Genomic DNA, 57,671 nt, shown 5'->3' on the forward strand with positions numbered 1-57,671 from the left:
CTATAACTTTTGTTTTACGACCCATAATTAGGGTATAAATATAGCTTATATTTTAATTTGTCTCAGTACTTAGGACATAACAATAGTATAAGAAGGTGGATTCAATCATTGAGTTCACCTTTTTTTTGTTCCTTATTTTAGAAAAAAGAGAGACAAGCAATCTGCCTGTCCCTCTACCTTTTAGTTATTTTTAATGTAAATTATAAAGCTTAATTAATTCTCAACTTCATTCAATCCATTTAGAGCATGTTTGGAATATATATTTTAGAAGTGAAAATTTTCCATTTTAGGTTGTGAGGAAATTAATTTCAGAGAAAATAGTGGTTCTATAGTTGATGAAATTAATAAACTCACGTTCTTAAAGGGGCAATTTTTACTAAAAGAGATGTTTCAAACATGCTCTTATTGAATGACTATTGATATAAACTTTATATATCTAAAAATTCACCAAACCTTAGTAAGTGGTTTATTAATAGATATTTACCTGTTTCTTGCCGATTGATATTGTAAAATAATCATACATCAAAGTGTAAAATTATTGAACACTTTGTTCGAAGGAAGGCAATATTTTGAATGTCAAAGTACCTTATTGATATTATATATTAAGGTGAAGTAATCACCGAAGTCAGAGGAATCACCCAAACGGACAAAAATAGTGTTCTTCTCAGGGTCTATAAACAATATTTGTCGCATGATGCCCAATGCATAATACTGATTGGTGTAAAGTTTTAATTTCCATTTTACATCAGTATCAAATTCCCAATACTTTTCACTATAGTCCTTCTTTTCTAACTTAATTACTTCATAAAAAGGATATTTATCGCGGTATTTTTCTTCCCAAAGCTTTTGAGCAGTCAGTGAGTCACTAAAGAAAGTATTATCGTTTTCATCTCTACCCGAAGTATTTAAACTGTACCATTGATCTTGGTAACCATCGTTTTCAACTTTAGTAGTTAGTGATTTTTTTACCCATTCCTTCGAAACCACTTGCTGATTATTCCAAACCCCATCATTCAGATAAAGCCTTCCAATTTTAGCCAAATCAATTGAAGAAAGACTTAACCCTCCATATGCTTTGACAGATTGATGTCTCTTACTATCCAAACTCCATTTTGCAGTGTTTTGCATTTCTAAAGGTTTCCATACTTTTTCTTCAAAGTATTGACCCAAATTCCGTTTTGTAGCTCTTTCGATCACGATACCCAAAATTGCTGTATCTATACTTTGGTATTTATGATTTGTACCTGGCTCGTGTTCAAAATGTAATTTTTTAATCACTCCCATTTGATTACTTCCATAGTACAAGCGAGCGATTTTAGAGAATGGATTAAAACCATAATTCTCTTCAAACTTGATTCCTGATCGCATATCCAAAAGATCTTGAATCGTTAGTTTTTGGAAAGTAGGATCCGCCTTTTTCAACTCAGAGATGTATTTTGTGACCTGATCATTAGTGCTCGATACATATCCCTCATCAATGGCAATACCCATCAGAAGAGAAGTGACAGATTTGGAGACTGAGAAAACAGTTGAAATATCTTCTTTCTTATAACCTCGATAATAATTTTCATGGAGAATACTGTCGTTTCTGATCACCACGAATCCTCTAGTAGTGGTCATTTCAAGAAGAGAATCAATATGATGGAATTGTCTTTCTTTATACTTCCATTTGATATCAATGGTATCTAAAGGATGAAGATTTGAATTAGCAAAATGATACTTTTCTTTGTTCTCCTTAATATCATAAGTAGGAAATACATTGTGATCATCTACATCTGCACCTCCATATCTGACACCACGGTAGATGACAGTACATGAGCTTAGAAGTGAGAAAAGTAATAATAGAGAGAATGTTCGTAACATAGATTAGTTTATTTAAATAATTGTTGTTTGCTGAGAGCTTCAAAAAATAGTTAATGCATAAATTTAAGAATAACCATTTAAAATATATTAGGGTGTCAATTTATTTTATATTAAGTGTAATACTCCTATAAAGTATCGCGAAATTTAGAATGTTTTTAGGACTGTATAGAAGTTTCAAATGAAGTATACCCCACCCTATTTGATGGGGTATTTTTATATCTTATTTTAACCACTGATCTATATTCATCTGGAGGCTGTCTGTATAAAACATATCTAATCGATTTGTCGGAGTGTTTATTTCCCATATTTCTTTATCTGGGCGTGGTTTATTTACTATTAGATCCCTCCTTTTTAATTCTTTAAAGAAAGCATCGTCAACCAAATGAGGGACTCCTAAGATAACTTCCTGTTTAGAGCTAGAGTGATAATAAACCATACCATCAAAAACATTAGCATATGTAAAGTCATGTGGAGTAAATTTCCAATAATCAAAATGATCTGTTCCAAAAGGGTTATTTTCAAAGCTAAAACCAATATTATTTTTTCCTGCCACTTTAAAAGCAGCATCCCATTTGCCATCATGTATGTTACTTATTTCTAAACTGCTATCTGATTTTTCGTCATCTATGCAAAAAGAGTTAATAAATACATTGGCCATTTTATTACCATAATGATCCATTAAAAAGCGACCAACATTATTCGCTTTTTCATTGTTTGGATACATAAATTGATGAGAGAAAGCATGTCGATAATTCATAATTACCAACGTCTTTTTTCTTTTTGATGTACCTTCTTTAATCGCATCAAATTTCTTGATGATATAGTCAGCCATGATTTCATCACGGTTTGGAAACTTCGATTTTACTTCGCTTTCGTAACTTTCTTTATCCAATTCTGCCCACTTTACTGATAAATCTGATGGATAAATTTGAATCTTCTGATCATTCGGTAATGATTGATTGATTTCTCTGACTTCCTTCAAAAAGTAATAGAAACAGTAATAATTCCATACCGGGTGTAAGCTATTATTTCTGCAGATATGCATCAATAATTTCTCAGCTTCTTGGTTAGACATTTCCTCGTTCAAATACTTTTTAATGTTACCCTCCTGATCTCTTCCACTTGTTTCAATAAAGACTTGTCCGATTTCATCAGAAAACCTTTTATCTTTCAATACTTCCAAAATCATATCGTATTGAGTCTTTTCAGGGTGAAGTCGTTCACACAACAGTACTATTTCTTTATTTTCGAAAAGTTGAAGAATGTAGTCTTTCGCTGATGTGTTTTGAGTTTCTAAAAACTGAACATAAGTATCAATTTCTTTAGAATGTGTTGATGTAGTCTGTGCTTGCAACTTTACTACTATACCTAATAGTAAGATTAGAATTATTTTTTTCATCTTTATTTATTTAAGAATTTGATGATGATATACTATAAAACTGATCTAGAATAATTAGACATTTGAATATCAATCAATTATGAAAATATGTTGTTGACATCTTGTAAAAGTTTTTCACAGTAATGTGTCAAAATTTTTTACACTAAGTGTAATACTCCCAAAAACTATCGCGAAATTTAGAGTATTAAGAAAAACTGCAAAAACAAACACCACATGGGAAACCTATTAATTATTGACGACAACCCTTCCATACATGCGACATTGGAAATCGTACTTGAACCCTATTTCGATACGATTAAAAGTTTGGAAGATCCATTACAGATCATGAGAACTTTGGCAGTAGAAGACTTTCATGTGGTTTTATTGGATATGAATTTTTCTCCGGGGTTAAATACTGGAGCTGAAGGAGTACGTTGGTTGAAGAAAATTAAAGAGACTTATCCTAATGTTTCGGTGGTCATGATGACAGCTTATGGTCATGTGGAATTGGCAGTGGAAACGCTGAAAATTGGAGCATCAGATTTTATTTTAAAACCTTGGGACAACCGAAAATTGTTGGCAACAGTACAGTCGGCATTACAGTTGAGTGAATCAAAAGGGGAAATTCAACAACTAAAAACCAAAGCAAAAGCCTTAAGAAAAGAAGAAAATGCATTCCCAGAAATTATAGGTGAATCGGCTGTAGTGAAAAACATGCTTTCCTTGATCGCCAAAGTAGGAAAGACTGACACCAACATTTTGATCACTGGTGAAAACGGAACCGGAAAAGAATTAGTAGCCAAAGCACTGCATCATTATTCTAAAAGAAACCAAGAGCAATTGGTAGAAGTGGATATGGGTGCCGTTTCGGAAACGCTTTTCGAAAGTGAATTGTTCGGTCATGTAAAAGGAGCTTTTACCGATGCACATCAAGATCGAATAGGTAAGTTTGAGTTGGCCAATAAAGGGTCTTTGTTTTTGGATGAAATCGGAAACTTATCATTCTCTCTTCAAGCAAAACTATTGGCAGCATTACAAAATAGACAAATCACAAAAGTAGGCGGTAATAAAGTCATTCCGATTGATATCCGATTAATTTCAGCCACCAATAAAAATCTTTTTAAAATGGTGGAGGATGAAGAATTCCGTCAAGATTTACTGTATAGATTAAATACAATTCAGATAGAAGTTCCCGCTCTAAGAGATCGAGGGGATGATGTGATTTTACTTGCTAATCATTTTAAAGATTTGTTGGCTCAGAAATACGATAAAGGAACATTGAAATTCACCGCTTCAGCAGAAGAAAAACTGATGAGTTATCATTGGCCGGGTAACATCCGTGAATTACAGCATACGATAGAAAGGGCTGTGATTTTAGTAGATGGAAATGAAATCACACCGGATTTGATTGTAACTTCTGCTTCAGAAAATACGAATGTGAAAACATTGAACTTAGCACAGACAGAGGAAGTGTTGATCAAAAAAGCATTAAAAAAGCATCCTCATAATATCAGTGCAGCTGCAGATGAATTAGGCGTGACTCGTCAGACACTTTACAATAAGTTGAAAAAATTGGGATTGTCATGAAGCAGATTTTCTATATAAAAATCCTCATTACATTATTTTTGTTGATTATTCTTGGAGGATTGATGGTACATTATCAACAGGACCCATATATGTTGATAACTTTTGTTTTGATGATTGCAGGACTGATAAGTTATCAACTTATTACCCTAAAGAATGCGTTGAATCAAAGTATTCTCATCGTGGAGGCGATCGGTAATGAGGATTTGAGTTTTTTGAATTCTAAGAATTACCAACAGTTCGACAGTACCTATCAATACAGATTAGAAAAGATTCAACACTCCTTTTCGAGAATTAAGAAAGACAGTATCAGACAGGAAAAATACTTGGATTCGATTATAGAAAATCAAGATGTTGGTATCTGTACTTACGATGAAAACGGTCATGTTTTTCATGTCAATTCTTCCTTTAAGGAAAAAGTAAATCTTAGTGTTCTTACACATTTAAAACAACTCACTACAAAGACGGCGATTACATCTGATTTAATTCAAAAAGCATTCAATCAAAATGCCCTAGAGCTAGAAAATTCTAATTTGGTACTGAAAGCGAGACAGTTATCACGTGAAGATCAGACAATTTTTCTATTGACTTTACAGGATATTTCAAATGAGTTAGAAGAGAAAGAACACCTCTCTTACAGTAAACTAATCCGTGTTTTAACCCATGAAATCATGAATGGGATGACTCCGATTATTTCGCTTTCTGACAGTATGCTAATGACCATGACGGATGAGGAGAATAATCCTTTGTCAATGGAAAACTTCAATCAGAAAATTATCAACACCAATGTCAAGAGCATTAAAGTTATCAATAGTCAGGCGGAAGGTTTGATGAACTTTATCAACATCTATCGTTCGATTTCAAAGTTACCAACACCCAAAATGAAAGAGATAAATGTTGATAACTTTATTCAAGAAGAACTGAATAGTTTTGAAGAAGTTATTCACAATGGAGATATCAACATAGATGTGATTAATGTGAATAAAGTTGAAGTCACACATGCTTTTGATCCGACTTTAATTCACCAATGCTTGCATAACATTATCAAAAATGCCATTGAGGCAATGTCTGATGTGAATAACTCTAAGTTGACTATTGAATTTGAAAAGAAGGAACAATTAGTTATTCACATTACCAATAACGGTCCTATGATTCCTGAAGAGGAATTGAAACATATTTTTGTACCTTTCTTTACGACAAAAAACACTGGGAATGGAATTGGACTAGCATTGTGTAAGCAGATTGCAAGAGTGCATAAGGGAAATTTAAAGGTGGAGTCGGATGAAGAGAAGACGGTTTTTAGTTTGAGGGTTTAGTTGTCCCAGTCATATTTCAAGTTTATTAAAAAGCTCTTGTGAAGAAGATACCTTTTTCGTTTCCCCTTTTTTGATTTGCTTTAGAGAATTTTGGATAGATGTGATAATTACAGAATTTGAAAAAATGTATTCCGTTTCTTTTAATGTATCGTATCTCTTTTTATCCATGATAACAAAATCTCCGATTGGAGAAGTGATGACTAATTCCTCAAACTGATCTTTTATTTGTTTGAAGTATTTCTTCATGCTTTTTTGAAAGATATGAGCCGTTGTTACTATCATAATATTTCTTTTTAAACAAAGATAATCAACTATCTAGAGATTTACTTCAACTCTTCCATCACTTCCTCAATCCCCAATTTCCTCAAACACTCACAAGGCTTCTCCCCTACACATTTTATACAAGAAGCATCTGGAGTGATGATCGATCGCATTTCCTTATTGATATAAAAGGATTCTGCGGAAGAAGAAATACAAATAACTTTCGCTCCCATAGCATGAGCAAGGTGGGCAATGTCATTATTATAAGTGACCAAAACATCACTTTTTGCGATCAAAGCTAAAGTCTCTTCAAGATCTTCTAAGTCGGTAGAGTTTTTCACGCTTGGTACTCTGAATAATTCTGGTGCTGTCATTTCTAATGCTTTTCCTTCCAATTCGTTACCAGCGATAATGTAATTGTTCTCGTATTTTGGAAGTTGATCAATCAACTCAAAATAGCGGACAGAAGGCCAAACTCTATGCGTATCCAAGCGGTAAGGATAGAAAACTATATTTTTAAGGTCCTTTTTAATGATTCCTCTGAAAGTACTGATAGGAGCTGTCAATATATTTTCGGTAGTGATTTTTTCAGTGATTCCCAATGGTAAAAGCAGAGCAAGATAACATTCATCCAAAGTATCCATTTGGTCAATAGCTACCGCATCTGTAAAACGGCGGTTGCTTCTCCAGTTGCTTTTGGCTCCTATTCTGATTTCAACCTTAAGATCTCTGCATTTTTTAGAAAGCTCTTTATCTTCTGATAGAAAAAGAACGGCTTGACTTTGCGTTAAAGTATTATCACCTAATTCCTCTTTTGTCAGGAATTGATCCAAACCATTGATATATTCTGATAGTGTTTTTTGCTCTTCAGTACCTACCAAAGTAATGTGTAGTTGGCGGTTATGCGACTTTAAAGTACTGATTATAGGCAAAGAAATAGCAAATTCCTTTATGGAAGAACTCCCAATTATAACAATATTATTTATTCCTTGTATTCTCATAACATTATACACTCATTGCTATCAATAAATAGCTTCTTTTTTCTATTTCCTTGGTATATTGTGATGAACCAGAAAAAAACAGGATTACTTATTAGCACTGTTTAAACCTTAATTTTTTCTCACATTTACAAAAGGAAATGCCTTTCAAAGGTAGCTCTTTCTACTCTAATTACATCATGAATAACGACTCTAAGAAGAAAAAATCCCCTAATACAACTGCACAACGATTAATCATTTTTGATCGTGAATTCGCTCCGCATACAGATTCAATGTATAGTTTTGCATTTCGTTTGACGGGCAATGATGAGGATGCTAAAGACTTAGTGCAAGATGCACACATGAAAGCCTATCGTTTTATTGATAGTTTTGAAATTGGAACCAATGCCAAAGCATGGCTTTTCAGAATTTTGAAAAACAGCTTTATTAATGAGTACCGCAAGAAAAGTAAAGAACCCTCAAAGATTGATTACAATGAGGTGGAAACGGTATACAGCGGTGAAAGAGATGACCCAAGTTTAGTAGCCGGATTGAAACAGGAAAACTCTAAGTATAAAATCGGCGATGAAGTGACGGGTGCTTTAAATGCGTTAGCTGTAGACTTCAGAATAGTGATAATCCTTTGCGATATCGAAGGGTTTACTTATGAAGAAATGTCGAAGATTTTGGATATTCCAATCGGTACTGTGCGTAGTAGACTGCATCGTGCACGTAATCTACTGAAGGAAAAGCTAGAAGATTACGCAAAAAAGATGGGATATTATCAAAAGAAAGCGAACTAAGTGCGATTAAATTGTTTAAGTCATTATCTTTGCACTCTTAAACAAAAATTTATTTGCACAAATAAAGCATGAAATCAGGCAAAGTATTTATCTTTTCTGCACCGTCAGGATCAGGTAAAACCACCGTTGTGAGACATCTTCTAAGTGTATTTCCAGAATTGACCTTTTCAATCTCTGCTACCACACGTGCTCCGAGAGGAGAAGAACAAAATGCGAAAGATTACTATTTTATCTCTTTAGATGAGTTTAAAGAGAAAATCGCTAAAGATGAATTTGTAGAATATGAAGAGGTATACCAAAACCTTTTCTATGGAACTTTAAAAAGTGAAGTAGAAAGAATTTGGGAAGAAGGAAAACATGTAGTCTTGGATGTGGATGTCCAAGGCGGAATCAGCCTGAAAGAATACTTTAAAGAAAAAGCGCTTTCTGTCTTTGTTTGCCCTCCAGATGTTGCTTGCTTAGAAGACCGATTAAGAGCAAGAGCTACTGACTCTGAAGAAGCTATCAAAGAAAGAGTTGCGAAAGCAGCAGAAGAAATGCCTTTCGGAGATCAGTTCGATGTCCGTTTGATCAATAAAGATCTTCCTGTATGCTTAGCCAACGCTGAAAAATTAGTTACAGAGAAATTATCAGAATAACCACCTGATAAAAAAATACGAAGAGAGCACAGTCGAGAGATTGTGCTCTTTTTTTATTTCATTTTTTTTTCATCTCTCCATAGGGGATTTCTGAATTACCTCGCATATGTAAGTGAAAGAGCTTTAAAGCTCAACTAACTAAAGTATTAATAATATAAATAGAGACGAACATGTGTAATTCAGAAAAATTAAAAGAAACTTATAATCCTGACGTAGATCCAGTAAAATCATATCAGGATAAGTGTAAAGTCAATTATGATTTTTACAACAAGGTCATTGCTACCAAAGAGAATAACGAAAGAACGACGATTTACGAAGATATCATTGAACCGCATACAGGAAATGCGTTTCCGGTAAAAGCAGGTCAAACGATCCGTTTTGAACAACGTCCAAGTTTGCACAATGGTAGAACTCAGATTTTGGATGTACAATTTATAACACCTGACCTAAAACAATGGAGTGACCACTTAAACAATGGTCCGATTGAAGGATTGAACTTGAAGTTATATTCAGGTGTTTGGACACAAAGTCAATACATGGAAAAAATTGCTACTGTAGTGGCAGATGAATTCCCTTATGAGTTATTGGATAATAAAGACACTACTCATATGTTTTTTGCGGCGCACTGTTGTCCGGAGTGGATTGAGATGACACATGGTGCAGAGTGCAATGTCAATAGCTGTCAGGAAAACTTTATTCATGGTTTCAATAGAATTCCTGCTATTCAAGCCATTGAAGACTTGGAAGAAAGAAAAAAAGTGGTGCAGTTCTTTGCAGATAAAAACGACATCAACATCTTCCAGGGAAATCAATTCAAACAAGATGAAAACGGCATTACTCGTTGTTTTTTATCTCCATCTCCAGCAGTTCCTGATGGTACAGGTGTAGAGTTTTATGCTGAAAAAGACTGTTATGTGGTAGTAAGTAACTGCCCTTATGCCGATCAAGCTTTACCTTATCCAGAAGCGAAACCAAATCCAGTTTACATTAAGGTGGAAGATACAGGTGTGAAGCCTTATTCAGATAATCATTTGAATATCAATCATGGATGGGAAGATAGAATCTATAAGCGTATCTTCTCAAAAGATGTGTCGGCAAAAGAAATGATAGACTAAATTCTTATTGCTCTTGGTTGGTGCTTATTGTCTTAGGACGATAAGCACCTTTTAGATTTAAACTATTTATTTCTTTTAACGTTATAAATCATTGATTTACAATTTATTCTTCAAATGTGCAATTGCTTATAATGAAGAAGCTGCTTTCTATAAATATTTATATTGATTTGCTAATTAAAGCATTTAATGGCATCTTATAATAAAATATACTCTTCTCACTATGAATGAAAATATAACTCAATTATTGAACAATAGAACTTTGGATGAAAGAAGTGACAAGATTTATCCATTGGTATATGAAAACTTGCATCTTATTTCGGAAAAATTATTTCAAAGAGAGTCCAATAAAAACACACTACAACCCACACTTTTGGTCAATGAAGCTTATCTGAATTTAATTGATCAAGATAATATTGAATGGCAGGGAAAAACCCATTTTTATGCTTTAGGAGCAAGAGCGATCAGAAGAATATTAGTAGATCATGCTCGAAGTAAAAATACGGTCAAGCGAGGTGGAGACTGGAATAAAGTAGATTTTGAAAATGCGATAATTTTTAATCCTGAGAAAAGTGATATGACTTTGGCTTTGGATGAAGCGATCGAACACCTGAAACAAAAACACGAACGTCAGGCGGAAGTAGTGGAAATGAAGTTTTTTGGAGGAATGAAAATGCAGGAAATTGCTGATGAATTGGGCGTTTCTATTAAAACAGTGGAGGTAGATTGGACTGTTGCCAAGCAATGGATCAGAATATTTTTAACTAAAGAAGTATAGATGAGTGATAATTTGCATGAAAAAGCAACGGCGTTGTTTGGACAGGTGATTGATCTCTCAGAAAATCAAGGTAGAGCATTTATTGAAAAAGAGACAGAAAAGGACAGTGAATTAAGAGAATATACTTTAAAACTGTATCTCTCTTTTTTGAAGGAGCAGGAAAATTTTGGTAACCATGAACCTCAAAAGGAAGAAGTCACAAAAAGAGAAATAGCTCCTTACAATACTGTTGCTCAAAGAAGCCTTAATCTAGTGGAGAAGATTAGACAAGTACCTAAAAAGAAAAATACCCTAATCATCGTCATTCTACTGCTATTTATTTCTACATTTTATGTGTATGCTACTTATATTCGAAATCAGCTGAAAGAAATGGAGGTCAATGAGCACATTGCCATTTTAAAAGCAAATAAAACAATTCTGAATCAATGGGTAGAGAATCAGAAAATGAAAGTAAAAGATATAGCTTCTTCTTCCCTAGTCCAAAATGCAACCCTTCAACTCACTGCCCTTTATGATAAAGATGGCAGTGACTTTTACAGAAGTGATACAGTTACCCTTCGTTCAATCACAAAAAAATTAAGTCGTTTAAGTAAAAATGAAAACATACTAGGCATTGGGATCATTCATAAAAGCATCCCAATGACGTTGATTAGCACGGGAGTTTTAGACCAAAAATCCAAGTTATCTTTATTCAATGGAAAATTATTAGCAGAAGGAGCTTATCCAGTTTATGTGAAAGTGATTGGTGGAAATACTGTCTTTTTTCCACCTATTGAATTGGATAAACAGGTCTATCATGAACATCAGCTTCAAGATGAATATGTATCAGAGTGTCACTTTGCAACACCCATTATCATTGATGATAAAATAGAAGGTGTTTTTAATATGAGTCTGGTCTCAAAGAAGACCTTCGGGAAATTGTTTAGAAGTACAATCCACGGCAATTCATCAGAAGTATATGCAATCAATAAAAGAGGACAGATGTTGACGACAAGTCGCTTCCTCAAAGAGCTTCAGCAATCAGAAATGCTGGATTTTGATACCACTAAATCAAGTATTTTAAATATTGACCTGAAAGTTCCGAATGGAAATGAACAGACAGCGTTATATGCAGACATACATAAAGATTTAGATTCTCCTTCTCCACAATTCAGTGGTACTTTAACTGAGCCTTATATTAATTATTTAGGCAATAAAGTGATTGGTGCCTGGGTGTGGTTTCCGGAATATCAAATCGGTTTGATTCATGAACAGAATTACAGTGAATTCAATCGTTCTATTTATCTTTTTGATATTACTTTTTTACTAATCGTTGTTATTGCGGTCATCCTAGGTATGATTGTTATCCGAAGTAATTTCAAATTACATATCCTTAGAAAAAAATACACTGAACTGCAGGAGTTAGGACAGTATCAATTGATAGAGAAAATTGGTGAAGGCGGATTTGGAAAAGTGTATAAAGGAGAGCATCGCTTATTGAAAAAGCCTGTTGCTATTAAACTATTAAAGAAAGAATTAAATGGTACAGATGCTTTAGATCGCTTTAAAAAAGAAGTGATGGTGATGGCTTCATTGGATCACCCCAACACTATGAAAGTATATGATTATGGGACTAGTGAGGATGGGCAATTCTATTATGTGATGGAATATTTGAATGGTATTTCTGTAGAAAGCATGCTTGGAACAAAACACGCAATCACTATTAATAGAGGAATTCATATTCTGTTGAAGGTCTGTAGAAGTTTAGAAGAAGCACATCTCAAAGGGTTATTACATAGAGATATTAAACCTGCTAATATTATGATCTGTAATCAAGGCGGTGCTTATGATATCATAAAGCTATTGGATTTTGGTCTGGTGAAAGAGATGAATACAAGTGTCAGTCAGCAGACAAAGATCAATAGAATTGGTGGTACACCCATGTTTATGGCCCCAGAACGATTACATGATCCTTATAATGCTGATGCAAGGCAGGATATTTATGCAATTGGTGCCGTTGGATTGTATATGTTCAGTGGAAAATACATTGTAGAATTGATTTCTCAGAAAATGTTGATGGGGCAAGATTCCATTGATAATTTACTGACTGAAGATATTTTTAAAGAGGTTTCCCTTCCTCAGAAACTGATTCATTTATTATTCAGTTGTATTAGTTTCAACGTGGAAGAACGGCCAGAAAATATACGAAGTTTAATAGAAGCATTGGAAGATTTAAGCCAGGAATATCCATGGTCAGAACAGCAAGCCAAAGAGTGGTGGAAAGAATTTGATCAATATTCTTAATACATTCATTATAAACAAAGTTTTCGAGTATTTTTGGTTTTAGAAATCAGGAGGTTTCTGATGATTTGTAGGAAAGGTAAGACGTAACGCCTAACATTCGTATCAATGGGCTATCTACCTAATTCGTTTGGTAGTACTCCCCGGCCTTGAAGGGAAAAGCGTTAAGAATTTCATGTATTGAGCCGTTAAAAATGATTTTCTTGTTTGAGCAAAGCGAGTTTAAAATCATTTAGGTGAGAGGAATGAAATTTAGCTTTTGACTTCTAAGCCTTGAATTTTTTGCTTCGTTTTTGTTTCAAAACAAAAATGAAGAAGAAGGAAATTTGGAAGTAGTACTTTGAAGGATTGCAGAAATATCAATTTGTAGTTAGCAATAACTAAGTTTACAGAATACTTATGCATAATAAAAGAGCCAATAAGTAATCACTTATTGGCTCTAACTTTAAAGAATTGTGTAGTATTTAATATATAATAGAGGTAATTCGATTTCTTTTAAATTTTCATTTCATACTACATTTCATTTTTTGGTCAGTGCTTGCATTCTTTCAAATTCATCAAATGACTGCCTATCAAAACAAAGGACATGGCATAAGAAATAATACTCAACCAAGCAGGTTCAAAACCGAAATATTTTGATATCATACTTAAACTATATACAAGGTAACTGCCCCACATTATGTGACTTCTAGTTTCTTTTGAACTGCATTTTTTTGTAGAAAAGTAAACAGCAATACCACTGACTACAATCATGGATATATCAATTATACCCCAAATATCTAACTGATGAATGTGTTCGTGATGATGATGTGAAGAATGTGAAATCACAGAACTCCCTATCATAATACCCGATGTAATGATACAGTGTACCAAGCATACAAATGATCCAGTAATTCCTATCTGATCTGTATATTTTATAAATCTTTTTTGTAGTAAATCCATAGCAATTATATCGTAAGATGAATAATAATAGAGTGATTGACTCCTTTCATATTCATATGCGGTAGAATTACTAAATCCCCTATATAAGGAGAAAAATATCTTGATAAGCGATCATTTAAGAGGTGTAATTGATGTGTAGTGTTAAAAAAGGTTAAAGAGATAGAGGTTTTATAAAGGTCTTCCGCCTATGTGAGTGAAAACAAAATAAATACGAAACTAAAGATTTAATACTATGACAACGCAAAATGATAGCTATAATGCTGATATCGATCCAGTAGAACAATTTGCAAGAGGTGTAAAACCAAATGTTGAATTTTATGAAAAAGTAAGAGCTACAAAAACTGAGAATACAAGAACTCTTGTATATGAAGATGTTTTAGAAAAACACACAGGGAACTCTTTCTATGCAAAAGCGGGTCAGGTCATCAGAATTGAGCAACGTCCTCACCAACATAATGGTAGAACACAAATTGCGGATATCTTATTCTTCACTCCTGATTTAGAGCAGTGGTCAGATCACTTAAGTACTACAGCAGTAGCAGGTTTTTCTCCTACAATCTACGGTTCACTTTGGACGCAAAGTAAGTTCATGGAAAAAATCGTAACACTCGTTGAAGATGAGTACCCTTATGAATTACTAGAAGATCGTGATAATGGGATGAAAGTCAATCATATGTTCTTTGCTGCACACTGTAGTCCAGAATATAACATGTGTGCTTACGGTAACGATGCTGTTAACATGAACAGCTGTCATGAAAACTTCATCCAAGCTTTAAATAGACTTCCAGCGATTGCTGCTATTGAAGATGAAGCAGAAAGAATCAAAAAAGTACAATTCTTGGCAGATAGAAATGATTTGAACATCTTCCAGCCTAACCAAATCATTCCTGACGAAGAAGGTGTGACGAGAGGCAAAATGTTCTTAAGCCCATCAGTTCCAGACGGTACAGCGATTGAGTTCTACTGTGAAAAAGATTTATACTTAGTAGCAAGTAACTGTCCGTATGCAGATCAGAACTTACCGTTCCATTTAGCAGATCCAAACCCAATCTATATTCAAGTCTTCGAAACTGGTATTGAGCCTGAAACTCAAGATCACTTGAAAATGGTGAAAGGTAAAGAGTGGGAGAAGAAAATTTATAACAAATTCAATAAAGGTGAAAAAGATATCTCAGTAAGAACGCCGGAGAGCTTCAACAACCTTTAATAAATAATTGGGAAAGGATGCACTCGTTTCCCTTTTTCAAGCATGTTTGGGACATTTTAATTGTACAATTACTGAGGTGATTTTACCAGACTAATGGACTGAACATGCTTGCTTTTATTTTTATTTCCAACTAAAAAAATAATCATGAAAACATCATTAAAAAGTAAAATTGGTTTAGGCATTATCGTGCTGGGCGTTATTTTTCCTGTATTTTCTGTTATCGTTCCTTTCTTAGGACTGAGTAAAGGTATGACGGCTACCATTATTACATTGATGGTGGTGGGTGCTCCTGAGGTTTGTTTATTAGTAGGAGGAATATTAGCAGGAAAAGAAGGTGTGGATTTGGTAAAAGGAAAAATCAAGAAAATGCTTGGTTTACCGGCAGAAGAATATCCAGCGACATCAACTCAATACAAAATAGGTGTAGGCTGTATCATTGCGTGGTTTATCATCACAGTAGCTTCAGGGTATTTGCCCAACATCTTTGAAGATCCGTTTGTCAAAGACAATCTGCTCTATCTATCCATCGGGACTGATATATTATTAATTCTTGGAGTATTTGCTTTTGGAGGCAACCAAATGATTACAAAGCTCGGAGAGGCATTTCGTTGGCAACCGTGGGTGTTGCCTGAAAAAGAAAAATAATGAGTGAGATGTATTAGAGAGTGTCTATTTCCTAAGTAGATGCTCTTTTTAAATAATTGAGAGACTTACTATTTTTCTTTGATGAACTTAACAGAGAATGTTTGAATAAAATAAAAAAGTAAGTGGTCGAAAATTCTTTTTAGCTTTTTCAATCACTTACTTTTTTATATCTTCTGATTTTAAAAACAGAAGCTAGTTTTTCGAATAATTACTTTGGCTTCTGATGCGTTGTCCTAAAGTTTTTAAGATACCCTGCATCAAACTTCTTCTATACCCCATCAGTGCTAAGAAATCATCTTGTTCGATAGTCATCAAAACAGAATCTTTTGTAGTAGTAGCAGAAAGTGATCTTGGAGAAGAGTCTAATAAACTCAAGTCTCCAAACAGGTCACGGTTCATCAAGGTATTAAATGTAAAACCGCCATCATGTAATTTCACTTCCCCTTCATAGATGATGTACATTTCTCTACTCTCCTCTCCTTTTCTGAAAATAGCGGTATCCCTTGGTACTCTCACCTCATGCATAATACTGGCAATATCTACGAGAATATGTTCAGGTATCTCTCTGAATAAAGTGGTAGAACGCAGTAAAATTACTTTTTCGAGTTCCAGCAATGGTTTTGTTCCTTCATTTAATATGCCCATAAGCCAATCTTTTCTTTCTGTTGTAACCAATTCATCCAATGATTTCGACACTGGTAAATCTTGATAATCTTCTATTCTTTTTAAACTGATCAAAGCCGGTTCAATCAGTTTGATGTCATCTTTATTCAGTATTTGACCGATGTATTTCATTAAGCTTGGAGACATTGCGTCACGGATACTGATCAATGCTGTAATCTTAGTCCAAGTTGTAAATAAAGGACGATTAAAACTGTAAGGCCTGATAATACCTAAAGTAATACTTAATGGATCAACGAGATTGGATGAATAATAATCACCCAACTTCTGCATCTTCATTTCCAAACTATAATAACCCAATACTATAATCAGTTTTTGATAGATGGATGAAGGCAGAGTCTTCCATAGGTTCTTTTCAATCTCCGCATTCTGCAAAATCATTTCCTGATCAGTATATTCAAAAAGACGGTTGCTGAATGAAGTCAGTTTAAAAAGCTGATCTCCCTTTCCTGCAATCATGAACTCCTGAATCATTCGGATTCCTTCTTCAATCAGCAACATTTCATCTTCCAATGCTTTAGAAAGCATAGCCCGGAAAGGTTTTTCATGTTTTAATACCACTATTGCATTGCAAAGCCAGTAATAATTCTGGAAAAAACGTTCCAAGTGCTTATTCAATACCTGAAAATCGGCATCTGTTTTTGGTCTGTATTTTAATCTTTTGAGGGCATTGTAAGCGGCCATTCTCATAAAAGGCCATGGATAATCAACCAACTGCCATAAGATTTCATAGGATTTAGGCGTATCAATTTTACCCATTACTTTACAGAGCGTAATCAGGTAAATATCCTCTCTCCTTTTATTGACGAACAATTCATTTTCAATAATATCTAAACAATCTTCACCGTATTGAATCAATGTTCTCAATACCGTGTCATTGAATTTATTTTCTTTCAGAAGATTAATCAGCAAAGGAATATGCATTGGGCTTTTAACAATGCCAGCAATTTTTATCCCTTCCTTGATTAATAAATCATCACCTCCAATAATAGCATCAAAAATATAGGATTCACTTTCAGAAGGAGAAACCTTGGCAAGTATTTTCAAGGCGAAAACCTTTTGGTGAGGGTCTTCAGACTTTAGAGTATTCTTAATATAATTGAGGGCAATTTCCCTTTGTTCTTCTGATTCTGAGGATAACAGTCCATATAAAGCACCTTTTCTGATCTCAGAATTTTCATTATCAATCAGATCAATCACTTCTTTGATAAAAGCAGGATCACTTTTGCAAGTACTGATGATCGCCTTTTTTCTCACCCTTGGATCAGGATCTTTTAGAGCAAGCGTTTTAATGGCCTCTTCGATCTTGGGTGTTTTGATTTCCTCATTAAAAGTGATGGAAAAATAACGGACCACTTCTTCTGGATGACGAAGCATATGCAATAGTACCGTTTCATTTTTCTTAGGATTAATCATCGTATTGGCCTCCAACGCATAAATCACATCTTCTGGACGATTAGAAATCAATTTATTGACTAGCAGACGGTTTACCTCTTGATCGTGCGTAGCTATTTCATAACTTTCAATATCCCTAAGCAAAAATGCTCGGCGTATAATTACTCTATAATCTCTGGAAACAATTTTGGCACAAAGCCACCAAGCCAGCAAAATTGTTACAGTTAGCCATACGATAAGAGGTCCTTCCCTAGAAGGTGTATCGGCATCAATAATCCATAAGAAAAAGCCTGAAAGTACCAGTCCCAATGAACCGAAAAAGCCTCTTAAAATCCCGAACGTAAAACCTCTGTGTTTCTTTTGAATAGGTCGGAGTAAGGAAGGTGTCACTGTCGTTAAAATGATATTTCTTGTCATGATAAAGACAATAGCCACCAAAGTGAGCATTATAGGAACCTGTCTAGGGCTGAATCTTAATACTAAAAAGGTCAGCACAACAATACACAACAAGATAAGAGGCGGTATGGTAAGTAGTTTTTTGATACCGATATCTTGCAGTTTTCTCGAAGAGAAGAAAGGCGTAATTGTAGCTACAATAGCATAAGAAATGATCAACAAGAGGGCTAAAGCAATTAATCCTTTTTGAGGTGTATAAAGCGAAACCCTTAGGTCAATCATAAAGAAAAATTCTACAATACCCCATACACAGGCCATACATACGGTCAGCAATCCTAGTTTTAATACATAAGGATTGGAAATACCAAAAGCCCAGAAACTGTCGGGTGTGAATTTTCTTGACGGTCGGGTAACTTTATCGTGATATTCTTCTAATTGATCGTCAATATTGTTATTCTTCAGCGACTGCCAAAGTCCCCACCCTGATAAAAGGTAAAGGGGAATAGCCCAAAAAGCCATGACTGACAAACTGAATAAATTGGAACCTACAAGTATGATGACGAAACCAGTCAGTTTGGCAAATACTTTAAAAGATTTAGCCTGTTCCAGTACTTTTCTTCTTTCCGGTGTATTAGAATAGTTTTCAATAATGGTCCAATAGGTACAGTCTTCAAAGAAAATAAGCAGTTTAATACCAATGATTAGACCTTGAATAACGAGATAACCGCTTTCACTTAAACTCAAATACCAAACAAAAACACAGATCAGTACCTTAATCAAACTGTAGGTGGCATTGAGATGCTCTACTCTGAAACGACGTTCCAGATAAGCAAGCAACCGGGCAAGCAGAAGAATGATAATTCCACTGAACATAAATGCATAAGGCAAATTATCAACTGCTCTTTCCTGAAATAAAGTAGTGTAGGCAATTGTAAATACAATGGCCAATCCAGCACCTTCAGCAACGAAAAAGAGATTGACCCAGTTTGGGTTTTCCTTTCTCAGTAGTTGAAAGAGTTTGCTGAAAATATTGTCTTTCGGGAGGTAATAATAAAGTTTAGAGGCAATTGAATTCATTTCTAATAATTCAGTGATCACTTTTTAAAAAATACCTGCATAAGAAAACATCTACTTAAGCAGTTGCACATTTAAATTCCAAAACTGCTTATGTTTAATTTGAAGTGTTTCGCAATCAAAAGATAGTAGAAAAAAAAAGCCGAAGCAATTAAAAATCACTTCGGCTTTTTAGTATTATATAAATACGCTTCAAGTACTAAGCTAAAAGTAGATGACTACTATTTTACCCTATTACTTATTTATTCATTGAGATCAAGAATTCTTCATTCGTTCTTGTTCCTCTCATATTACTTTGTAAGAATTCCATTGCTTCTGTTGACTTCATGTCAGACATCATTCTACGCATAATCCAAACACGTTGCAATGTATCTTTGTCCATCAATAGATCTTCTCTACGCGTACCTGACATTGGAATATCAATCGCAGGATAAATACGCTTATTAGCCAGTTTTCTATCCAATTGAAGTTCCATGTTACCCGTACCCTTGAATTCTTCAAAGATCACTTCGTCCATTTTCGATCCCGTATCAATCAATGCTGTAGAGATGATGGTTAATGAACCACCGTTTTCAACATTCCTTGCCGCACCAAAGAATTTCTTAGGCTTATGTAATGCGTTAGCATCCACACCACCAGAAAGGATCTTTCCAGATGATGGAGTAACGGTGTTATACGCACGGGCTAAACGAGTAATTGAATCTAATAGAATCACTACATCGTGAGAACATTCTACCATTCTTTTCGCTTTCTCCAGCACCAATGAAGAAACTTTCACGTGCTTATCTGCAGTTTCATCGAATGTAGAAGCAATCACTTCAGCGTTCACGCTACGTTGCATATCCGTCACCTCTTCCGGACGTTCATCAATCAGTAAGATGATCAAATAACATTCAGGGTGATTTTGTGCAATTGCGTTGGCCACTTCTTTCAATAGCACCGTTTTACCTGTTTTAGGCTGTGCTACGATCATACCACGTTGACCTTTACCAATCGGAGCAAATAAATCCAGCACACGTGTAGAGTAGATTTGCGGTTTAGTAGAAAGGTGTAATTGATCTTGTGGGAAAAGTGGCGTTAAATATTCAAAAGGAATACGATCACGAATTTCTTCAGTCGTTTTTCCGTTTACAGTATCAACTCTTAGTAAAGCAAAATACTTTTCACCATCCTTAGGAGGTCTTACATTACCTCTTACAGTATCACCTGTTTTCAGACCAAAAAGTTTGATTTGAGACGGTGAAACGTAAACATCATCAGGACTGGCCAAGTAGTTATAATCAGAAGATCTTAAGAAGCCGAAACCATCAGACATGATTTCTAAAACCCCTTCACTGCTGATTACCCCATCAAAATCCTTCACAGAGATTTTCTGCACAGGTTTTGGCGGTTCAGTAGCCTTTTGCTCAATGGCTTTATTTCTTTCCTGCTGAAGCGTAGGATTTTTTTCGTCCGTTTCGTCGTCCAAGAACATATCGAAGTCAGGCATATCGTCCAAAGGGTCAATACCTAAATCGATTTCTTCCCAAGACATAATATCGTCATGAGTAATAGGCTTAGGAGCATTGGATTGACCAGGGGTATTTTTCTGACCTTTCGCTTTCTTCGGGTCTTGATTTCTACCTCTCTGATTTGGATTACCTTTTTTCACGTTTTCTCTCTTCACTCTTTCTCTTGGAGCTGCTGAACGTTTGCTTAATCGGGCTTTCTCTGGTCTGCTTTCTTGTTTTTTGTTTTGACTAACGGGCTTTTCGCTCACTGGTTGAGGAGCTTTTTCTTTATCGTTATCGTTAGAGGCAGTTGGCGTAACTTTCGGGGCTTGCTCTACTTTCGCTGGCGCTTCAGACACAGGCTGTGCACCCTCATTTTTTTCTTGAGCCTTGATTTGATTTTCAATTCTCTCAATGAGTTCTTTCTTACGAAGGTTACTGAAATTTTTCATGCCAAGACTTTCTGCAATATCTTTCAACTCAGATAGCAGTTTAGCCTCTAGTAGCTTTCTTGTATACATAAAAATAAATGATGACGGTGTTTTCTACCGTCGATATAATGAAATACTTTATGAAGAAACTTAATTTTTATTATTAAGAGTATGTAGAATAGAAGCTATCTACATCGTAGTCACCTTACCGGAAGGATATAGGCATTTGTCGTGACTTTTAATATTATAAGCAAATCTAAGTTATCCTATTTAATTTCACAAGCTGAAATGATAAGATTACTTTAATTTCTAATCAATTTTTCGATAACATCTCCAAAATAAGCCCCATATTCAGGTCCTACCCAGTTCATTTCTCTGATTTCATAACTATGTAATGAGTCATAATAAGCGTCGCAAGTAACGTATCCAACATAGTTTCCGTTAAAGCTTGACAGCATAAAGTGTTTGTTATGTTCGTTTGCTAACGAGTCGAATTTATAATCCAACGCTATCTCACCAGAAAAATCAGAAGGAGCTCCAAACCAATCAATATCTCCTAATCTGAAATAGGTAATATCACCATTCAACCCTCCTGAGGCCATTTTAAATACCCAATCACGTACTTTTAAGTTCTTTTCAATTCTTACTTGTGAAGGTCTGAAGTCGATAGGTACTTTATGAATACCAGCATCCACTACATAATTAACAGCAGTGCTGTCCCATTTATTAAATATAGAGTCAGACAAAGCCTGCCCCATGTGTGTGATCATTTCAAAGTCTTTTTCACCATGTGGACTGTTAGGACCATGGCTTGCTACCATTCCGGCACAGTACATGGCAAAATCAATAGAAGGGTGACCTTCCAGATGTTCCACAAACTCCCCCGGATAATCTCTGGAGTAAATCCAGAAATCCATGTTCAGACAAGTGGCGTGTGCATTATAAGTGGTAATGACAGCTTGTTTTCCGTCTGTTCTGTTTATTTTAATGGCACGGATAGAATTTTCTTTTCTTCCTCCAGCCACTATTCTATTGTTAACCCAGTCTGGAGATTCTGTTTGTATAAAACCAATACCCCCTTTTGATTTTGTATTACGGGCTTCTTTTATAGCATTAAACGACGCATCAGTGATTTTTTGTGTAGCCTCTTCAGAATACTTTCCCATAGAAAGGTTGCCCAGTAATGAAGGATCAAAACCGCCCATACCATTATGAGTGTGGATTGCAGAGAAAAGTACTTGATCTGCAGTAAGCCCGATAGTCGGCAATAATTTTTCTAATCTTTTTCTGACTTCAATCGGAAAAATCATAAGATCCAGTGTCAGTACAAATGACTCACGGATTCCATCATCAAAAGCAAAAGCTCTAGCATAGAGAGAATCTCTTACAGCAGTGTACGCTGTTCTGAAGCCATATCCTGCCACAGGAAGTGAGATGTCTTTTGGAATAATAGGTTGAGCTGACCAGCCAATAAGAAGTGTGTCCTGAGTAGAAACTTCTTTGTGTATTGCAGATATAATATTATCTGTATTGATAATGGTGTTTTTATATTCATCCGTTGAATGCAGGGGTGTTCTGTCAATTGTCCCTATCAATACAACCGCCAATGTTAAAAGACCAATCAGGAAAATACTGAATTTTTTAAGCAAGAATACGGAAATTTTAAGCCTGTAATTAGAATGTCATAAAAATACTGAATCCCTTTTTACTATTACTAATTTTTAGCTTTAAAAGTTTTACTGTTGTATTAACAAAGTACACTCGCGTTTTTTAATAATAGTTTTTAGTGTTATTAAGATAAAAGTCTACTATATTTGCTCCTGTTAACATATTTGATAACCTCATTTTTTAATCATGAAAACTTTTTTTCTTAAAGCACTCGCCTTAATTGGTGTTATTGCATTCCTTCAAGGCTGTTATCCCGGAGGTGCTGAGTACACAAGCGACCTGGATATTGCCATTTCACAATATGATTCTGCTCAGGATTTGAGATCATATAGAACTTACTTCTTAGTAGATACAATGTCTGTGACTACAGCGGGTAATGCACAGGGTCTGACTGTAGAAGAAAGAGAAGAAATAATTACTTATACCAATCAGCAATTACAAAATATTTTGGGATTGTCACCAATTACAAACCCAACAGCAGAAAGCGATGCTGATATTGTAGTACAATTATCTCAGATTGCAGTGCAGCAATCAGGTGTTGCATGGCAACCGCCTTACTGGCCCGGCTATCCAGGTTTCCCGGGTTATCCAGGCTACCCAGGTTATCCGTGGTATGGCGGAGGATATACTTATTACTCTTACAGCAATGGAACAATTTTAGTTGATTTCATTGACGTTCAAAAAACAATTGATGCCAACAATCCTCCTTTAGCAGATGATCGTTTTGTATTAGTACTAGGCTGGCAGGGTGCATTGAACGGTGTTTTATCACGTGCTAACAGCGTACCGTTGGTAAAAGATGGTATCACTGTTTTATTTGATCAATTCAATACTGCAAAAGCAGGTACAGATAACTAAGAAACAATCACCTGATCTATTCAAAAGAACTTAAATCATGAAAAAATATATTGCAACCCTTTTGTTGGTTTTCACTGGCTTTTTTGCTTCTGCACAGCAGTCAGATTTCATCATCTCTTATCAAATGTCTCTTCCTTTAGGAAGCACAAGTGATTATATCAGCTCTTTCAGTGGAAGAGGTATAGGCCTTGAGTGGAGAAAACATTTGCTGACAACTCCTGTTTCATTTGGTTTTTCAGTAAACTGGAATGTACTGTATCAAAAAGTTGAAGAACGCTACAACAACCCTAGTGAAGGTGTGGTGGCAGATGGTAAGCAGTACAGATATATGAATACTGTACCTATATTATTGCATGCTGATTATTACTTTAATAAAGATGGAATTGTAAATCCTTTCGTTGGAGTAGGCTTAGGCACATATTATATAAACCAAAGAACTTCATTTGGTCAGTGGGCATTTATTGAGAAGAACTGGCACTTTGGTGTAGCTCCAGAAGTGGGTGTGATTGCAGATGTAAGCCCTTCTTTCAATATGCTCTTTACGGTACGTTATAATCACGCATTCAAGGCTGGAAATGCAACAGATCATTCTTATTTAGGCTTTAATGTTGGATTTGTATTCTAAGAAAAGAATACCGAAACAAAATACTACACCTAGCTGAAATGAAATATAAATTTTATTACAGCTAGGTATTTTTAATGAGCAATTATTTTTCTCTTTAAAAATCTGAAAATGAGTTAATAATCAAACTAAATAAGGAAACACTGTAACCTTATTTGTTACATTGAGTATTAAATTATAAAATAAAAATTAAGCACAATCTACAACAATGAAAAAAATGCTATTCATCGCATCTCTTCTTTTGGGAACATCAATGATGATCAACGCTCAAACGATAGATGCAGAAACAATAAAGTCGGTTATCAAAACTGAAAAAAGAATCTTCTTCATGGAAAACATGGATTTATCTTTAGAAGAAGCGACAAAGTTTTGGGAGTTATATGACAAGTTTGAATTAGACAACTCGGAGTTATCAAGAGAAAAGACAAAATTATTTGAAGAGTTGATTAGTGAAACAGATGGTATCTCTGATGAAGAAGCATTAACTATGGTCAATGATCTTATGGTAATCCAGCAGAAAAACTTGAAGTTGAAAAAGAAGCATATGAAAATTATGCAGAAGGAGTTGTCTCCAAAAACAGTCGCTCGTTTTTATCAATTAAATGAATTGGTGAATAGCTTCTTGAAAACACAAATCTTAAGTGAATTACCAGTGGTTCAAAGTAAAAAGTAACTTTTGCCTTAGTAAAAAATTATAGATAGTAAAGCCTCAGTATTTTTGAAAAAGATACTGAGGCTTTTTCATTCTTAATTCTTTCTTTAATAACCCCTTTTCTTTTGTCCTATTACTCAAAGTATTGTAAGTAAAAGGAAAAAGATCGACTAAGTTGTGAATCTTTTCTGGTATTAAGAATAGAGATTTTTTTATGCAGTATAAAATAAGAACAGCCTATTTAATATGAATATTTCAAAACAAACCATCATTAAAGAACTAAAATCATGGGGATTCTTCGTCATTCTTTTAGGAGGACTTTATATTACAGGAGTATTACCTGAAGTTTCCGCTTTATTGCAAAGGGGTTTATTAATGACGGGGTTGATGAATGCATCTTCTACTGAAGAATATGTAGGGAAAACAGATTACAATTGGAAGTTAGAAACATTTGAAACAAGCGAGATCGTAGATTTCTCGTCTTTCAAGGGAAAAAAAGTATTTCTTAATGTTTGGGCTTCATGGTGTCCACCTTGTATTGCCGAGATGCCAAGCATAGAAAAACTATATCAACATTTTCAGGATGACGATAATGTGGTCTTTGTTATGCTGAATGTGGATGAAGATAAAGAGAAGGCTGATAAATTTTTAAAGCGGAAAGGTTTCAGTTTCCCTAATTATAGAAGGAAGACCTCTACTCCATCCGTTTTCCAGAGTAACAGTATTCCATCTACCTATGTCATTAATGAAAAAGGAGAAGTGATCTTCAAACATCAGGGATTAGCGAACTACTATTCAGAGAGTTTTATAAATATGCTAACAATACAATGACATTTCTTAAGTTATTTAGTATTGTTGATAAAACTTATGCCAATAAGAGTATGACTTTAGTAACTTTTGTCTATATTTGCAAGTTGCATGTAAAATATATTATTTGCATCGGGCAAAATAGTCTATTTACTTGCAATAATTTACATTTTGGCGCCTCTGTTTAGGATGGTACGAGTTACCATATAAGCAGATAGTTTTTGAAACTTAAAAAAGAATACCACCTTGGCAACATTCAAGAACGGTAGAAAGAATTTTGCATCAGCAAAAAGAGTACTGGGTTACCCAGACTTCTTAGATGTACAGTTTAAGTCTTTCCACAATTTCTTCCAAATCGACACTCCACCGGAATTACGTGAAGATGAAGGTCTTTACAAAGTATTCATGGAGAATTTCCCAATTACAGATTCTCGTGAGAACTTTAATTTGGAATTTATTGATTATACAATTGATCCTCCAAAATACACTGTTGATGAGTGTGTAGAAAGAGGTTTGACTTTTAGTGTACCGTTAAAAGCGAAGTTAAAGCTTTCTTGTAGCGACGAAGATAACGAGGATTTTGAAACCATCGAACAAGATGTGTTCTTAGGAAATATTCCTTACATGACTCCTCGTGGATCGTTTGTAGTTAATGGTGCAGAACGTGTAATCGTTTCTCAGTTACACAGATCTCCAGGTGTGTTCTTTGCTCAATCAAAACACACTAACGGTACTAAACTTTACTCTGCAAGAGTAATTCCTTTCAAAGGATCATGGATCGAATTTGCAACAGACGTTAACAACGTGATGTATGCTTATATCGACCGTAAAAAGAAATTCCCAGTGACGATGCTTCTTCGTTCGATCGGTTATGGATCAGACAAAGACATCTTAGACCTATTCGAACTTTCTGAGGAAATCGAGGTAACGAAAGCAAACCTTGCTCAGTTAGAGAATAGAACATTGGCTGCTCGTGTTCTTAAAACATGGACAGAAGACTTCGTAGATGAGGATACAGGTGAGGTAGTTTCTATCGACCGTAACGATGTAATCTTAGAGCGTGATCATATCATCTCTGAGGAGGATCTTGAATTGATCGAAGACGCAGGTGTTAACTCTGTGATCGTTCATAGAAAAGATATCAACATCAACGATTTCCGTATCATCTTCGATACATTAGCAAAAGATAATTCAAACTCAGAGAAGGAAGCGGTACACCAAATCTACCGTCAACTTCGTAACACTGAGGCTCCTGATGATCAGACTGCACGTGATATTATCAACAACTTGTTCTTCTCAGACAAACGTTACGATTTAGGTGAAGTAGGTCGTTACAAACTTAACCGTAAGTTACAGTCGGAGACAGGCATGGAAGTGCGCGTACTGACTAAAGAAGATATTGTCAAAATCATCAAGCACTTGATCCACTTGATCAACTCTAAAACAGTAGTTGATGATATTGACCACTTGTCAAACCGTCGTATCCGTACGGTGGGTGAGCAACTTTACTCTCAATTCGGAGTAGGTTTAGCTCGTATGGCACGTACTATTAAAGAGCGTATGAACGTTCGTGATAACGAAGACTTTAAGCCAGTTGACTTGGTAAATGCTCGTACGTTATCATCAGTGATTAACTCGTTCTTCGGTACCAACCAGCTATCTCAATTCATGGACCAGACTAACCCTCTTGCAGAGGTAACGCACAAGCGTCGTATCTCAGCATTAGGACCAGGTGGTTTATCAAGAGAGCGTGCAGGTTTCGAGGTTCGTGACGTTCACTACACTCACTACGGTCGTCTTTGTACTATTGAGACACCAGAAGGTCCAAACATTGGTCTGATTTCATCTCTTACGGTATATGCTAAAGTAAACAGCATGGGATTCATTGAGACTCCTTACCGTAAAGTAACAGACGGTGTTGTTGACATTGAAGACAATAACGTTACTTATATCTCTGCTGAAGAGGAAGATGAGAAATTCATCGCTCAAGCTAAGACTGACTTAGATGAGAACAACCGCTTCACTGAAGAGTTTGTAAAAGTACGTTATGAGGGTGACTTCCCGCTTAAAGCGCCAGAAGACATCCAATATATGGACGTTGCTCCAAACCAAATTGTATCGATTGCCGCATCATTGATTCCTTTCTTAGAGCATGATGATGCCAACCGTGCATTGATGGGATCCAACATGCAGCGTCAAGCCGTGCCATTATTGAAGCCTGAAGCTCCAATCGTAGGTACTGGTTTGGAAAGAAACGTAGCAATTGACTCTCGTACTGTAGTTCTTGCAGAAAAAGACGGTGTGGTAGATACAGTTGATGCGAATGGTATTCATATGAGATATGATCTTACAGAGGACGAAAAGTTAGCTACTTTCGAAGACGATGTAAAATCACACAACTTGGTGAAGTTCCGTAGAACGAACCAGGATACTTGTATGAACATGCGCCCTATCGTGAAGAAAGGGGACAGAGTAAAACAAGGTGACGTTCTTTCTGAAGGTTATTCTACTGAAAATGGCGAATTGGCAATTGGTAAAAACTTACTAGTAGCCTTCATGCCTTGGCAGGGATATAACTTTGAGGATGCGATTGTAATCTCAGAGCGTGTAGTACGTAATGACGTTTATACATCACTTCACATTGTTGAACATGAATTAGAAGTGCGTGACACTAAGCGTGGTGAGGAAGAATTAACTTCTGAAATCCCTAACGTTGGTGAAGACGCAGTGAAAAACCTTGACGAAAACGGTATTATCCGTGTAGGTTCACGTGTTCGTCCTGGTGATATCTTAATTGGTAAGATTACTCCTAAAGGAGAATCAGACCCAACTCCAGAAGAAAAATTATTACGTGCTATCTTCGGTGATAAAGCAGGTGATGTAAAAGACGCTTCATTAAAAGCTTCTCCTTCTTTAATTGGTACAGTAATCGACACTCGTCTATTTGCTCGTCCTAAGAAAGACAAAGAGATGCGTGCTAAAGCTAAGAAAGAAGTTGAGTTATTGAAAAAGCAATACTCACGCGACTTGAAAGGCTTAGAGAATAAGATGATGTCTAAATTGATTGAGTTATTGGACGGTATGACTTGTGAAGGCGTATTCCATAAATTCGGTCAAGAAGTGATGAGCAAAGGAGTTACTTTCTCTGATGCAAACATCGCTGAAAACATCTTCTCTGGAGAGAACCCATTCCGTGATGATTCAAGTTATGCAGTTCCTGAGGAAGTGAACCTAATAGGTGACCTTATCTTAGACAACTGGACGTCTGATACTCGTATCAACGAATTAGTACGTTCGACTGTGAAGAACTACGTGAATGCTCGTAACGAAGTAACTGGTTACTTCAAGCGTGATAGATTTACTCTAGAAGTAGGTGACGAATTACCAACAGGTATCGTGAAGCTTGCTAAAGTTTACATCGCTAAGCGTCGTAAATTGAAAGTAGGTGATAAGATGGCCGGTCGTCACGGTAACAAGGGTGTTGTTGCGAAGATCGTTCCTGAAGAGGATATGCCATTCTTAGAGGACGGTACTCCAATGGACATCTGCTTGAACCCTCTAGGTGTACCTTCACGTATGAACATCGGTCAGATCTATGAAACTGTTCTAGGTTGGGCTGGTTTGAAAATGGGTAGAAAATATGCAACTCCAATCTTTGATGGTGCTTCTGAAGAAGAAGTAGTAGCAGAATTGAAAGAAGCAGGTTTACCTGACTTTGGTCGTGCTCAATTATATGATGGTTTAACAGGTGATCCATTCCACCAAAGAGTTTCTGTTGGTGTGATGTACATGCTGAAACTAGGTCACTTAGTTGATGATAAGATGCACGCCCGTTCTATTGGACCTTACTCGTTGATTACTCAACAGCCATTAGGTGGTAAGGCACAGTTTGGTGGTCAGCGTTTCGGTGAGATGGAAGTTTGGGCATTAGAGGCATTTGGTGCAGCTAATGTACTTCGTGAAATCTTAACTGTGAAGTCTGATGACGTTCAAGGACGTGCGAAAGCATACGAGGCAATTGTTAAAGGCGACAACATGCCGAATCCAAACGTTCCAGAATCATTCAACGTATTGGTGCACGAACTTCGCGGTTTAGCACTAGAGATTACGCTACAGTAATTCTGGTCTCAACAAGACTAAAAAGCCAAAATGTATATATAAAAACCTGTGGAGTTCTCTCCATGGGTTTTTTCACATTTTAAGGGGATATGATTTTTGGTGGTTTTGTTGATAATTCTTCCTTTCAATTCATCAATTACTGCTCAAGTACACGATACTAGCTATTTCTTAATAATTAATGACAGGTAATTATTGAGAAATCATAAGATGATTTATTAAATTGCGTAGCATTTTTGATAAGAAAAATCGGTAAGTCATGAACTCTATTGCTGCACAAAGTGTAGAGTACATGGATATAATGATATAAAATAATTAAATATGAATTTAAAAGATATTGCTTCAGTTGCTGGTAAACCTGGCTTATTTAAGATTGTAAAACCATCTCGTACGGGTGTGATCGTAGAATCTTTAGAGGTAAAGCCTAAGAAAACCATTGTGAATGCAAGTCAAAGAATCTCTATCTTGAAAGAGATTTCTATGTATGTGACGGGTGAGGCTGAAGAGTCAGTAGCATTAGAGGAAGTTTTCCAATCTATCAAATCTAAATTTGGTGTTGGTATCTTGACTGATGTAGACACAAAAAGCGAGGATGACCTAGAAGATTTCATCACTTCAGTGCTTCCTAACTGGGATCAGGATCGTATCTATACATCTGACATCAAAAAATTAGTGACATGGTACAACAAGCTTTCAGAGTTCTACCCTGAAGCTTTAGAAGATACAAAAGAAGAAGAAAAAGACGAAGAGGCATCTGCTGAATAGTCCCAAACTTTCTTGAGAAAAGGCTTGAAAATGAAAATTTTCAAGCCTTTTTAGTAAGGAAAAAATTCTTCTAATACAGTTTGGAAACCATCTTTAGTAAGTGGTTTGGTCATAAACTTTTTAACTGTAGGGTGCTTCTCTCCTCTACTTTTATCATCTGGATTTAAACTTGTTGTGAGCATTACAACAATGGTATTGTCTACAAGTTCAGAAGGCAAACTTTCAAACTCATCTAGGAATTCCCATCCATTCATTCTTGGCATATTGATATCAAGAAAAATCAATAAAGGTCCGTCTTCACTTTGACTTTTCAAGAACTCAAGTCCTTGTTGCGCCAGCATTTTGATCTCAATTTTAGCATCAGTAAGTTTTGATGATTTAATGATCATCTCATGAAGAAAGTTAACGGGTTCATCATCGTCAATCAATAGAATTTGGTTCAATTTTTCTCGGTTCATTCTTTTTCTGTATTAATAGTAAAATAAAAAGTACTTCCCACCCCCACTTCGGATTCAACCCATATTTGACCATGGTGCAGGTTGATGATTTTTTGACAATGTGCTAAACCAATACCAGTTCCATCCTCTCCATTTTCACTTTTGGAAGAGAGTCGCTGGAAAATAATAAAGATCTTTTGCAGGAATTTTTCATCAATTCCCACTCCATTGTCTTGGATACCAAACATCCATTCTCCATCTATAAGAGCGGATGATATTTTAATAAAAGGAGCTTCAGTTGATTTTCTGAATTTAATAGCATTACTAATTAGATTTTGGAATAATAGTCTTAACTCAAGCGGATAGCCGTAGATAACTGGTAGATCAATGTATTCAATGATAGTATTTGTTTCATTAATGACAACTTGCATATCATCTTGGACATCATGGAGAATATCATTGACGTTGACCGCTTTTAATTCTCTATTTTTTCCAAGTCTTGAATATTCAAGCAATCCATGAATCAGCATTGACATTCTCTTTGATGCTTGACCAATATAGTAAATAAACTTCTGAGAATCTTTACTTAATTGTGATAGATCTTGCCCTTGTAGTAAATCAGAGAAACTTGAAATGGTTCTAAGTGGCTCCTGTAAGTCATGTGACGTGATAAAAGCAAACTGTTCAAGCTCTTTGTTTTTTCCTTTCAAGACTTTTTGAGCCTTCTCCATCTCTTCAATTCGTATATGGTCCAATTGATACATATACATATAATCCATTATGATCCCGATAAAAGGGATCACATAAGAAATGACCTTTAAGAAGTGTGCAATGTTAAAATGCTCATCAAATAGTCTGTCAGAACCAAATGCCATATGAATTTGAGTGGCAATTGCAGGAATCATACTCCATAATAAAGCTTCTACAAATATGCTCGGGTCTTTCTTTTTAAGAGCAGGTATAAGCGTAGTAAACAATAAGATGAATAATACCAAAGCAATGATGTCAAAAGGTCTGCTTATCCAGAAATGAGGATAAGTGGTTCTTGGCAAGGAAGGAGCAACAGCACAATAATGAACGATTCCGTATGTAATAATCAAGACAATAAACCATATTACCCACATAATATGGTTCTTTCTATATTTTAGAATTACTTCATTATAGTTGATGACAAGGGTAATACCAAACAATAAAATTGAAGCATTAAAAGTTCTTGATAATGCCCAAGTAAAAGGGATAAAATTATTATTATTGGCAATAGACTCAATAATTTTACTTGACGCTAGCGTATGAAATGCATCCATACATCCAGCAAAAAGCAAAGCTATGCCAATGATAGGGACAGTAGTGTTGCCTGTCATTTTATACTGAATAAAGCTTAACGCCGCAGTTGCTATTGCTATTGTAACTGCACTCCATTCTAATATTAAATGCACAAAATACCCAATATACTCTTCAAATAGAAGAGCTCTTACACTTACATTATCCAATATGGAGTCTTCTATATGGCTAATAGATGGATTTCCAAAGTCGAAGAATGTGAGCTGCAGTATAAGTGGAGCAATACTTATTATTATAGTAGCCCAAATTATACTCTTAGGTAAATTAGCAATGTACTTGCTGGTTTCTTCTGTTTTTAACATGTAAATAAAGGGCCTCAAAAATTAGTATAAAAAGATACTCAATTTTAAAATGCGCTACTATTATCTACTTTCAATTTCTATATAATGTAAAATCAATTATTTATAAAGTACTTTTTATAGACAGAAATCATTACAAACAAAAATGCCGAAATGAATTGGTATTCACTTCGGCATTGAGAGTATGTTTGGAATATCTCTAATAGTGATATTATTTTTTTCTTGATTTGAAATACTCTTCTATTTCTTCTCTATTCAATGCATTAAAAGTCATCTCTTTGGTTAAGCCTCCTTTCTGCCCGACCAATAAACCGTAATGCATATCAGCATATCCTTCAACGGCATGAGCATCTGGATTCAAGGATAATTTCACACCTTTTTCCAATGCATAATGTACCCATCTCCAATCGAGATCCAAACGCCATGGACTAGAATTTATTTCAATAACAACACCGTGTTTCGCACAAGCATCAATGACAGCTTTATGATCGATAGGATAGCCTTCTCTTCTTAATAAAAGTCTACCTGTTGGGTGACCAAGAATAGTAGTTGCAGGGTGTTGAATGGCTTTAATTAAACGTTCTGTTGCCTTTTCCTTTGTCATTGTCAAAGGTGAATGTATAGAGGAAACAACAAAATCAAAAGTCGCCAATACATCGTCATCATAATCCAGACTGCCATCAGAGAGGATATCAGATTCAATACCTTTGAAAATCTTAAAAGGAGCTAATTCCTTATTTAATTCATCAATTTCCTGATGCTGTTTTTCAATTCTTTCCACAGAAAGACCGTTGGCATAGAAAGCTGTTTTAGAGTGATCTGAAATTCCCAAGTACTCATACCCTTGTTCCTTCAAATAAACAGCCATTTCTCTCAATGTATTCTGCCCATCAGAGTAATCAGAGTGATTATGCAAAGATCCTTTTAGGTCGCTGTCCTGTACTAGTTCTGGAATTCCATTTTTTACAAAATCTTCATCAAAAAGACCTTCTCTCAAAGGTGCAGGGAAAAATGGAAGTCCCGCCTTTTCATAAATCTCTTCCACAGAAGTTACCTCTTCTTTTCTCAATACCTCTGCCAATGACATGTTCCCTTCTTTTTGTAATTGAAGGTGCTGAACAGTAGCACTTTTTTGGAAAGATAGTTTGATAAACTCTTCAGGAGAAACAACAAAAATTTCTAACAGACTTTCGTTTTCACCAATTGTACCTCTTAAAGTTAAAGGAATGCTTTTTTCAAGATCAATCGAAGCACCTTCGTATTCTTTAATGATTTCGACCAAAGAAGATGTACTTTCAGTGGCAATAGTAAATTGGAAAGTCTCTACTACTTCTCGATGCAATGACAATGCCCCAGCAGTTGCTACTTTAAGCTCTTTCTTTTGAAGAAAATCGATAAAATCATTCGCTACTACTTCTGCTTTTGCATAATGCATTCGCTTACGGTTTTCCTGCAAGAATAAAACTTGCTGAAGAATTTTAGCTTCTGTTTTAGCCGCAAAACCTTTTAAAGTCTGTACCTTATTCTCCTCACAAGCTACCTTCAGTTTTTCTAAAGAATCGATATCCAATTCTTTCCAAAGTGTAGCAATTTTCTTAGGACCAACACCACTCAATCCCATCATCTCAATGACTCCATCTGGTGTTTTTTCTTCCAATTCTTCCAGCTCCTTGAAAGTTCCTGTTTCAAAAAGCGTTAATAATTTTTCAGCCATTGTTTTAGATAAGCCCACTCCCACTAAACCTTCTTGATCTAAGGCAATAAGAGGGGTACCCGCATTTTCCATGCTTTGAATCGCTGAACTGTAAGCTCTTGTTTTAAAAGGATTAGCACCGTGCAGTTCCATTAGTGAGGTAGTTAAACGGAACTTTTTGATTATATCTTTATTTGTCATTGTCTGTATTGAAATTGAGGTTTAAAGTTAAGAAAAAGAGTGATTAATGAAGAATGATATAAACTTTAATTCGTCGATAAAAACCTCCAATTGGTAGATTGTGCTTCTTTCAGAATAATCTCAAAACTACATTTGGATAACATTAATCTTAAAGATCAATCATCATGAAAAAATCTATTTTTAAACTAAGCATACTAACAGGACTTTTGGCTTTTATGACTTTTAGTTTTACTTCTTGCTCTCAGGAAGATGAAATCATTGAAGACACGGAGGAAAATCCTGAAGCTCCTGGAAATAATCTGCCTGATATATCAGGATACCCGGTTGTGGGAACGAATCAAACTACCTTTTTTAATAATTCACAATCAACCACAACACAAGCGGAAGGAGATAACTTTTTTGGTCAAAATGCGAACTACTTAGGTAATGAACCTTCCTATACAGATAATAACGATGGAACGGTAACAGATAATGTGACAGGCCTTATGTGGCAACAGAGTTTTGATCATGACGGAGACGGAACTATTGATGTGAATGATAAACTGACTTATAGTGAAATCCTTGCTTTGGTAGAAAACGGTTTCACTTATGCAGGCTATTCTGATTGGAGGGTACCGACCATCAAAGAGATGTATTCATTGATTTTATACAGCGGAAAAGATATTGCTCCCGAAAGTACTTCAGGGACAGATTTAACTCCTTTTATTGATAACAATACCTTTGAGTTTGCTTATGGAGATGTAAGTGCTGGTGAAAGGTTAATTGATATGCAATGTGCGACAACCAATGTCTATGTGAGTAAAGAAGTAGAAACGTTAGTATTTGGTGTCAACTTCGCTGATGGACGTATAAAAGGTTACGGTACTAGAAACCCACACGGAAGTGGTGATAAGGCTTTCAATTATTTATTGGTAAGAGGAAATGCTACTTATGGTCAAAACGACTACACTGATAATGGAGATGGAACGGTAACGGATAAAGCGACAGGTTTGATGTGGTCTACGGCTGATAATGCGGAGGCAGTTTTATGGCAAGATGCATTGAAATATGCTGAAAACAATGAATTGGCTGGTCATACAGATTGGAGATTGCCGGATGCAAAAGAATTACAAAGTATTGTTGATTACGACCGTTCGCCAGCCACACATAATTCAGCTTCCATTGATCCTGTTTTTGAATGTACAAAGATCATTAACGAAAGAGAGGAGGAAGATTTCCCTTGGTATTGGTCGAGTACAACGCATGAGTCGATGGCGAATCAAGGTGGAGGAAGTGCAGTTTATGTTGCTTTCGGTAGAAGTTTAGGAAATATGAACGGATGGATCGATATTCATGGAGCAGGTTCTCAAAGAAGTGACCCTAAAACAGGTGATCCGGCAGATTATGAAGAGGGTTTTGGTCCTCAGGGTGATGCTATCAGAATTTATAATTACGTTCGATTAGTAAGAACAGTAGAATAGAGTGTTTTTTGAGGTAAGAGGTATTTTGTACTTCTTACCTTATTTCTCTTAAATATCTTTTTAAAGAAAATGCAGAAGCAGGTCAATCAGGTTCCGTTTATTTTGACCACATTAGTTTGGTTACTTTTATTCTCCATGCCTTTATTGTTTGGGGATTATGAGAACGGAATAAAGTGGAATCATATTCATAAAATTTGGGCAGAGTACGCAGTGTTGTTGATGGTTTATCTTGTCAATCACTTTTACTTTATGCCTAAATTCTTTTTCAAGGATAAAAAGGTCAAGTACTTTATTCTTGTAGGAATAAGTATCATCGCTTTATCGGTGGTGGTGTATTATATGCATACTTATTTTGAAAATCAACGCCTGCCAAGGATGAGACCTAGAGATCATTTTCCTCCTATGCATCCACCTCATCAAATGATTAGACAGAAAGAATTTGTACCTCCTTATGCCAATTTTATTATTCTGAGTATTCTTCTGATTGGGTTTGATTCCAGTCTTTTATTTTTCAGTAAATGGACGAAATCAGAGCAAAATAAATTAAAGACGGAGAAGGAAAACATCGCTAACAAAATGGCTTTTCTGAAAACACAAATCAGCCCTCATTTCTTTATGAATACCTTAAATAATATTCATGCATTAATAGATTTTGATAAGGAAAAAGCACAGGAAGCGATCATTAGTTTATCACAGATGATGGACTATATGCTTTATGATTCTCAATCGTCTAAAGGTTCTCTTTCTGAGGAAATTAATTTTATAAAAGGCTATATCGATTTGATGAAATTACGATTGATGGATGACTTCGATCTAAAAGTGGAAATTCCTGATGAATTACCTCAAGTGGAAGTCCCTCCTTTATTGACGATTTCATTAATTGAAAATGCATTCAAGTATGGTGTAAGTTATAATGAACCTGCTTTTATTCATTTAAAATATACTATTGAGAATAATCAATTGCATTTCTTTATTTCCAATAGAATACATCAGCATCAGAAGAAAAATAAAGGGTCAGGAATTGGCTTGGTGAATACAGAAAAAAGACTGGATCTGTTGTTTGGTGATGATTATTCTTTAGATATTAATCAGGAAGACGACATCTTTACTGTAAACCTAAAAATCCCGTTATGATTAGATGTATTGCCATAGATGATGAACCTTTAGCATTAAAGCAAATCCAAAGTTATGTGGAGAAGATTCCTTCTTTTCAGTTGATAAAAACATTTACAAGCGCCATCAATGCCATTCAATTTTTGAATGAAGAAGAGGTAGACTTGATGTTTGTGGACATTAATATGCCGGATCTTTCGGGGATGGAATTTGTGAAATCACTAACGAATCCTCCTAAGGTGATTTTCACTACAGCTTATAGAGAATATGCGGTAGAAGGTTTTCAGGTAGATGCGGCAGATTATTTAGTGAAGCCTATCTCTTTTCCTGTATTTTCAAAGTCGTTGGAAAAAACGAAATCGAGGTACTTTTCTGAAGCAAAACCTATTGAAGAAATAGAATCTACAGTAAAGAAAGAGAGCGATTTTCTGTTTATCAAAACGGATTATAAGATTGTCAGAATAAAGTTTGAGGAGATAAAATACATTGAGGGAATGAAGGATTATATCCGAATCCATCTTGTGGAAGGTAAGCCTTTGATGATTTTATTTAGTTTGACGAAAGTGATGGATTTCCTTCCTTCAGAGAACTTTTTGAGAGTGCATCGCTCTTATATCGTGAATCTGAATGAGATTGTGAGCATTAGTAGAAATAGAATTTATTTTGATGGGGATGTGGTATTGCCTGTGAGTGATCAGTATAAGGAGAGTTTTCAGGAGTTTATTAATAAGCACTTTTTGAAGTAGTGATTTCCTTGTGATTTTTATAGACCTTCGGTCTTGTGGTTTTGCGGGTAGACACATAGGTCTACCCCTACGACGAGCTGACTAATTTTTCGAATACTTTTGGTAAAAAACGCTTGATTAAAACTGCCATTTTTTCTCTTGGTCTGCCGATTACGACTTCACTTTTTCCGTTTGTGACTGCTTTTACAATGTCTTGTGCAGCTTTTTCTACAGTAATTCCTCCTTTTCCTTCATCCAAATGACCTTGTGTTGAGCCATCACCTAAAAGAGCATTTTTAGCGAGGTCCGTTTTTACATACCCCGGTAAAATATTGGTGATTTGAAGATTAGGAATGACATTTTCTGCTCTTAATGAATCAAAGAAACCTAAGAGTGCGTGTTTGGAAGAAGAGTAAGCGGTTCTTTCTGGAACGCCGAATTTTCCTTGCACACTATTAATAGAAACTATAATGGGGTTTGATACTTTCCTGAGGTAAGGTAATGAGGCTTTGGTGAGGTAAAGTGGTCCCCAAAAATTGACTTTAAAGATTTGCTCAAAAGTGTCGTATGAAGTTTCTTCAAAACCGGCTCTTTGGCTGATTCCGCCTATATGAAAAATGCAATCAATCTTCTCATAAATAGCATAAGCCTCTTTCGCTTTTTGATGTAAAATCTCTTTATCATCCGCAAGGTCTAAAGGCAAAATGCTTACTTCCACTTTTGGATCAATATTCCTTTTTACTTCCTCTAATTTATCTTGATTTCTAGCAGAGAGTATCAACTTTGGATTTTGCTGACTTAATAATAAAGTAACTGCTTTTCCAATACCTGAAGATGCTCCTGTAATCCAGCAAACTTTGTTCTCAAACCTCATTTTTTTATTCATGCCCGAAAATACAATCTATATTTTTATTTAAATGAGATACGTAATTAAAAGTGATAGTTTTAAGAGATCTGCGGTTTATTTTGAGGGAAGTAATCGTAAATCAATAGCAAGAATTAGTATTAAAAACTTTTGTCTTAGTACTTGTTGACAAAAAGTAAGACAAAGATCATCCGTTAGAGGGGTTTAGTGGATCTTTATCACTGTTATGAATCAACAGATACTTCGTATATTTGCAAATCAATTTGAAATAGATAAAAGTATCCCATCAAAATTAATTTTTACTATTTATTGTTGTGATCAACAACTAGTAAAGAGGTTATTATTGAAGGAGTACGAAGAGGAATTCATATTAACATAAAAATCAAATGTCAGTCCATAAATCAGGTATAAAAAAGGTTACTACACATCAATTAGCAGCAATGAAAGAAAGAGGTGAGAAAATATCTATGCTTACCGCTTACGATTATTCAATGGCTAAGATTATTGATGGTGCAGGTATTGATGTTATTTTAGTAGGTGATTCGGCATCCAATGTGATGGCAGGTAACGAAACTACTTTACCAATCACTTTAGATCATATGATTTATCACGCTACTTCTGTAGTCAACGCTGTTGACCGTGCGTTAGTAGTGGTGGACATTCCTTTCGGTAGCTACCAAGGTAGTTCAACTGAAGCATTGCGCTCTGCGATCCGTATCATGAAAGAGTCAGGCGGACATGCTGTAAAAGTTGAAGGCGGAAAGGAAATTGAGGATTCTGTAAAAAGAATTTTATCAGCTGGAATTCCAGTAATGGGACATTTGGGATTAACACCTCAATCTATTTATAAGTTTGGTACGTATACAGTAAGAGCGAAAGAAGAAGCTGAAGCTCAGAAGTTAATTGACGATGCCAAGCTGTTAGAAGAATTAGGATGTTTTGCCTTAGTATTAGAAAAAATCCCTTCAGCATTAGCAGAAAGAGTTGCAAAAGAGTTGACTATACCGGTGATCGGTATTGGTGCTGGTTCTGGAGTGGATGGACAAGTATTAGTTGTTCATGATATGCTGGGTATTACACAAGACTTTAAACCACGTTTCTTAAGGAGATATGCCAACATTGGCGGTATGATGACAGAAGCAGTTCAGCATTATATTCAAGATGTGAAAGCGGTAGATTTCCCGAACGAAAAAGAACAATACTAATTCATTTTTGAGTTAGTCTAAAATTTCGAAACTATGAAAATCGATCAATCACAAGTCATCTATGAAGACAATCATTTAGTGGTTGTGAATAAAGCTCCAGGTATTCTTGTACAAGGGGATGAAACAGGTGATGAGACTCTTTTGGATATTGTAAAAGAGTATATCAAAGAAAAATACAATAAGCCTGGTGCTGTATTTTTAGCACCCGTTCACCGTTTGGATAGACCTGTAAGTGGTGTTGTTGTTTTTGCCCGTACTTCAAAAGCGGCAGAAAGAATGGCGAAGATCTTTCAAGACCATAAGATTACAAAAAAATATATCGCTCTAGTTGGTAAAAAACCTCAGTACGATGAGGATACAATGATCAACTGGATGAAGAAAGATCCTAAGAAGAACCGTTCGCATGTTTACCAATCTGAGAAAAAAGGCGGTAAGTATGTGGAAACGTATTATCAAATGCTAGGAAGAGTGGGTGATAACTACTGTTTGGAGGTAATTCCGAAGACAGGTCGTTCGCACCAAATCCGTGCACAGTTAGGTAACATTGCTTCTCCAATTGTTGGTGATATGAAATACGGTGCTCCAAAAAGAATCATGAAAGGTAAATTAATTTTCCTTCATGCGAGAGAATTGGAATTTGAGCATCCTGTGAAAAAAACGCCTGTACGTTTTACGGCGAAACTTCCTGATCATGATGTGTGGAGAAACTTCACAGAAATGGCGGCAAGTATCTAATAAAAGAAGATACTTATTCACATAATATTAAAAACCTCTGTGTTTTCAGGATTGGAAATGCAGAGGTTTCTTTATTTTATCAACATTAGTGTTGGTAACTCTTGTTGGTAAGTGCAATTGTGAATAAGTCTCTTTTTGAGATTAAAATAGGTGTTTAGAAAATAAATAAGCAGGTGTTAGCATTGTGAATAACTTAATTCACATTGTTGATTAAGCAAGTTAAATAATTATTAATCAACAATTTATAATGTTGATAATATTTTGAAAAACTACTTATTCACATTAATGTTAGTTGCTTAAGTATTGGAAGGTCAAAAAAGAACTTATTATAGATTTCTGTTCTTAAGTTCAAAGAAATAGTAGAATGTTGGTAAGATTGAATTCGTTAAATAATAGATATTCACACTCATAAAACCGTATTCTTTAAAAACGAAAAACCCTAAGCTTGATCAACTTAGGGTAATATTAAATATGTGAATTGTAATTAGTTATAAAATAGAAGTAGGATCACCTTCCACTTTTACAGTTCCACTACCAGAATTTCGAATGTATAAAACACCATCACAGTGTACATGTACATTACCTGAACCTGCGTTTGTCACACTCACATCTTTTGAAATAAGTTGATCAGCATTCAAATCTCCAGAACCTTCCAATTTTGCATTCAATGCATTGTTTGTCCCATATAGAGAAATGTCTCCACTTCCGCTTCTTGTAGCAGTCACAGTATTTGTTGTTATTTTTTCGACATTAATATTTCCTGAACCATCAAGTTTAATATCAATAGTATTAGCAACCTGTGAAGCATCTTCAACAGTGATATCACCACTTCCTGCTATCTTAAGTGCCAACTCATCAGATTGAAGATTATAAACAACAGCCTTTCCACTCCCATTCACATTTACTCTATTTAAAGAAGCAACATTGAGATAAAGATTGAAGTCATAATTTTTGAAATTCTTCTCAAAATCAATGAATAAAATCCCATTGCGAACATTATAGGATAAATGATCCATTACTTCTTGTTGTGTCACTACAGTTGCAGATTGATTATCGCTTTGATCAATGACAACATCACCGGCCAAGTTTAATTCAATTCCAGTTATTGTTTCTTCTATTTCTAAATCAAATGTCTTCTTTGGAGATCCTGCAACATTTTCAGAGATATTACAACTAGAAAATAAAACAATTGAACTAAGTAGAATTAAAATTAAGTTTCTCATTTTTTATAGTTTATAAAATTATTATGGTTTACATCATGATGACACGCCGAGGGAATTTTACCCCTATTGTAAGATCAAAATTAATTTAACTGATAGCCTTTTTGTCAGATTATCAGTGTTTTATTATTTGTTTTTTTAACGATTTAGCTTGTAAGTCAGTTTTACATAAAAAGGGCAAGTAGTTACAAGAAATGTTTTTTATAGCATAATTAATCTTGAAATGTAGTTATCCCTAAGTACTGTTTTTCTTGTTGAATTTTGAAAATTAAAAATATATTCACTTACTTTGGATTACAAAGTACTTTTTATGAAAGAACAAGATTACATCAACGACTTAAAAGAAATCAAGGATATTATGAACCGTTCATCTCGGTTTATCTCCTTGAGTGGCCTCTCTGGAATCAGTGCTGGGATTTGTGCATTAGTAGGAGCATACTTCGCTTATGATATTCTATATAATATCGGTTATGAAAGAAATATTATAAGTGAAAAAAAGATTGATGCCCTTATCATCACCGGTGCAGTAACATTATTGGCGGCGATTGGTTCTGCTTTATATTTTACATTTTCTGAAGCAAAGAAAAACGGTCAGAAACTATGGGACCTTCAAGCGAAAAGGTTATTGATCAATTTGATGATACCACTGGCAACGGGTGGTTTACTGACATTGGCTTTAGTAGCAAAAGGGTTTATTGGTTTAGCCGCTCCTCTGACTTTGATTTTTTATGGGCTTGCACTCGTGAATGCTAGTAAATATACCATCTCAGAACTACGTGGTCTTGGGATAATTGAAATAATTTTAGGACTTTTGGCGACGCAATTTATTGGATACGGTTTATGGTTCTGGACAATAGGCTTTGGATTCTTGCATATTGCATATGGTCTATACATGTATTTTAATCCTCAAAAGTGAAAGACTTATTAAACAATTTAAATAAAGCATTTGAAAATAAAGTTCGATTGGGAATTATGGCGGCACTTGTTGTAAATGAGTACCTGGATTTTAATTCCCTCAAAGAACTGCTCGGTGTCACAGATGGCAACTTGGCGAGTCACTTGAAGTATTTGGAGAAAAATGAGTTTGTTTCGGTGAGAAAAGAGTTTTTGAACCGTAAACCCAATACCAAATATTCTGCTACCAATGAGGGTAAAGTGGCTTTCCAAAAACATATTAAAGCCATTGAAGATTTACTAAAATAAAAAATTTTAAACTATTACTTTGTATTTCAAAGTACTTTTAAATTATACAATTATGTACAAAAACTTATTTCGAAGAGAAGAAAAAATACTCAAAAGAAGGTTAGATAAAGTGGTACTTCAAGTGATGCTAAGGCATTGGTTAACCTTTTAATGTAAAAATTTTATCCATTCACTTTGTAATTCAAAGTACTTTTAGAAAACTATGAAAGTAAAAATGATATTGCCGGCATTGGCAGAAGCTGAAAGTCCTTTTTGGAGACCAATCAAATACTCTTTATTTCCACCATTAGGTTTAGCCACTTTAGCTTCTTATCTCTCTTCAGAAGATGAAATTGATCTTCAAGATCAGCATGTAGAAACACTGAACTTGGATGATGAGCCCGACCTTGTAGTTATTCAAGTTTATATCACCAATGCATATCGCTCCTATAAAATTGCCAATCACTATAGAGCAAAAGGAGCTTATGTGGTGCTTGGTGGTTTGCATGTGACTTCTCTTCCTGATGAAGCGGCACCACATGCTGATTCTCTTTTTTTAGGACCGGGGGAAGAAACTTTTCCTCAATTTCTCAAAGACTTCAAAAACAAAAGACCTCAGAAAAGGTATTTCTCATCCGTCAGAACGCTTGTTGGAGCTCCGCCGATTAGACGGGACTTAATTAAAAGAGAACGTTACCTCGTTCCTAATTCAATTGTAGTGACCAGAGGTTGTCCTCATCATTGCGATTTCTGTTATAAAGATGCCTTTTTTGAAGGAGGAAAAGGCTTTTATACACAACAAGTAGATGATGCATTAGCAGAAATTGACCGTTTGCCAGGTAAGCATTTGTACTTTTTGGATGATCACCTTTTAGGTAATGCAAAGTTTGCCACTGAATTATTTGATGGAATGAAAGGAATGAACAGAGTATTCCAAGGAGCGGCCACAATTGATTCCATTTTAAGAGGAAACCTAATAGAAAAAGCAGCGGAAGCTGGCTTAAGAAGCTTATTTGTAGGATTTGAGACCTTTTCCCCAGAAAACTTAAAACAAAGCAACAAAAAGCAAAATTTACAAAAAGACTATAAGAAGGCGGTTCAAAGACTACATTCTTTAGGAATTATGATCAATGGCAGTTTTGTTTTCGGGCTGGATGATGATGACAAAGATGTGTTTAAAAGAACGGTAGATTGGGGCGTAGAGAATGGAATTACTACTTCTACTTATCATGTTTTGACGCCTTATCCCGGAACTAAACTCTTTAAAGACATGGAAAGCAGTGGCCGTATCATTACTAGAAATTGGGATAAGTATGATACTAGAAATGTCGTTTACCAAACCAATAAACTTACGGCTGAGGAATTAAAAGAAGGCTATGATTGGGCGTATAAAGAGTTTTATGCTTGGTCCAATATTCTAAAGGGAAGTCTCAGTCATAATGCGCATAAGCACAAACTAAAACATTTGCTGTACAGTGGTGGATGGAAAAAATTTGAACCGCTTTGGAACTTCATCATTAAATCTAGAAATCTCAATAACATGCTTCCACTTCTAGAGTCAATTTTATCAAAAGTGAACTATAAAGAAAACAAAGCAATTGAGCTGATCACACCAAAGCAAAGAAGTATTTCAAGTCGTTCAAAAGTGATAATTAAGGCTTTGAACAAGCAAATAACAGTCTCATAGACTAAAGCATAACACTTTTAAAAACGAGTTAAAAAATTACTCATTAAACAAATTATTATATAAAATTTTAATCTAATTATTATGGAACAACAACAAAATCAAAAGCCTCAAAGAAGTTGGGCAAAGAACACGGTAATGGTCAAAGTGGGTATTATTACTATTTTAATGCTGTTATTATTAATACCACTTTCTATGATTGAATCCATTATTTATGAAAGGGAAAATATGAATAGAAAAGCCATTAAAGAGGTGTCTTCAAAATGGTCAAATGAACAGGTGGTGAAAGGGCCAATTCTAACAGTTCCCATGTTGATGGAAAGAGAGAATCAAGAGGGAGAAGTGATAGAATATATAAAGTACTGGTATTTGTTGCCTAAAGAACTGAAGATTGATGGTGATGTAGATCCAAGATCATTAAATAGAGGTATTTACGATATTATAGTGTACTCTTCTAATTTAGATGTAAAAGGACAATTTGATTTAAAGTCAATTCCCAAACCTAGCGATCTGAAAGAAATACAATTGGATAAAGCATTTCTCACAGTTGGAATTAATGATCTAAGAGGAATTAAGAATCAAATTAAAGTCAAATGGAATGATACTACCTTGGATATTGAACCAGGAAGTAGAATACCAGAATTAGTAGAAAGTGGTGTTACAATTCCCGTTACACTTTCAGAAGAGGGGCAATCAAAATATGATTTCAGTTTTAATTTGGTACTGCAAGGAAGTCAAAACCTCTCTTTTATTCCACTTGGGGCAACCACTCAAGTAAGCATGCATTCAAAATGGGACTCACCAAGTTTTGTCGGCAACTTTCTCCCTGATACTAGAGAGGTGACAGAAGAAGGTTTTACAGCAAAATGGACAGTTCTGCAGTTGAACAGAAACTTTCCTCTTCAATGGATATCAGGTGAATTCAAACAATACAGCAACTTTGATCAATCAGCTTTTGGGGTGGACTTACTGATCCCTGTCAATGACTATCAAACTTCCATGCGTTCTGCTAAGTATGGAGCCATGACCATTGCATTAACCTTTTTGATTTTCTTTTTGGTGGAAGTGATCAATAAAACAAGAATTCACCCTTTACAATATGCCATGGTGGGGATTGCCCTCTGTTTGTTTTATACATTATTAGTATCGATCTCAGAACACAGTTCTTTCAACCTTGCTTTTGGAATTGCTTCAGTAGCTATTGTAAGTATGATTTCATTATACTCCTTGAGTTTATTTAAAAACAAGAAACTGTCATTAATGTTGATGCTGATCTTATTCGGAATTTATACCTTCTTATTTATCACATTACAAATGGTAGATTATGCATTACTGATGGGGAGTATTGGATTGACAATGATCTTGGGGGCAACGATGTTCTACACAAGAAAAATCAATTGGTATCAATTAAATCTTACACCTACAACAAGTGTGAGTTAGAAATATAAAAAGATCAGGCTAATAATATCAGCCTGATCTTTGATCATGTTGAACGATTTGATAAGTATTTGAGCTGTTGAAAGTACAGACTCAACCACTTAATTTAATTGATTGGTTACTTTTTGAGGTATGTTAAGAACGTCTACCAGAATAAATCCATCTAAGCAATTGTTGAATTTAGGATCAGTATTAAAACCGATGATTTTGCCATTCAATTTGATATACTGACGGATCAAAACCGGTACTTTGTATTTTTTAGAATCAATTTCCATTAATAATTTGTCCAGTTCATTGATGTTGAAATATTCTTTGTTCGTCAATTCATCAATGAACTCTTGCACATTGGAAGTGATTTTATATTTCTTTCTAGGTTTGATCAGATGTGAAAGTTCGTGATCATATAAGAACTTGTGTGAGTAATAAATGATCGCATCTTTTGATGCATCAGAATAGTCGTTGCTTATACTTACAGAACCGAACATGTATCTGTAATGAGGATTTCTTTTCAAGTAAATATTGATGCCTTTCCAGAGAAAGAATAATGGGAAGGCATCTTTTTGCTTCTCTTTGATGACAAATGACCTTCCAAGTTCAATACCTTGCTTTAAAATAGAAGTAAACTCTTTTTTAAACTTGAAAAGGGTATTGGTATAAAATCCTTTTTTACCAACAAATTCCATGATCTCATCTCCTTTACCGATTCTGTAAGACCCAATCACACGGCTTTCCTCCTTATCCCAAATAAATAAATGCTGGTAATATTCATCAAAACGGTCCAAATCAATAGAGTGGTTTGTCCCCTCTCCTACGTCTCTAAACGTTTTTTCTCGGAGTCTTCCAATTTCAAGAAGTAGATAAGGAATTTCTTCAGAAGGACAGATATATACATCATATTGTTTCTGACTGAAAAGAAGTGAAGAAGGCGAAAGATCATTGATTTCACTTTCTAAAACCTCTTTCGGAATAGGCTGGAATAAGGGTTCAGCTTCTGTTTTTATCTTTTTATTGGGCTTCAGGAATTTTTGAGATTTCAATCCTTCCCCTAATAAGTATGTTTTATTTCTTAAATATGAACTTACTTCCTCAATTGTTTCGTACTGCTGATAATCCTTCGGTTGAATGGGCTGACCGATTCTAATTTTCACCTTGTTCCCTTTCTTATTTAAGAATTCCTTCGGGATCTGCATAGTTCTCAACGAAGGATGCACTTTTCCTAGCAGGTGGAACATCCAGCTGTTTACACCATGAAAGTAAACAGGAAGTACAGATATATTTGCATTTTGAATTAAGCGAATAGACGATTTTGTCCAAGGTCTATCTTCAATTCTTTTATTACTGTTATAATAGGTAGAAACTTCACCAGCTGGAAAAAGGCCAATAGAATTACCTTCTTCCAAGGTTTTCATCACTTTAGAGGTAGCATTGAGCTGTTTTTTATGGAATGGATCGACACTGATAAATAAATCTTGGAAGGGTTTCATGACTTCCAGAAAGTGGTTGGCAGTGACTTTGAAATCCGGTCGAACCTTATTCATCATCAAGAGTAATAACACACCATCAAGCAATCCATAAGGGTGATTGGATATACTTATAAACGCACCTTCTTTAGGGATTTTAGCAAGGTCTTCATCACTGACTTCAAAGGAGATATTGAGCATATCCAATGATTTCTCAATCAATTCAATTCCTTCAAAACGAGAGAGTTCAGTATACATCTCATTGATGGCAGAAAGCCCTAAGGTTTTCATGATTAACTCAGTTACTAATTTGTTAGTACCAAGTTCTTTCATCATTGTTTCAGTTGGTATTATTTCAGCTTGCATAACTTTTTTTTCTTTTCCAAAAGGTAGTAACCTCGTTTTATCTGAAGGTTATTTAAAACTTAATTCTACTTTGTTTTTAGATGAATTAGACGTTACGTTGTCATGTTAGGGTAATAAATCAATTTAGTTTGATATTAATCAAATAGTCGTTTTTTTTGGTTCAATTTTTAATCACTTTAAAATCTAAAAATCAGTAAGTTATAGAAATAAGAGCTTCTAATATTCAAGAAATGAGATGATCTTATTTTGAATAAAAGTACAGTGATGAGGTGTTGTCAATATTTGATTATGCAAATGAATGATTTTATGTAAAGAAGTAAAACTGAAAATAATACTCAGTGTTATCAGTTATTGTTTACTCTCCTCTTTATGTAAGTTTCAACTCTTTCAAAATGAGGTGCATTATATTGTAAATATTGTTTTTTACACATTTGTATTCCCAAATAAAATACATTTGAAATATCAAATACATAAAGGGGTTGCTTCCGGAATAAAATTTTGAAACAGCGATGAATTCTCAAAAAAGTCAAATAATATTTTGAGAAATTACAGATTACTGATACTTTAAAGTGATCATATAAAACACCAATAAACACATGAAAACATTTACACCCTCAGACGTTACTACAGCACAAATGCATGGTTACCTTTTGAATGCCATTGCACCACGTCCCATTGCTTTTGTAAGTACAGTTGATGATGAAGGCAATGTTAATTTAAGCCCTTACAGCTGTTTTAATTTCTTTGGAGCCAATCCTCCTATTTTAGTTTTTTCACCCACAAGAAGAGTCAGAGACAATACAATCAAGCACACTTTAGAAAATATTTTGCAGACCAAAGAGTGTGTGGTCAACATTGTACCCTACACAATTGTTGAACAGATGTCGCTTTCAAGCACTGAATATGATAAAGGTGTCAATGAATTTATAAAGTCGGGCCTGACCGAAGTTCCCTCTATAGATGTACAACCACCAAGAGTGATGGAATCTCCTGTTCAATTTGAGTGCAAGCTACAACAGGTCATAGAAATGGGACAAGAAGGCGGTGCAGGTAATTTAGTTATATGCGAAGTGATCAGAATACATGCCGATGAAAATATATTGAACGAGAACGGAATGATAGAAGGGACTAAACTAGACCTGATGGGAAGAATGGGAGGAAACTATTATGTAAGAGCTTCCGGTGATGCTTTGATGAGTATTGAGAAGCCAGTTCGCAAAAAAGGAATCGGTATAGATCAATTGCCTTTACATATTGTAGAAAGTGAAGTATTGACCGGTAATCAGCTAGGTAAGTTGGCCAATATAGAAGCTATTCCTACTGAAGAAGCATTGAATCATATTGATGTACCGATGATGGATTCTAGAGAAGATAACCATAGGCTGGCAGGGCAGTTGCTGGATAAAGGTATGGTGGAGGAAGCTTGGAAGGTTCTTTTGAGCTAGTTTGTCTTTGTCGACATTTGAATGAAAAATCCCCTCTTACAGCATAGAAACCGTAAGAGGGGATTTTTCATTATAAAATTTTAGCTTACTTCCAGCCTTCGTTCAAGAAGTCGTGGAAAGTATCGCCTCTTAAACCTAAACGGATAGTTTCTAAAGGAATAACTTCTTTAGGAGCGATGTTACCAAGGTTCACGTTAGTACCGATCAACTTGATAAACCAAACTTGCTGTGCTTTTTGAGGAGCTTCCCAGATGATATTTTCGTAAGGTATTTGAGTTAAGATTTCTTCAACCAAACCAGATCTCACTTCACCTGAAGAACGGAACAAACCAACGTTTCCACCTTCACGAGCTTCACCAATTACTTTCCAAGCACCAGCGTCTAATTCAGCACGCATTAATTCGATCCATTTGTATGGAGGAATAATTTTCTCAGCGTCTTTTGACCCCACTTCAGAAAGTACTGTTGCTCTTTGAGATAACTTATTGATATACTCACATTTCACATCGTGGGCCATATCCATAGATCCATCAGATACTTCGGCAAAGTCCAAGCCGAACTTGTCCATTACTCTTAAGTAGTCTTCGAATTGATTTCTGATTACAAAAGCTTCAAATAAAGTACCTCCTAAGTAAACGTTGATACCCGCTTCTTTATAAAGGTTGATCTTATCTTGAAGCTGAGGAGTTACATAAGAAGTAGCCCATCCTAACTTTACTATATCAATGTAATCTCCTGATGTTGACAAGACGTCTTCCACTTCACGTAAAGACATACCTTTATCCATTGCCATCGTTAAACCTTTGTTTCTTGGTTTAGCACTTCTTTCAGGAAGATTATTTAAAACGTAATTCATCATCGGACGATTTGAAATAAAAAAAATCGACTTATCGTGTCGATACATTTTTAATTGCTTACTAAGTATATTCAAACATTATACACAATAAGACGAGGCGCAATTTCGTAAAACTGAACCGCTTATAGCGTATATTTTTGTTAAAAAAATGAAATATTAATGCTAATTACCATTTATGAGGAAATAGGTAACAAAATGCCCCAAAAAAAGGGGCAAAATTCAATTTTTATAGATAAAAACCTTCAAAAATTACTTCTTTCTGAAGCTCAAAATTGCCGATTCTAGAATTTTCTTAACAGTGTTATTAGGAATAAAATCAACTAATTCAGTATGAGCATCATAGTTTAGTCTTAATGCAATTTCGATATGTTTGTAAGCATCTTTTAGTTTTCCCGACAGCATATAATAACCTGCAAGCCTATAATGAATAGAGTGATTTTCGTCTAAATGCTCTAATGCCTTCTTTAAAACGACAATCGCTTCCTCCGTTTCATTTTCATTATAATAGACCATAGACCATTCTATCCAAGCTTCTGATCTGTTAGGGTTGATCCTGCAAGCTTCTTCAAAAGCTTCAAGGCCAGAATGTAAATTTCCTAAAGCAGTTTCGGCCAATGCCAATGAAAACCAATACTCATCATAAAACTTATTCAGCTTTACAGCTTTCGTTAAATAATGGGTGGCCTCAAGGTAATTACCTAGCAGTCGGTGGTTTTCTCCAGTTCCAAACCATGCTTCATCATAGTTCTCATCTGTTTCAATTGCTTTTTTGAAATAGCGGATACCTACATTGTAGTCTTTCATTAACTCCGCTGAAGCTCCCAAATGACAATAAAGTTCTGCCGAAGGTTCTTCTGAATGCTGTAAAGTTTCTAAGTAAGCCCTAAATGCTTCAGCATACTTTTTAAGGTTCATATAGCAATGCCCTGTCTGCATATGCGCACTCTCAAAAGTATCATCAATCAGAATAGCATAATCAAAAGCTTTCAAAGCATTGTCATACGCTTTGATCTGACTGTAATAGATACCTAAATTATACCATGCGTCAATATTGTAAGGGTCATTATCTACGAAGTGCTGAAGGAACTTTTGAAGCTCTTCGGTTTGTTGCAGATGTACACAACAGTCCACTAGCTCATAAATTGTGTTTTCATGAGACATATCGCTTTCAATAGATTTTTTGAAGGCTTCAATGGCTTTCTCAAATTCATTGATAGACTGAAGTGTGATACCGATGTTGTAATAAATATCTGCAGGGTTTTCTGCGTAAGGCAAGGCAGTCTCAAAGCTATTGATTGCTTTATCTACCTCTCCCACTATAGAATGCAGAGATCCTTTATGAAATAAGACATTGAAGTCTGTAGGTGCAATTTGTTCCGCTTCATTAATAGCGGCAAAGGCATTAGTATAATCGCCAGAAAAGGCCAGTATTCTAGCTTGAAGCACTTTTATTGTACTTGTAAAAGGGTAAACACTATTGGCTACCTCGCATGCTTTAAGTGCTTTATTAATATTGAAATTAACGAAATAGTGTTCAATGATTTCTTCAAAGGTACTTAGGTCAAAAAATTCTACTCTTCCCTCCTTTTCCATCAACTCAAATTTTTCTAAAGCACTCTGTATGTTATTTTGACTATCGGGCATCTTGAAGTTTTTAAATAGAAAGTTCTATACAATATCGTAATAAATATAATGCAAAGTTGTTAATAGACTTCTATTTGTGTGAATGTATTTAAGGCGATTATTGAGGTAATAGAGGTAGGTATACTTCTATTGGTTTGAATTAATCCAAACCATTGTTTCTTCCAAAGAATGGAAATTAATGTTCAATTCCTCAACTGCTTTTGCATTTTGGTATTGATAAGTAGAAAACAATGTATTGATAAGATCTTTTGTGAGAGCATTTTGTTTACTGCTGAAAATAGAGAGTGCCTTTTTGATGTAATACAGTACCATAACTGTAGAACGTGAAATACTCTTTACTGGTGGATTTACATTCAGCTGTTTACTGATAATGGTGAGTGCATCCTTGAAAGGCAGATTGGATGCATTCAAGATGTAGCGTTCACCTGTGATTGGAAGGTTCAACACGTTCACTACACTTTGAGATACGTCTCTGACGTCTACTGAAGAAAAAAGCCCGCTAGGGTAATACTTAACGCCTTTTTGAATATAATTTAAAATAGACAGACTACTTCTTTTGAAATCTCCCACTCCAAAAATGACAGAAGGGTTTAAAATCACCATATCCAGACCTTCTCTGAAACCTCTCCAAACTTCCTGTTCAGCATTGTATTTTGAGATAGCATACTGTGACATGCCTTTCTCTCCAGTCCATTTAGAATCCTCGTTGATTTTATCACCAAATTCAGGAATACCCAGTGCGGCAATAGAACTGATAAATACAAACTTCTTGATATTGGATTGTAAGGCGATATTGACAAGATTGGCAGTGCCTTCCACATTCACAGCACGCAACTCTTCTCTTGAAGTATTAAAAGAAACAATGGAGGCAGCATGTACGATATATTCTACATCTTGCAACACATCAGAAAGCTGACTAGGGTCCAAGAGGTGAACATCCACCCACTCTATTTGATCACTTTCGTTTTGAAGAAAAGATTTATCATTTTGAATGCCATTCATAGCTACAATTTGAGCACCTTCTTTTATCAGTGCCTGAATGATATATCCTCCTACAAAGCCGGTTCCTCCGGTTACAAAAACTTTTTTCCCTAGTAGTGACAAACTCTTATATGTTTCTTTTAAAAAGTTGCAATTTGATTGTTTTTAAGGTTCAAACCTAATGATTTATAATAATAAGATGAATTCAAAACCTTTTTTAACCCTTCAACATGTTTTGGTTTATGAGAATCACTTCCTATAAAATCAACCAAGTTATCGTCAATCAATCTTTCAGCAATTGCTTTTGATCTTTTAGAATAATAACCCAGTAAAGATAAAGCGTTTACCTGAAGCAAAGCACCTATACTTTTCCACCTTTTTATTTCCTCATAATCATCAAAAACATAGTTATACCTTTCAGGGTGAGCAATGATGGGCTGATACCCTTGAGAGATAGCCATGAATATTGCTTCATCTATAAATAAACAAGGATTGATAAATGATGTTTCGATTAATAAGTAATTTTTTCCGAAAGTCAGGAAAGGTTTTTTATTTCTTAAGTTCAACAGGAAGCCATCGTCAAGATAATATTCAGCAGCGGCATCAATAGTAATATCAATACCTTCTTTAGCTACTTCTTCCCTTACCAAGGTGAGTTTCTCATTGATACCCTCAGGCGTATTTTTATAAAAGTCGCTCATGATATGTGGCGTAGCGACTAAGTGTTTGTAACCAAGTTGATGCAGTCCTTTTATAATTTGCATGGATTCTTCCATATTAGAAGCTCCATCGTCTATTCCAGGTAAAAAATGGGCATGCATGTCCATGGTTATTTCTGGTCCTTGAGGAGATGTAAAAACCTCCTTAGCTTCTTTTTTATCTTTAGAAAAAAGACGAGACAACCAACCCATAATAAATACTTTTATTTCAATTGAATAATTACAAACTTACTAATACAACTACTGATTTTGAGTATTATTTCGTTTGTCTTAAGAAATATTATTTTTTCTTTCTGTTGAAGATTCTTTTCCAGAATGGTTGTGTTTGCTTGTCAAAATAAGCGGCATCACCTGGGTTTAAATCAGACTCATACCCATAAGTATAACCATATCCAAATCCGCCAGCATTATATGACATTGCTCCATAACCATAACCGTATCCGCCATAACTTCTTCTATCAGGAACAGAATTAAGAATGATGGAGATATTTTTAAATTTCCCAGATTTATAGAGGTTATCCGCATTGTCAATAAATGACACTTTAGAGTAATCAGCTCTAATTACATATATAGGATTAGTGACGTGTTGCATGATAATCATACCGTCTGTTACAAGACCAATTGGAGGGGAATCAAGTACGATAACATCAAAATCTTTCTTCAAGTTCTCAAGGAAAATAGAAAAGTTCTTTGACATTACTAGTTCCGATGGGTTTGGAGGTATAGGTCCTGCACTGATGTATTTTAAGTTGTCAATATCTGTATCTTGCAAACACTCTTCTATAGTAGATTGCCCAATCAGGATTGAAGATGAACCTTTATAATTATTACCGCCAAAAGCAAGATGTACTTTTGGTTTACGAAGGTCAAGATCCACCATGACTACTTTCTGTTCCGACATTCCAATAATACCGGCAAGGTTAGAACCAATAAATGTTTTGCCTTCACCACTAATGGTTGACGTTACAGAAATAACTTTTTTCTCATCTTTATTTTCAATATCTGAAATCATGAAATTCAAATTGGTACGCACAGACCTGAAAGCCTCACTCATTGTAGACTTAGGATCATTAGATACAACCAATTTAGAAACAGGCATTTCTTCTTTGTTATATTCTGGAATTAAGCCTAGAATAGGCATATTCGTTCTTCTTTCAAGGTGCTTCAGTCCGCTGATTTTATCCATTCTGATGTATACAATCAAAATAAGAATCACAGAAAGAAATACACCTACAGCGACACCAATACCATAAGCGATCATAATTTTTGGAGTAATTGGTGTTTTACTCGCATTAGGTGAATTGATGACAGCAGAACTTTCTATTGTACTAGCTTGTGCCATACTCACTTCAATCATCTTATTGGTGAGAAGGTCAAATATATTGGTATAAATAGCGACTCTTTTCTCAATTTTTTTGAAGTCAGGATCACCGCCAATATTCTGATAGAAAACATGTCTTAGTTTGCCAATTTCCCTTTGAAGCTCATCAATATTTTCACCTAAAAACTGTTCGGCAAACTTGATTGATTCAGCTACCTCATAACGTAACTTCTTATAAAGTTCCAGTTTAGCATTGCTTGCCACAGTCTTCTCTGTATAAGCATTTTTCATTCGATTGGCTTGTGCCTCTAACTTTGCTAACTCGCTTAAACTAGAAGAAATATTACCATCTGTAAGAATAGTAGCATACGCTTGTATGTAAACAATACTACTGTCTGCTTCCAGAAAATGTCTTAATTTTTGATACTTTTTACGCTCACCTTTCAGTTCATTCAAGGACTTTTCAAGCTCTTGAATATTACTGACAATAGGACCAGCATCCATATATGAAGACAAGTCTTTATTATAACTGATCTCTCTTAGTTTCTTTTCCTGCTGTGATAATGAGTCTTTTGTAAGGTCTGCTTGAGTGTACAGGTAGTCTAAAGCTCTTTCATAAACGAGGGCTTTCCCTTCTCTTGAAAGTTGACTATCAGCAAGGTTGATAGCATGAAGTATTGCTATTGCTTTTTCTCTATTACCAGCTGTAAAGGAGATTTGAATAGTATTGGCTTTTGGATTAAAAACCTGAACACTAATGTTTTGACGCAGGAAACTTACTAGCGAAGACCTAGAATTGACTACAAACGAGTAAGTATTATTTAAGGAAGATTTTGATTTTAAATCGATGATAATATCAGCTCCTTCAAAGAAAAGAGGCTTTCCTGTAAATCCTTCTACTACACTTTTTCCTTTGTTATAAGTCAGTTTATAACTCTTACTGTCTTCTGAAAAGTTCAATAAGATAGGAGTGTTCTGTAATGAAGGAAGTTTATTAGAAGGAAAGGAAATAGTAAATGGTATACTTTCTCCAAACAACTCAGAATCTCTAACATCACCTACAGAATAATAGCTCAACCTTAAATCAATCAGAGAGTCAAGTATTCTATTATAAGTGACACCTGAAGTGATCAATGCCATTTCACTCTCCAGTTTGCCATCATTCAGAGAGTTGTTCATGATTCCGAACTTCTCAGCAAACTCTTGAGAGGAAGAAGTCAGTTTTATCTGATTTAATGTTGTGGCTTCATAAATACGTGGAGACCAGCGTATATACAAGAAAGCACACACTGTTGTCAGTGAGATCAATAAAAGGGCCCAGATGATATTCTTCTTGATTACATATTCCAGTTTATCAAGATCAATACTATCTGCTATATTTCCATCTTCTCTGTCGAAGTCGTCAAATTCTTTATCAAAATCAGTCATTGAAAGACTTTTTATTTAATGATTAATTACCAGTAGAAATCTGTTGGATTAATAAGTATAATGAAACTACACTTGAAATAACACTAACCATTAATGTTACATCTTGTAAATTTCTTGTATCAGACTTTCTTCTAGGTTCGATATAGATTATATCATTAGGCATAACATTTAAATTTGCTTTCGCCATGCCTTGAATTGTACTCAGGTCAATAAGCTGGACCGCAGGTTTATTCAGTCCATATACAGGATCAGGGCGTATCATCCTTATATTAGTCGCCATGATATCATTTTGTACGGGCACACCATTATTTCCTGAACTTTGTCCACTAAGAGTAGCCTGAGAAATGACATCCAATAATGTCATATGTTCTGTTCGAAGAGGAATAATACTAGCTCCCGTAGCTCCCATTACAATGACTTTTTTATTGATATAGTTGGTAACTACATAAGGATCTAAATAGAACTCACTGTATTTTTTTGCTAATATTTTATTGGCTTCGTCTAAAGTCAGTCCCACTAAATTAATAGGGCCTATAAGAGGTAGAACAACAAGGCTGTCAGATTGAATAAGATAATTTTTTGGTTCATCACCGTTCTCTCTGATAGTCATATTGAAAGCACTGTTGGGGTTTTCCAACATGTTACCATTATTGCCATTTAAGTTTGCATTCCCGTTACTTTTCTTTAAAGCTTGCTCAGGTTGAAGATAATCACCGTTAGGATCAACAATAGCCTCTCCGTTGTTTGTGAAAACAGACATAGCTATTTTATCATCAATATTAATGACGTAATTATGTAGAGCAGATTGTTGTGCATCTAAAAAAACTTCTTCATTAATACTTTTGTCTGTTTTGAACAAAATACTCTTTTTGATAGAGCAAGAAGACAAGCTGACCAATAGAAGTAGAGTTATTAAGGACGTAAAATTAAATTGTTGTATAACCTTTTTGAAATGTTTCATGTTTAGTTACATCAATAGCTTATTTAGCGAAATATTATCAATCGAATAAGCGTAAAAAAATAGGCACTATTGCCCTGAGGGATTAAATTAAAACCAAAAGTAATAAAAAAGGCCCACTCTCTGAATAAATTTCAAAGAGTAGGCCAAAATCTAT

The 57,671-nt window shown here is 35.1% G+C and carries 45 protein-coding genes; 25 read left to right on the top strand and 20 right to left on the bottom strand.

Features of this window, described 5'->3' with window-relative positions; translation table 11 throughout:
* Positions 1 to 576: 576 nt before the first annotated feature.
* Both HHU12_RS07760 and HHU12_RS07765 read right to left on the bottom strand, forming a co-directional pair.
* Positions 577 to 1,863, bottom strand: coding sequence for a serine hydrolase domain-containing protein (locus tag HHU12_RS07760; protein WP_169656180.1), 1,287 nt, complete (start codon positions 1,861 to 1,863; stop codon positions 577 to 579).
* A gap of 220 nt (positions 1,864 to 2,083) precedes the next feature.
* Positions 2,084 to 3,262 (bottom strand): hypothetical protein, encoded by a 1,179-nt coding sequence (locus HHU12_RS07765; protein ID WP_169656181.1) that lies wholly within the window; start codon positions 3,260 to 3,262, stop codon positions 2,084 to 2,086.
* A 213-nt stretch (positions 3,263 to 3,475) separates the two neighbouring features.
* Between HHU12_RS07765 and HHU12_RS07770 the strand changes: the two genes are divergently transcribed.
* Both HHU12_RS07770 and HHU12_RS07775 read left to right on the top strand, forming a co-directional pair.
* Entirely contained in the window at positions 3,476 to 4,828 is a 1,353-nt protein-coding gene (locus tag HHU12_RS07770; RefSeq protein WP_169656182.1) for a sigma-54-dependent transcriptional regulator, read from the top strand.
* Entirely contained in the window at positions 4,825 to 6,141 is a 1,317-nt protein-coding gene (locus tag HHU12_RS07775; protein WP_169656183.1) for a sensor histidine kinase, read from the top strand. The genes HHU12_RS07770 and HHU12_RS07775 overlap by 4 nt, the downstream gene beginning before the upstream one ends.
* A gap of 9 nt (positions 6,142 to 6,150) precedes the next feature.
* Here the strand turns inward: HHU12_RS07775 and HHU12_RS07780 are convergent, their stop codons facing one another.
* Complete coding sequence (locus HHU12_RS07780; protein ID WP_169656184.1) at positions 6,151 to 6,423, bottom strand: type II toxin-antitoxin system Phd/YefM family antitoxin; 273 nt, start codon at positions 6,421 to 6,423, stop codon at positions 6,151 to 6,153.
* A gap of 41 nt (positions 6,424 to 6,464) precedes the next feature.
* Complete coding sequence (locus tag HHU12_RS07785; RefSeq protein WP_169656185.1) at positions 6,465 to 7,403, bottom strand: glycosyltransferase family 9 protein; 939 nt, start codon at positions 7,401 to 7,403, stop codon at positions 6,465 to 6,467.
* Positions 7,404 to 7,579: 176 nt separating this feature from the next.
* Here HHU12_RS07785 and HHU12_RS07790 point away from each other — a divergent pair, with 176 nt between their 5' ends.
* From HHU12_RS07790 to HHU12_RS07810, 5 genes are all read left to right on the top strand, one after another.
* Entirely contained in the window at positions 7,580 to 8,182 is a 603-nt protein-coding gene (locus tag HHU12_RS07790) for a sigma-70 family RNA polymerase sigma factor (RefSeq protein WP_044206021.1), read from the top strand.
* A gap of 68 nt (positions 8,183 to 8,250) precedes the next feature.
* The gene (gmk, locus tag HHU12_RS07795; protein WP_169656186.1) at positions 8,251 to 8,820 is read left to right on the top strand and encodes a guanylate kinase; all 570 of its coding nucleotides are present in this window, start codon (positions 8,251 to 8,253) and stop codon (positions 8,818 to 8,820) included.
* 170 nt (positions 8,821 to 8,990) lie between these two features.
* Positions 8,991 to 9,935, top strand: coding sequence for a DUF1989 domain-containing protein (locus tag HHU12_RS07800; RefSeq protein ID WP_169656187.1), 945 nt, complete (start codon positions 8,991 to 8,993; stop codon positions 9,933 to 9,935).
* A gap of 220 nt (positions 9,936 to 10,155) precedes the next feature.
* Positions 10,156 to 10,710: an ECF-type sigma factor gene (locus tag HHU12_RS07805; RefSeq protein ID WP_169656188.1), complete on the top strand. Its 555-nt coding sequence runs from the start codon at positions 10,156 to 10,158 to the stop codon at positions 10,708 to 10,710.
* Positions 10,711 to 12,993 carry a serine/threonine-protein kinase gene (locus tag HHU12_RS07810; protein ID WP_169656189.1) on the top strand — a complete coding sequence of 761 codons (2,283 nt, stop codon included), beginning with the start codon at positions 10,711 to 10,713 and terminating at the stop codon, positions 12,991 to 12,993.
* Positions 12,994 to 13,521: 528 nt separating this feature from the next.
* On the opposite strand, the gene HHU12_RS07815 is transcribed toward HHU12_RS07810, so the two are convergent.
* The gene (locus HHU12_RS07815; protein WP_169656190.1) at positions 13,522 to 13,932 is read right to left on the bottom strand and encodes a MerC domain-containing protein; all 411 of its coding nucleotides are present in this window, start codon (positions 13,930 to 13,932) and stop codon (positions 13,522 to 13,524) included.
* A 232-nt stretch (positions 13,933 to 14,164) separates the two neighbouring features.
* On the opposite strand from HHU12_RS07815, the gene HHU12_RS07820 reads away from it, so the two are divergent.
* Positions 14,165 to 15,139, top strand: a complete 975-nt coding sequence (locus HHU12_RS07820) for a DUF1989 domain-containing protein (protein WP_169656191.1) — start codon at positions 14,165 to 14,167, stop codon at positions 15,137 to 15,139.
* Between the two features lie 144 nt (positions 15,140 to 15,283).
* Positions 15,284 to 15,784 (top strand): transporter suffix domain-containing protein, encoded by a 501-nt coding sequence (locus HHU12_RS07825; protein WP_169656192.1) that lies wholly within the window; start codon positions 15,284 to 15,286, stop codon positions 15,782 to 15,784.
* Between the two features lie 192 nt (positions 15,785 to 15,976).
* Here the strand turns inward: HHU12_RS07825 and HHU12_RS35790 are convergent, their stop codons facing one another.
* The 3 genes from HHU12_RS35790 to HHU12_RS07840 all read right to left on the bottom strand — a co-directional run bounded on the left by HHU12_RS35790 (position 15,977) and on the right by HHU12_RS07840 (position 22,900).
* Positions 15,977 to 19,354: a cyclic nucleotide-binding domain-containing protein gene (locus tag HHU12_RS35790; RefSeq protein ID WP_205959818.1), complete on the bottom strand. Its 3,378-nt coding sequence runs from the start codon at positions 19,352 to 19,354 to the stop codon at positions 15,977 to 15,979.
* 214 nt (positions 19,355 to 19,568) lie between these two features.
* A complete protein-coding gene (rho, locus tag HHU12_RS07835) occupies positions 19,569 to 21,341 on the bottom strand; it encodes a transcription termination factor Rho (RefSeq protein ID WP_169656194.1) in 1,773 nt (590 codons plus the stop codon).
* Between the two features lie 212 nt (positions 21,342 to 21,553).
* Entirely contained in the window at positions 21,554 to 22,900 is a 1,347-nt protein-coding gene (locus HHU12_RS07840; protein ID WP_169656195.1) for a neutral/alkaline non-lysosomal ceramidase N-terminal domain-containing protein, read from the bottom strand.
* 205 nt (positions 22,901 to 23,105) lie between these two features.
* Between HHU12_RS07840 and HHU12_RS07845 the strand changes: the two genes are divergently transcribed.
* The 6 genes from HHU12_RS07845 (at position 23,106) to HHU12_RS07870 (ending at position 30,739) form a co-directional block, all read left to right on the top strand.
* The gene (locus tag HHU12_RS07845; RefSeq protein ID WP_169656196.1) at positions 23,106 to 23,777 is read left to right on the top strand and encodes a DUF4136 domain-containing protein; all 672 of its coding nucleotides are present in this window, start codon (positions 23,106 to 23,108) and stop codon (positions 23,775 to 23,777) included.
* Between the two features lie 37 nt (positions 23,778 to 23,814).
* Entirely contained in the window at positions 23,815 to 24,402 is a 588-nt protein-coding gene (locus tag HHU12_RS07850) for an outer membrane beta-barrel protein (protein WP_169656197.1), read from the top strand.
* 205 nt (positions 24,403 to 24,607) lie between these two features.
* The gene (locus HHU12_RS07855) at positions 24,608 to 25,072 is read left to right on the top strand and encodes a hypothetical protein (protein WP_169656198.1); all 465 of its coding nucleotides are present in this window, start codon (positions 24,608 to 24,610) and stop codon (positions 25,070 to 25,072) included.
* 225 nt (positions 25,073 to 25,297) lie between these two features.
* Positions 25,298 to 25,882 carry a TlpA family protein disulfide reductase gene (locus tag HHU12_RS07860; protein ID WP_169656199.1) on the top strand — a complete coding sequence of 195 codons (585 nt, stop codon included), beginning with the start codon at positions 25,298 to 25,300 and terminating at the stop codon, positions 25,880 to 25,882.
* Positions 25,883 to 26,104: 222 nt separating this feature from the next.
* Entirely contained in the window at positions 26,105 to 29,977 is a 3,873-nt protein-coding gene (rpoB, locus tag HHU12_RS07865) for a DNA-directed RNA polymerase subunit beta (RefSeq protein ID WP_169656200.1), read from the top strand.
* 318 nt (positions 29,978 to 30,295) lie between these two features.
* Positions 30,296 to 30,739, top strand: coding sequence for a DUF5606 family protein (locus HHU12_RS07870; RefSeq protein WP_169656201.1), 444 nt, complete (start codon positions 30,296 to 30,298; stop codon positions 30,737 to 30,739).
* A gap of 50 nt (positions 30,740 to 30,789) precedes the next feature.
* On the opposite strand, the gene HHU12_RS07875 is transcribed toward HHU12_RS07870, so the two are convergent.
* The 3 genes from HHU12_RS07875 to HHU12_RS07885 form a co-directional block, all read right to left on the bottom strand.
* A complete protein-coding gene (locus HHU12_RS07875) occupies positions 30,790 to 31,197 on the bottom strand; it encodes a response regulator (protein ID WP_169656202.1) in 408 nt (135 codons plus the stop codon).
* Positions 31,194 to 32,819 carry an ATP-binding protein gene (locus HHU12_RS07880; RefSeq protein ID WP_169656203.1) on the bottom strand — a complete coding sequence of 542 codons (1,626 nt, stop codon included), beginning with the start codon at positions 32,817 to 32,819 and terminating at the stop codon, positions 31,194 to 31,196. Before HHU12_RS07880 ends, HHU12_RS07875 begins: the two co-directional genes overlap by 4 nt.
* Before the next feature lie 208 nt (positions 32,820 to 33,027).
* The gene (locus HHU12_RS07885; protein WP_169656204.1) at positions 33,028 to 34,710 is read right to left on the bottom strand and encodes a DNA polymerase/3'-5' exonuclease PolX; all 1,683 of its coding nucleotides are present in this window, start codon (positions 34,708 to 34,710) and stop codon (positions 33,028 to 33,030) included.
* A gap of 164 nt (positions 34,711 to 34,874) precedes the next feature.
* Between HHU12_RS07885 and HHU12_RS07890 the strand changes: the two genes are divergently transcribed.
* The 3 genes from HHU12_RS07890 (at position 34,875) to HHU12_RS07900 (ending at position 38,029) form a co-directional block, all read left to right on the top strand.
* Positions 34,875 to 36,170: an Lcl C-terminal domain-containing protein gene (locus HHU12_RS07890; protein WP_205959819.1), complete on the top strand. Its 1,296-nt coding sequence runs from the start codon at positions 34,875 to 34,877 to the stop codon at positions 36,168 to 36,170.
* A gap of 69 nt (positions 36,171 to 36,239) precedes the next feature.
* On the top strand, positions 36,240 to 37,304 hold the full coding sequence (locus tag HHU12_RS07895) for a sensor histidine kinase (protein ID WP_169656205.1): 1,065 nt from the start codon (positions 36,240 to 36,242) through the stop codon (positions 37,302 to 37,304).
* Positions 37,301 to 38,029: a LytR/AlgR family response regulator transcription factor gene (locus HHU12_RS07900; RefSeq protein WP_205959820.1), complete on the top strand. Its 729-nt coding sequence runs from the start codon at positions 37,301 to 37,303 to the stop codon at positions 38,027 to 38,029. The genes HHU12_RS07895 and HHU12_RS07900 overlap by 4 nt, the downstream gene beginning before the upstream one ends.
* Positions 38,030 to 38,096: 67 nt before the next feature.
* On the opposite strand, the gene HHU12_RS07905 is transcribed toward HHU12_RS07900, so the two are convergent.
* The gene (locus HHU12_RS07905) at positions 38,097 to 38,882 is read right to left on the bottom strand and encodes an SDR family NAD(P)-dependent oxidoreductase (protein WP_169656206.1); all 786 of its coding nucleotides are present in this window, start codon (positions 38,880 to 38,882) and stop codon (positions 38,097 to 38,099) included.
* Between the two features lie 377 nt (positions 38,883 to 39,259).
* On the opposite strand from HHU12_RS07905, the gene panB reads away from it, so the two are divergent.
* Together panB and HHU12_RS07915 are read left to right on the top strand one after the other, a co-directional pair.
* Positions 39,260 to 40,078: a 3-methyl-2-oxobutanoate hydroxymethyltransferase gene (panB, locus tag HHU12_RS07910; RefSeq protein WP_169656207.1), complete on the top strand. Its 819-nt coding sequence runs from the start codon at positions 39,260 to 39,262 to the stop codon at positions 40,076 to 40,078.
* Between the two features lie 33 nt (positions 40,079 to 40,111).
* A complete protein-coding gene (locus HHU12_RS07915) occupies positions 40,112 to 40,813 on the top strand; it encodes an RluA family pseudouridine synthase (protein WP_062619544.1) in 702 nt (233 codons plus the stop codon).
* Positions 40,814 to 41,301: 488 nt separating this feature from the next.
* On the opposite strand, the gene HHU12_RS07920 is transcribed toward HHU12_RS07915, so the two are convergent.
* Entirely contained in the window at positions 41,302 to 42,036 is a 735-nt protein-coding gene (locus HHU12_RS07920; protein WP_169656208.1) for a head GIN domain-containing protein, read from the bottom strand.
* 307 nt (positions 42,037 to 42,343) lie between these two features.
* On the opposite strand from HHU12_RS07920, the gene HHU12_RS07925 reads away from it, so the two are divergent.
* From HHU12_RS07925 to creD, 4 genes are all read left to right on the top strand, one after another.
* On the top strand, positions 42,344 to 42,949 hold the full coding sequence (locus HHU12_RS07925; protein WP_044211173.1) for a hypothetical protein: 606 nt from the start codon (positions 42,344 to 42,346) through the stop codon (positions 42,947 to 42,949).
* Complete coding sequence (locus tag HHU12_RS07930; protein WP_044211174.1) at positions 42,946 to 43,236, top strand: winged helix-turn-helix domain-containing protein; 291 nt, start codon at positions 42,946 to 42,948, stop codon at positions 43,234 to 43,236. The genes HHU12_RS07925 and HHU12_RS07930 overlap by 4 nt, the downstream gene beginning before the upstream one ends.
* Before the next feature lie 202 nt (positions 43,237 to 43,438).
* The gene (locus HHU12_RS07935; protein WP_169656209.1) at positions 43,439 to 44,902 is read left to right on the top strand and encodes a B12-binding domain-containing radical SAM protein; all 1,464 of its coding nucleotides are present in this window, start codon (positions 43,439 to 43,441) and stop codon (positions 44,900 to 44,902) included.
* A gap of 81 nt (positions 44,903 to 44,983) precedes the next feature.
* Positions 44,984 to 46,339: a cell envelope integrity protein CreD gene (creD, locus tag HHU12_RS07940; RefSeq protein ID WP_169656210.1), complete on the top strand. Its 1,356-nt coding sequence runs from the start codon at positions 44,984 to 44,986 to the stop codon at positions 46,337 to 46,339.
* Positions 46,340 to 46,437: 98 nt separating this feature from the next.
* Here creD and HHU12_RS07945 read toward each other — a convergent pair whose 3' ends face one another.
* On the bottom strand, positions 46,438 to 48,132 hold the full coding sequence (locus HHU12_RS07945; RefSeq protein ID WP_205959821.1) for a lysophospholipid acyltransferase family protein: 1,695 nt from the start codon (positions 48,130 to 48,132) through the stop codon (positions 46,438 to 46,440).
* A gap of 626 nt (positions 48,133 to 48,758) precedes the next feature.
* Here HHU12_RS07945 and HHU12_RS07950 point away from each other — a divergent pair.
* Positions 48,759 to 49,607 (top strand): flavin reductase family protein, encoded by an 849-nt coding sequence (locus tag HHU12_RS07950; protein ID WP_169656212.1) that lies wholly within the window; start codon positions 48,759 to 48,761, stop codon positions 49,605 to 49,607.
* Between the two features lie 85 nt (positions 49,608 to 49,692).
* Here HHU12_RS07950 and HHU12_RS07955 read toward each other — a convergent pair whose 3' ends face one another.
* The 6 genes from HHU12_RS07955 to HHU12_RS07980 all read right to left on the bottom strand — a co-directional run bounded on the left by HHU12_RS07955 (position 49,693) and on the right by HHU12_RS07980 (position 57,517).
* Positions 49,693 to 50,463 carry a phosphosulfolactate synthase gene (locus HHU12_RS07955; RefSeq protein ID WP_169656213.1) on the bottom strand — a complete coding sequence of 257 codons (771 nt, stop codon included), beginning with the start codon at positions 50,461 to 50,463 and terminating at the stop codon, positions 49,693 to 49,695.
* Positions 50,464 to 50,712: 249 nt separating this feature from the next.
* Positions 50,713 to 52,107: a tetratricopeptide repeat protein gene (locus tag HHU12_RS07960; protein ID WP_169656214.1), complete on the bottom strand. Its 1,395-nt coding sequence runs from the start codon at positions 52,105 to 52,107 to the stop codon at positions 50,713 to 50,715.
* A gap of 126 nt (positions 52,108 to 52,233) precedes the next feature.
* Entirely contained in the window at positions 52,234 to 53,211 is a 978-nt protein-coding gene (locus HHU12_RS07965) for an NAD-dependent epimerase/dehydratase family protein (RefSeq protein WP_169656215.1), read from the bottom strand.
* A 17-nt stretch (positions 53,212 to 53,228) separates the two neighbouring features.
* Positions 53,229 to 53,999 carry a tyrosine-protein phosphatase gene (locus HHU12_RS07970; RefSeq protein ID WP_169656216.1) on the bottom strand — a complete coding sequence of 257 codons (771 nt, stop codon included), beginning with the start codon at positions 53,997 to 53,999 and terminating at the stop codon, positions 53,229 to 53,231.
* An 88-nt stretch (positions 54,000 to 54,087) separates the two neighbouring features.
* Complete coding sequence (locus HHU12_RS07975) at positions 54,088 to 56,556, bottom strand: tyrosine-protein kinase (RefSeq protein ID WP_169656217.1); 2,469 nt, start codon at positions 56,554 to 56,556, stop codon at positions 54,088 to 54,090.
* 22 nt (positions 56,557 to 56,578) lie between these two features.
* Positions 56,579 to 57,517, bottom strand: coding sequence for a polysaccharide biosynthesis/export family protein (locus tag HHU12_RS07980; RefSeq protein ID WP_169656218.1), 939 nt, complete (start codon positions 57,515 to 57,517; stop codon positions 56,579 to 56,581).
* Between the last annotated feature and the right edge of the window lie 154 nt (positions 57,518 to 57,671).

This window comes from Flammeovirga aprica JL-4 (assembly GCF_012844305.1).
In the GTDB taxonomy this organism is placed as follows: domain Bacteria; phylum Bacteroidota; class Bacteroidia; order Cytophagales; family Flammeovirgaceae; genus Flammeovirga; species Flammeovirga aprica.

Coding starts and splice junctions, on each gene's coding strand:
- HHU12_RS07765 (WP_169656181.1), bottom strand. CDS start 3,262: ATGAAAAAAATAATTCTAATCTTACTATTAGGTATAGTAGTAAAGTTG.
- HHU12_RS07810 (WP_169656189.1), top strand. CDS start 10,711: ATGAGTGATAATTTGCATGAAAAAGCAACGGCGTTGTTTGGACAGGTG.
- HHU12_RS07880 (WP_169656203.1), bottom strand. CDS start 32,819: ATGTTAAAAACAGAAGAAACCAGCAAGTACATTGCTAATTTACCTAAG.
- HHU12_RS07955 (WP_169656213.1), bottom strand. CDS start 50,463: ATGAATTACGTTTTAAATAATCTTCCTGAAAGAAGTGCTAAACCAAGA.
- HHU12_RS07850 (WP_169656197.1), top strand. CDS start 23,815: ATGAAAAAATATATTGCAACCCTTTTGTTGGTTTTCACTGGCTTTTTT.
- HHU12_RS07925 (WP_044211173.1), top strand. CDS start 42,344: ATGAAAGAACAAGATTACATCAACGACTTAAAAGAAATCAAGGATATT.
- HHU12_RS07760 (WP_169656180.1), bottom strand. CDS start 1,863: ATGTTACGAACATTCTCTCTATTATTACTTTTCTCACTTCTAAGCTCA.
- HHU12_RS07790 (WP_044206021.1), top strand. CDS start 7,580: ATGAATAACGACTCTAAGAAGAAAAAATCCCCTAATACAACTGCACAA.
- HHU12_RS07875 (WP_169656202.1), bottom strand. CDS start 31,197: ATGAACCGAGAAAAATTGAACCAAATTCTATTGATTGACGATGATGAA.
- HHU12_RS07915 (WP_062619544.1), top strand. CDS start 40,112: ATGAAAATCGATCAATCACAAGTCATCTATGAAGACAATCATTTAGTG.
- HHU12_RS07800 (WP_169656187.1), top strand. CDS start 8,991: ATGTGTAATTCAGAAAAATTAAAAGAAACTTATAATCCTGACGTAGAT.
- HHU12_RS07950 (WP_169656212.1), top strand. CDS start 48,759: ATGAAAACATTTACACCCTCAGACGTTACTACAGCACAAATGCATGGT.
- HHU12_RS07785 (WP_169656185.1), bottom strand. CDS start 7,403: ATGAGAATACAAGGAATAAATAATATTGTTATAATTGGGAGTTCTTCC.
- HHU12_RS07815 (WP_169656190.1), bottom strand. CDS start 13,932: ATGGATTTACTACAAAAAAGATTTATAAAATATACAGATCAGATAGGA.
- HHU12_RS07960 (WP_169656214.1), bottom strand. CDS start 52,107: ATGCCCGATAGTCAAAATAACATACAGAGTGCTTTAGAAAAATTTGAG.
- HHU12_RS07980 (WP_169656218.1), bottom strand. CDS start 57,517: ATGAAACATTTCAAAAAGGTTATACAACAATTTAATTTTACGTCCTTA.
- HHU12_RS07905 (WP_169656206.1), bottom strand. CDS start 38,882: ATGAGGTTTGAGAACAAAGTTTGCTGGATTACAGGAGCATCTTCAGGT.
- HHU12_RS07870 (WP_169656201.1), top strand. CDS start 30,296: ATGAATTTAAAAGATATTGCTTCAGTTGCTGGTAAACCTGGCTTATTT.
- HHU12_RS07885 (WP_169656204.1), bottom strand. CDS start 34,710: ATGACAAATAAAGATATAATCAAAAAGTTCCGTTTAACTACCTCACTA.
- HHU12_RS07895 (WP_169656205.1), top strand. CDS start 36,240: ATGCAGAAGCAGGTCAATCAGGTTCCGTTTATTTTGACCACATTAGTT.
- HHU12_RS07805 (WP_169656188.1), top strand. CDS start 10,156: ATGAATGAAAATATAACTCAATTATTGAACAATAGAACTTTGGATGAA.
- HHU12_RS07855 (WP_169656198.1), top strand. CDS start 24,608: ATGAAAAAAATGCTATTCATCGCATCTCTTCTTTTGGGAACATCAATG.
- HHU12_RS07780 (WP_169656184.1), bottom strand. CDS start 6,423: ATGATAGTAACAACGGCTCATATCTTTCAAAAAAGCATGAAGAAATAC.
- HHU12_RS07860 (WP_169656199.1), top strand. CDS start 25,298: ATGAATATTTCAAAACAAACCATCATTAAAGAACTAAAATCATGGGGA.
- HHU12_RS07920 (WP_169656208.1), bottom strand. CDS start 42,036: ATGAGAAACTTAATTTTAATTCTACTTAGTTCAATTGTTTTATTTTCT.
- panB (WP_169656207.1), top strand. CDS start 39,260: ATGTCAGTCCATAAATCAGGTATAAAAAAGGTTACTACACATCAATTA.
- creD (WP_169656210.1), top strand. CDS start 44,984: ATGGAACAACAACAAAATCAAAAGCCTCAAAGAAGTTGGGCAAAGAAC.
- HHU12_RS07900 (WP_205959820.1), top strand. CDS start 37,301: ATGATTAGATGTATTGCCATAGATGATGAACCTTTAGCATTAAAGCAA.
- HHU12_RS07825 (WP_169656192.1), top strand. CDS start 15,284: ATGAAAACATCATTAAAAAGTAAAATTGGTTTAGGCATTATCGTGCTG.
- HHU12_RS07890 (WP_205959819.1), top strand. CDS start 34,875: ATGAAAAAATCTATTTTTAAACTAAGCATACTAACAGGACTTTTGGCT.
- HHU12_RS07945 (WP_205959821.1), bottom strand. CDS start 48,132: ATGATGAAAGAACTTGGTACTAACAAATTAGTAACTGAGTTAATCATG.
- HHU12_RS07775 (WP_169656183.1), top strand. CDS start 4,825: ATGAAGCAGATTTTCTATATAAAAATCCTCATTACATTATTTTTGTTG.
- gmk (WP_169656186.1), top strand. CDS start 8,251: ATGAAATCAGGCAAAGTATTTATCTTTTCTGCACCGTCAGGATCAGGT.
- HHU12_RS07935 (WP_169656209.1), top strand. CDS start 43,439: ATGAAAGTAAAAATGATATTGCCGGCATTGGCAGAAGCTGAAAGTCCT.
- HHU12_RS07975 (WP_169656217.1), bottom strand. CDS start 56,556: ATGACTGATTTTGATAAAGAATTTGACGACTTCGACAGAGAAGATGGA.
- HHU12_RS07770 (WP_169656182.1), top strand. CDS start 3,476: ATGGGAAACCTATTAATTATTGACGACAACCCTTCCATACATGCGACA.
- HHU12_RS07845 (WP_169656196.1), top strand. CDS start 23,106: ATGAAAACTTTTTTTCTTAAAGCACTCGCCTTAATTGGTGTTATTGCA.
- HHU12_RS07820 (WP_169656191.1), top strand. CDS start 14,165: ATGACAACGCAAAATGATAGCTATAATGCTGATATCGATCCAGTAGAA.
- HHU12_RS07970 (WP_169656216.1), bottom strand. CDS start 53,999: ATGGGTTGGTTGTCTCGTCTTTTTTCTAAAGATAAAAAAGAAGCTAAG.
- rho (WP_169656194.1), bottom strand. CDS start 21,341: ATGTATACAAGAAAGCTACTAGAGGCTAAACTGCTATCTGAGTTGAAA.